Below are 57,671 nucleotides of genomic sequence, written 5' to 3'. Positions count from 1 at the left end.
CACGGGTGATGGTATTTGGAGGGCTGACGGCCGCCGCGGGCCTGTTTTTGGCCACGTTTGCGCCGAACTGGGAATTTGCGCTGGTGGGCTATGTGCTGCTGGGGGCCGGCTGTTCGAACATCGTGCCGGTGCTATTCACCGCGGTGGGCAAACAGACGGTCATGCCCGAAAGCGTCGCCATACCCGCCATTACCACCCTGGGTTACGCGGGAATTCTCGCGGGACCTGCGGTCATCGGCTTCATCGCCCATGCCAGCAGCTTGAGTTTTGCCTTTGGTTTGATGGCGGTGCTGCTGGTGGCGGTGGCCATTGGTGGCAAGGTGTTGAAGGTTTAACAAGCACCGCAATCAATTGTGGCGAGGGAGTTTACTCCCGCTGGACTGCGCAGCAGGCCCATTTTGTTGGGGCCGCTGCGCGACCCAGCGGGAGCAAGCTCCCTCGCCACAGGGTTGTTATCGCTCTTTCGATTGCGATTAAAACCCGACACTGGCCTGCACAAAGAACGTCCGCGGTGCCCCCACATACATCCCCGCATTGTTATCGCTGGAGCGAGTGAAGTACTGCTTGTCGAAGATGTTCTTCACCCCGGCACCGACTTTCAGGTTCGACAGCGTCGCACCAAAGTCATAACCGCCGCGCACGTTCCAGGTGACGTAGCCCGGAATGTCACCGTACTGACCGTCCGCCGTGCCTTCGGTGATGTAGTTGCCGCTGAAGCTGCCATCGGCATTCACCGCAGTGCCCGGTGAGCGCTGTTTGGATTGGGCGAAGGCATCGACGTTCCAGGTCCAGCGATCGACGTCATAGCGCAGGCCGGCGGTCGCCACCTGGCGCGAATAGAACGGCAAGTCACGGCCCTTGAAGCCCGGGATTTCCCCTTCGTACACGGCGCGGGTATAGGTGAATCCGGCGTTGGCGCTCAGGCCTTCGAGCCGGGGATCCAGGGCAACCATGTCGTAGTGCACCGAGGCCTCGAGACCCTGGTGGGTCGTCGCCCCCAGGTTGGTCCAGCCCGCGTCATTGCTGATGTACTGCAGTTCCTTATCGAAGTCGATGTAGAACAGCGTCACCTCACCGCCCCACACATCATCGTTGTAACGCGTGCCCACCTCGTAGGTCTTGGCCTTTTCCGGGTTCAGGCCGTTGGCCGTGTCGTCACCCGAGCCGCCCTGGCCGAGCTGGAAATATTGCAGGCTGCCAAACGAGGTTTCGTAGTTGGCGAACAGCTTCCAGGCGTCGGACAGGTGATACATCACGCTCAAGGCTGGCAGAGGCTCGTTGCTTTCGATGCTGCGATTCTTCTCGGTCACCGGCCTACCGGCGGTATCGAGCACCGGCCGATCATGCCAGTCAGTGCTGATGTGCTCGAAGCGAATGCCCGGCGTCACGGTCCAGTTGCCGACGTCGATCTTGTTATCGACGTACACGGAGTTGGCTTCAGTGCCCCCCGTACGGTCCTGATAGACGTGCCCGTCGGCACCCGGACGCACCACCGGCTCATTGCTGCCGTTAAGCCCCAGACGACTCGCCGTCTCGTGCATGCCTTCCTTCAGGTAGCGATAACCGACACTGACTTCCTGAGTGGTCGGGCCGACGTCAAACACGCGGGACACGCGCGGCTCGATGCCGAAGGTGTAGTACGTGCGCGGGAACGAGCCGAGGGTCTGCTGATCGCGAGCGGCAATGTTGCTGCCCCGGAAGCTGTCGGAGTAATAGGTCAGCACTTCGGCCTGGGTGCGGTCGTCGATCTGCCGGGCCCATTTGAACGAGACGTCCTTGCGGCGCCCGCTGAAGTTGTCGTTGTTGCGGTCGGACTGAAACGGATCGGCGTCGTACTGCGCCTGGGTCAGGCCACCGGGCATGTCGGCGCTGGCGTCGTAGTAGTGAAAGTTGAGGCTGAAATCATCGACATCGGTGGGCGCCCAATGGGTCTTGAGGATCACGTCGTCGATGTCGTTACCGTTGTTGCGCTCGCGGTACCCGTTGCCGTTGACGCCCGAATACAACAGGGCCACGCCGATGCCGTTGTCGGCCGTGCCGCCGACAAACGCCGTATCGATGTGCTTCCAGCCACCGTGCCGGGAGGTTTCCAGGGTGGTGCCGATTTCAGCGGAGGCTTTTTCCGGGATGGCGCGAGTCACGAAGTTGATCACGCCGCCCACGTTCTGCGGTCCATAACGCACGGAGCCCGCACCGCGCACCACATCGATGCTGTCGAGGTTTCCGGACGAAATAGGGGCCATGGACAGTTGCGGCTGACCGTAGGGCGCAAACGCGGCAGGCACGCCGTCGATCAGCACGGTGGAGCGAGGCGACAGCCGCGAGGTCAGGCCGCGCACGCCGACGTTCAGGGAAATATCGCTGCCGCCGTACCATTGGCGTCTTGCACTTGCACGCCCGGCACACGCTTCAACACGTCGCCGACGGTCATTGCGCCCTGCTCGACCATCGCTTCGCGGCGAATCACCGTCCGCGCACCCGGGTGGTTTTGCACCACGGCGGCATCGGCGTCACCGAGCCAGTCGCCGACCACCTTGATGTCGGTTACGCCCAGCTCCAGCGGTCCGTTGGCAGCGGAAGTCGGTGCCGGCGTCAGGGTCACCGAACCTTCATCGATCTGATACTCAAGGCCACTGCCCTGCAGCAACTGACGCAAGGCCTGCTCCGGCGAGAAGTTACCGTCCACGGCCGGCGCCTGTTTGCCGGCCACCAGTTCAGGACTGAAAAAAACCTGCAGCGACGTTTGCTGACCCAACTGACTCAAGGCCTGGCCCAAAGGCTGCGCCTGGATGTGAATAGCGTCGGCGGCGAATGCCTGGGGCAACGCCGAGCTGATGGCCAACGCGAGCGCAAGCCGCAGCCAGGAAGTTTTGTTGTTGTTAGCGATGGTTTTTTTCACGTCGAACGTTGTCCTGTGGATCGCAAGAGTGTGCGTTTGTTAATGCAAACCAGTTGCAGTTGGACAAGAAGACGAAGAACTCAAAAAAAACCTGAATCTATTTTGAAATTATTTCCTGACTGCCGTCATCGAGGGTGCGCACAGCCACCGGCAAAATGTTCGGCAAGGCTTTTAGCAAGGCGTCGGTGTTGTCGGATTTGAACACGCTGGTCAGGCGCAGATTGCCGACTTTTTCATTGCCGACCCTGAGAGGTTTCTCCCGGTAACGGGACACTTCGGCAGCGACTTCGCTCAGGCTCGCGTTGTTGAACACCAGCTTGCCGCTGCGCCAGGCAGTAAGCTCCGCGGGATTGACCGCATACGCCGCTGTGACAAAACCCTTGGCATCCACACGCGTCCCGGTCCCGGCAGTGAGGCTGACAAATTCGTTGTCGGCTGCATCCCGCCCCTGGACCTTGACCGTGCCCTGCTCTACCACGACCCGGGTTTCAGCAGGGTCACGACGCACATCGAAACGGGTTCCGGTGACGGTGATTTTTCCGCTTCCAGACGCCACGACAAAAGGTCGGCGGGTGTCGTGTTCAACACTGAACATCGCCTCGCCTTCGCTCAGTTCGATGTGACGAAGGTCCTGTTCATAACGCACCTGAACCCGGCTGCGGCTGTTCAAGTCGATTACCGAGCCATCGGGCAATGCCACCTGCCGACGCTCACCCAGCGCCGTGGAGAACTCGGCGGTGTAGGGGCCCGGGGATTTAAAACCACTGAACAAACCAAGCCCCAGCGCCACGGCCAACACACTGGCGGCCACGGCATAGCGCATCAAAGGACGACGCTTGCTGCGCGCTGGCGGGGCTTCGCACAACGCCTGCAAACGCGCCGCCGGCACCAGGTCAGCGGCAGACCACAATCCTTGAAGCACCTGAAACTCATCGCGATGCTGCGGATGTTCCCCTAGCCAGACTTCAAAACGCTGGCGCTCTTCCACGTCCACGACCGGTTCCTGCAAACGCACAAACCACCGCGCCGCCTCATCGCGAACCGCCGTTTGCCCGCACGCGCAATCACGAGTATCCATCATGGAAGTTCCTGTCGGCTTAGGGATTGAAATGCGATCTGCCTTATGTAGGAGCTGCCGCAGGCTGCGATCTTTTGACGTTGAGTTTTGAAAGCAAGATCAAAAGATCGCAGCCTGCGGCAGCTCCTACACAGAGCATTACGCATCATGATTGCAACCCGTCCAGCCGATCGCGCAGATGCCGCAGGGTGCGGATCATATACTTTTCCACCATGTTCTTGGACAGGCCCAGGCGTTCGGCGATTTCGGCCTGGGTCAGGCCCTCGATCTTCTGCCAGACGAACACCTTGCGGCAATTGACTGGCAGTTCGGCGAGCGCCCGCTCGATGGAGTCAGCCAACTGGATCGCCTGCATGAAATGCTCCGGGTCGCCGGACGACGACACACTGTGATCGATCGCCTCCGACTCCATGGCGCACCGCCGATCCTCACGCCGATATCCATCCACCGCGATGTTGCGCGCGGTCTGGTGCAAGTACGCCCGAGGCTGCTCCACCGCCGCCGAATCGGACTCAAGCACCCGCACAAAGGTGTCGTGGGCAAGGTCCTCGGCCTGCTGACGATTTCTCAGGCGACGGGTCCAGGTGCCAACCAACTCTTCGTAATGCTCGAAAAAGCCATGTTTGCGAGGCAGCTTGGGGGTCATTGCGGCGCGCTGTGGAGAGGGGTGCGAATAGTAATGCTTCCTATTAAGCCGAAGCAATGGATTCCAGACCGGCGCTACCGAGGGCACTTCAGCCGGACCAACATGTGAAAAGTTGATTTAGGCACGCAGCCAAAGGATTCTGGCAGGCATCCCAAACAAGCTCTGCACGGGCTGTAGCAAAGTGCACGTGTGCCTGTCACTTGGCTTGCCCATAGGAACCCCGCAAATGTTCACCACCGTCGCAGCACCCAACAGAAAACCGCGCACCCGGCTCGCGCTGGCCATTGCCTTGAGCCTGCTCGGCCTGCCCGGCTGGATCACTCAGGCCAATGCTCACAGCGGTCATGCCGAAATGGTGCCGCTGCAAGCAGGCCTTGAGGCATTCGGCGCGACGGTCAAATGGGACGATTACGCCAACCTGTTCGTGATCGCCAAGGACGGCGTCTACCTCAAGGTCAAGCCGGACAGCAAAGTGGCGATGCTCAACGGCAAGCGCATGGAATTGACCGTGCCGGTGGTATTCAAGGGCCAGACCGCCTACATGTCCAAGGACTTCATCAACCAGGTGTTCCAGTCCGGCCTGGACAAGACATTTGTGGTCGAGACCCGGCCTAACCCGCTCAACCCGTTAAGCGCCGACGAAATCAACCGTGCGGTGGACATCGTCAAACGCTCCGATCATTACAAAACCGGGTTTCGCTTCACCGAAGTGTCGATCCATGAGCCGCCCAAGGATCAGGTGTGGACGTTTGCCCTCACCGGCCAAACCGTCGCCCAGCCCCGTCAGGCCAACATCGTGGTGCTCGACGGCAAGCACGTGATCGAAGCGCTGATCGATCTCGACAGTCAGTCCATCCTGTCCTGGAAGCCGATCGAAGGCGCCCACGGCATGGTCTTGCTGGACGACTTCGGCACCGTGCAATCGGCCATAGAGGCCAGCCCGGAGTATGCCCAGGCGCTGGCCAAGCGCGGTATATCCGATGTGAAAAAGGTCGTGGCAACGCCCTTGACGGTCGGGTATTTCGACGGCAAGGACGGCTTGGCGCAGGACAAACGGTTGCTGAAAATCGTCAGCTACCTGAACACCGGTGATGGCAACTATTGGGCCCATCCGATCGAAGGGCTGGTGGCCATAGTCGACCTTGAACAGAAAAAACTGATCAAGATCGAAGACGGTGGCGTCATCCCTGTGCCGATGAAACCAACGCCTTACGACGGTCGCGGACGCAAGGGGGTTGCCGTCAAGCCGCTGGAAATCACCGAGCCGGAAGGCAAGAACTACACGATCACTGGCAACAGCATTCACTGGCAAAACTGGGACTTCCACGTTCGCCTCGATTCGCGGGTCGGCCCGATCCTGTCCACCGTGACCTATGACGACAAGGGCAGGAAACGCAAGGTCATGTACGAAGGTTCGCTGGGCGGCATGATCGTGCCCTATGGCGATCCCGACGGCGGCTGGTATTTCAAGGCTTACCTGGACTCAGGCGATTACGGCATGGGCACCCTGACCTCGCCTATCGCCCGGGGCAAGGACGCACCGGCAAACGCCGTGCTACTGGACGCTACCATCGCTGACTACACGGGCACGCCGACCGCGATTCCCCGCGCCATGGCGGTGTTCGAGCGCTACGCGGGCCCCGAGTACAAACACCAGGAAATGGGCCAGCCCAACCTCAGCACCGAACGGCGTGAACTGGTGGTGCGCTGGATCAGCACCGTCGGCAACTACGACTACATTTTCGATTGGGTTTTCCAGCAGAACGGCACCATCGGAATCGATGCCGGCGCCACCGGGATCGAAGCGGTCAAGGGCGTGAAATCCAGCACCATGCGCGACGCAACCGCCAAGGAAGACACGCGCTACGGCACCCTGCTTGACCACAACATTGTCGGCACCACCCACCAGCACATCTACAACTTCCGCCTCGACATGGACGTGGACGGCGAGAACAACTCGCTGGTGGAAGTGAACCCGGTGGTTGCCCCCAACGAACGCGGCGGACCGCGGACCAGTACGATGCAGACAGAACAACAGGTGGTCGGCACCGAACAGCAGGCGGCGCAGAAATTCGATCCCTCGACCGTTCGCCTGCTGACCAACTTCAGCAAGGAAAACAAGGTCGGCAATCCGGTGTCCTACCAGTTGATTCCTTATGCCGGTGGTACGCACCCGGTGGCCAAGGGCGCCAACTTCGGCAAGGACGAATGGCTCTATCACCGCTTGAGTTTCATGGACAAACAACTGTGGGTGACACGCTACAACCCGGATGAGAAATACCCGGAAGGCAAGTACCCGAACCGCTCGGACAAAGACTCCGGCCTCGGCCAGTTCACCGACGATAACCAGCCCATCGAAAACACCGATAACGTGGTGTGGCTGACCACCGGCACCACCCACATCGCCAGGGCGGAAGAGTGGCCGATCATGCCGACGGAATGGGTGCACGTCCTGCTCAAGCCGTGGAATTTCTTCGATGAAACGCCGACGCTGAACCTGAACGTCCCTCAATAATCAACGCAAATCCCTGTAGGAGTGAGCCTGCTCGCGATAGCGGAGTGTCAGTCACCAATGATGTTGACTGACACTCCGCTATCGCGAGCAGGCTCACTCCTACAGGGGACCGCGTTTCAGGCGTGCTTCTTGCGGTACTCGCCCGGTGAGATACCGAAGCGTGATTTGAAGGCGGTGGAGAAGTAGCTCGAATCCGAAAACCCCCACGAATACCCCAACACCGACAACTTCTGCTCGGTCCGCGCCTGCCGCAAAGACTCGGCACACAAATCCAGACGCCGGTTCTTGATGTAACGCGCGACCACCAGGCCCTTCTTGGCAAACATTCGATACAGCCCGCGCGTGGACATGCCGACTTCCCGCGCCAGCCACTCGGGGCAGAGCTCTTCCGAGCGGATGTGCTGATCGATAAAACTCAGGGTCCTGCGAAAGGTGCGCTCGTGCGCGTCGCTGCCGTCATCTGACTGACTGATCGCCGGGCGCAGCAGGCTGACAATGGCCTCCAGCGTCGCTTCACTTTCCTGGCGGCTCAGGCATTTTTGCCGCGTGGCGTCGAGTACCAAGCGCTGGGACAGCATGGCGATGGGCGATGTCGCCGCGATCCGGTGACCGCATCGCACCTGATTGAAACGCAGCGTCTGCTCCACCAGTTGCGAGGGCAGGATCAGCGACAACTGACGGGAGTTTTCACTGTAGGTGAAGTCGCTGGGGCGCGACGCGTCGATCAGGGTGATGTCACCCGCCGAAAGCAACACCTTGTTGTCGCCCTGAGCCATGCCCGCCGAGCCGTCGAGCTGGAACACCGCAAAGTATTTGCCACCCTCGCCCGCCGCGACCTCCAGCGGCGTGCGATACAGCCGCGCCTGGCAGGCGTCGACAAAACTGAGCTTCAACGCGCCGTCCTGATGTTCCAGGATCTGGCCGGCAAACGCCTCGCCCAGGGGTTGAGCATTAAAGGCGCCACAGATCTGGTTGATCTGATGAATCCACTGATCAAATCCATCACGGCGCTGTGCAATTGAAGAAATCATGTCGGGCCTCACGCAGGCTTGTTTTTATTATCTACGCCAATCCCCTGGTCCTCCCTGACCGCAATGCGCTCGGGTAAAAACGGACTATTTCAGCCCGCCAAACCGTCGGTAGAAACTTTCACCCACATCGGGCAACGGCCCGTCAGCGGTTTCCAGCGCACTGTTCAGCCACTCCTCGGCCTTGGCGTAAATCAATCGATAAATGTTGCGGCACAACTGGCGGGCAGCGCGTCCTTCCCAGTCGCCGGGCAGCAATTCGTCCGGCAGCTGAGGGTCGCGCAACAGCAATTTGCGGTACTCGTGAATAAGCAGGACCCGTGCCAGGAAACAGTCGGCCGGTTGCAGGTTCTCCTGCTCGCGAAGCGCTTGCCAGAGCGGTCGGAACAGCTGGATGAACTCGCTGTAATGGGTCGCCAGTTCCTCGATGTTCCAGCTCTCGCGCACCTGCAAACGCAAGGCTTTGGAGGCCAGCACATCCTGGGCGGTCGTTTCGAAAACGATGGTCTCTTCCTGCGCGCCGAGTTCAAGCAGCGTTGCATTGAGGTCGGCCCGGTCACTGCGCGGGCAGGCCAGTACCGCTGGCGAGATCGCACCAAAACCTTGCCACTCCAGTTCTTCGCGCACTTGTTTGCGCTTGTCCTGGGTCAGTTGCGTGAGCATCACCAGGCTCCACGAACCGTCCCAGGCGGGCACGGTGGAGCTGTAAACCCGCTTGAACGCCTTGTCGAAACGCCGGCGACCGGCGCCGGTGAGGCTGTAGTAGCTGCGACGTCCGACTTTCTCGGCGGTCAGCCAGCCTTCTTTGGTCAGACGGAAAATAGAGGTGCGGATCAGCCGCTCGTTGATACCGATCGGTTCGAGCAACTGGATCAGGCTACCCAGCCAGACGGTCCCGCCATGGGGCTCGATGGCATCTCCGTACAACGTGATGATCAAGGAACTGGCGCGAATGGGCGTCTGTTCCTGGAAGCGGGTAATCAGGTGGTTCAAAGGTGTCAGGGACGACATGGGCGTACCGAGCTGAAAAAAGAAAAGGAATATACCGAATGTCTACCGGTTAATCGCGGATCCCTGCAGGAGCTACCGTGGCGAGGGGATTTATCCCCGTTGGACTGCGCAGCGGTCCCATTTTTGGGGCTGCTCCGCAACCCAACGGGGATAAATCCCCTCGCCACAGTGATCACGAAAGGCCGCTACCCTTGGGCCGCAGGCCACTGTCGCTGATACGCGGTCGATCGGGCTCCGGCTCGGTCAAGGGTTCGCACACTTGCATCTGTTCAAGGCAACGCTGGGCCAGTTGCTGATACGCACGGGTACCGGCTTGTTTCCACGCCACTTCCTCATCGCTGAGACTGCGCTTGACGCTGGCCGGCGCGCCCATCACCAGTGATTGCTCCGGGCATTCGAACCCCGCTTTGACAAAGGCCGCCGCCGATACAAACGACCGCGCACCGATGAGCGCGTTATCCATCACCACCGCATTCATGCCCACCAGTGCATCCGCACCAATCCGGCAACCATGCAGCACGGCGCCGTGACCGATATGACCATTGCGCTCGACCACCGTGTCACTGTCCGGAAAACCGTGCATCACGCAAGTGTCCTGCAGGTTGGCGCCCTCTTCCAGCACGATCCGGCCAAAGTCGCCCCGAAGGCTGGCCAGCGGCCCGACGTAGCAATGCGCACCGATGATCACGTCGCCAATCAGAACGGCCGACGGATGAACGTAGGCCGTGGGGTCAACCACCGGAGTCAAACCATCAAGGCTGTAGCAGGTCATGGGATTTCCTAATAAGCGAAAGCGATGCCGAAGTTGATTCATTTTGTATCACATCGCTTTTGACATCACAAAGACAAAAAACCGTATCACTTAATGAGTCCGCAACAGCCGCGGCGTATTACAGAAGAAAAACAGGTCGTTACGTCAATAAAACAGGGGAAAAACCCGCAACAAGCTTCTAATCAAACATCCGTTTCAAAAACCTGAACACAACCAATAAGACACATTAATCAGTTTTTTCAGTTGCATTTACGTATCACGTTGTAGGTATACTCCGGCAAAACCGGCCTCGCGCCGATCCAATAATGAGCCGGCATCACCGCCGAGCGTGCACCGTGAGGGCATCTGCCATGCCTGTAACACTTGCTGTCGAGTTCATCGAGCCGGGCGTTCGCCTGATCACCCTGCAGCGTCCGCAAGCGCTGAACGCCCTGACCACCGAATTGCTCGGTGAGCTGGCCGGCGAACTGGATGCCGCCCAGGCCGACGCAAACACCCGCGTCGTGGTCCTGACCGGCAGCCGCAAAGCCTTCGCGGCCGGCGCCGACATCAAGGAAATGGCCGAACGCAATCTGGTCGGCATCCTCGACGACCCGCGCCAGGCTTCGTGGCAGACCATCACCCGCTTCAACAAACCCTTGATCGCCGCCGTCAACGGCTTCGCCCTGGGCGGCGGCTGCGAACTGGCGATGCACGCGGACATCATTGTTGCCGGGGAAGACGCCCGCTTCGGCCAGCCAGAAATCAATCTCGGGATCATGCCCGGCGCCGGTGGCACCCAACGCTTGCTGCGCGCGGTCGGCAAATCCATGGCGATGCAAATGGTCCTGACCGGCGAGGCGATCGACGCTCGCCAGGCCCAGCGCGCCGGCCTGGTGAGTGAAGTGACTCAACCGGAATTCACCGTCGAGCGCGCCCTGCAGATTGCCCGCAGCATTGCAGGCAAGGCTCCGCTGGCGGTGCGCCTGGCCAAGGAATCCTTGCTCAAGGCCATGGACACCGACCTGGCCAGCGGCCTGCGCTTCGAACGCCATGCGTTCACCGTGCTGGCCGGCACCCGCGACCGTGACGAAGGCATTCGGGCGTTCCAGGAAAAGCGCACGCCGACCTTCACCGGCGAATAACCCGCCGCCCCCTCACCACCTTAAAAAGCAGCGAACGACTTCTCAGAGAGCGCCATAACCATGAACTTCGAACACATCCTGTTTTCCATCGAGGCCGGTGTCGCCCTGCTCAGCCTCAATCGGCCGGACCAGCTCAACAGCTTCAACACGCAGATGCATGGCGAGGTCAAGGAAGCGCTGAAACAGGTGCGGCAGAACCCGGACGTGCGCGTACTGCTGCTCACCGGTGAAGGCCGCGGCTTCTGTGCCGGACAAGACCTCAGCGACCGAAACGTCGCGCCGGGCAGTGCCGTGCCGGATCTGGGTGAGTCCATCGAGAAGTTCTACAACCCGCTGATCCGCCAATTGCGCGACCTGCCACTGCCGGTCATCTGCGCGGTCAATGGCGTTGCCGCCGGTGCCGGCGCCAACATCCCGCTGGCGTGCGATCTGGTGTTGGCGGCGCGTTCGGCAAGCTTCATTCAAGCCTTCTGCAAGATCGGTCTGATTCCGGATTCCGGCGGCACCTGGACCTTGCCGCGCCTGGTCGGCATGGCCCGCGCCAAGGCCCTGGCCTTGCTGGGCAATCGCCTGAGCGCCGAACAGGCCGAGCAATGGGGGCTGATCTACCGCGTCGTTGATGACGCCGAACTGCGCGCCGAAGCCCTGACCCTCGCCCGCCATCTGGCCACGCAACCAACCTATGGCCTGGCACTGATCAAACGCAGCTTGAATGCGAGCCTGAGCAACACCTTCGACGAACAGCTCGAACTCGAAAAGGACCTGCAGCGCCTGGCCGGGCGCAGCGAGGACTACCGTGAAGGCGTCGGCGCTTTCATGGAAAAACGCAGCCCAAGTTTCAAGGGGCGCTGAGTCATGACGGCACTGAACACAAACGCACTTATTGCAGTGATCGGCGCCGGGGCCATGGGCGCCGGCATCGCCCAGGTCGCCGCACAGGCCGGCCATCCGGTGTTGCTGCTGGACAACCGTCCGGGCGCCGCCGCACAGGCCATCGAAGGCATCGACCGGCAGCTGGGCAAGCGCGTCGAAAAGGGCAAGCTTTCAAGCAACGCACGGACAGCAACCATCGCCCGCCTGCACGCCGTGGAAGCCATCGAAGCGCTGGCCGATTGCGAGTTGGTCATCGAAGCCATCGTCGAGAACCTTGAGGTCAAGCGCGCGCTCTTCCGCCAACTGGAAAGTGTCTGCGGCGAACGGTGCATCCTCGCCAGCAACACCTCGTCGCTGTCGATCACCAGCATCGCCGCGCAGCTGAATCATCCTCAACGCCTGCTCGGCCTGCACTTCTTCAATCCGGCACCGATCATGGCGTTGGTGGAAATCGTCTCGGGCCTGGCCAGCGATCCGGCGCTCGCCGAATGCCTGTACGACACCGCCAAAGCCTGGGGTAAAAAACCGGTGCACACCCGTTCGACGCCGGGCTTCATCGTCAACCGTGTCGCGCGCCCGTTCTACGCCGAAAGCTTGCGCCTGCTGCAGGAAGGCGCCGCCGACTGCCCGACGCTGGATGCGTTGATGCGCGATGCCGGTGGCTTTGCGATGGGCGCGTTCGAGCTGACCGATCTGATCGGCCATGACGTCAACTACGCCGTGACCTGTTCGGTGTTCGATGCCTACTACGGCGACACACGCTTCCTGCCTTCGTTGATCCAGAAAGAACTGGTCGAGGCTGGCCGCCTGGGGCGTAAAAGCGGTCAGGGGTTTTACAGCTATGCAGAAGGTGCTTCCCGCCCTCACCCGAGTGAAATCAACAGCAGTGCAGCCGTTGAAACCGCCATTGTGGAAGGTGATCTCGGCATCGCCAACACACTGATCCCGCGCTTGCGTGACCATGGCATCGGCGTTATCCAGCGCGACGGCCAAGGCCTGTTGCGGGTCGGCGACGCGGTGCTGGCCTTGAGTGACGGGCGCATGGCCTGCCAACGCGCTGCGGAAGACGGCTTGCGCAACCTGATCCTGCTTGATCTGGCGTCCGACTACGGTCAGGCCAAACGGATTGCCATCAGTTGCTCAGCCGATATCACCGACTCCGCGCTGGACCAGGGCATCGCCTTGCTGCAGTGCGCTGGATTCACCGTCAGCCGACTCAGCGACAGCCCGGCCCTGGCCGTGTTGCGCACGGTCGCGATGCTCACCAACGAAGCCGCCGACGCCGTGCTGCAAGGCGTGGCTTCGTCTGCCGACGTCGATCTGGCCATGCGCGCCGGGGTCAATTATCCCCAGGGCCCGCTGGCCTGGGCCGATGCCATCGGGCTTTCACACGTCCTGACCGTACTGGAAAACCTGCACGCCGGTTACGGCGAAGAACGCTATCGCCCGTCGCTGCTGCTGCGTCGCCGGGTCGCTGAAGGGAGAACGTTCCATGACTAACCACGAAGCCATGAACCTGGCCAGCCAGTGTGCCCAAACCATGCTCAAGCGCGACGCCGCCAGCCAGGCCATGGGCATGCGCCTGCTCTCCGCCGCGCCGGGTTGTGCCCGGGTCGGCATGAGCGTGCGCGCCGACATGATTCAAGGTCACGGCACCTGCCACGGCGGCTACCTGTTCGCCCTCGCCGACTCGGCATTCGCCTTCGCCTGCAACAGCTACAACGACGCCACGGTGGCCATCGGTTGCAGCATCGACTACATCGCCCCGGCACATCAGGGCGACACACTGACCGCCGATTGCATCGAGCAAAGCCGCTCCGGCCGCACCGGCAACTACGACGTACGCATAGAAAACCAACAGGGCCAGCTGATCGCGCTGTTCCATGGCAAATCCTACAAAGTGCGCGGGACAGTGCTCGCGCAGGAGACCCCGAATGAATGACGCCTTGATCATCGACGCGGTGCGGACCCCGATCGGCCGCTACGCCGGCGCCTTGAGCAGCGTGCGCGCCGACGACCTCGGCGCCGTGCCGCTGCGTGAACTGCTGCGCCGTCATCCGCAGGTCGACTGGAATGCAGTGGACGACGTGATCTACGGCTGCGCGAACCAGGCCGGCGAAGACAACCGCAACGTGGCGCGCATGTCGGCGCTGTTGGCCGGGTTGCCAGTCAGCGTGCCGGGCACCACCCTCAACCGTCTGTGCGGTTCCGGGCTGGACGCCATCGGCACCGCAGCCCGGGCGATTCGCTGTGGTGAAGCCGGGTTGATGCTGGTGGGTGGCGTCGAATCGATGTCCCGTGCACCGTTGGTGATGGGCAAAGCCGAGCAGGCATTTTCCCGCGACGCGCAGATGCACGACACCACCATCGGCTGGCGCTTCGTCAATCCGCTGATGAAAAAAACCTTCGGCATCGACTCCATGCCGGAGACCGCCGAGAACGTCGCCGAGCAGTTCAACATCTCCCGCGCAGACCAGGACGCCTTCGCGCTACGCAGCCAGCAACGGGCCGCCGCCGCGCAGGCCAGCGGGCGCCTGGCCAGGGAAATCGTCGCGGTAGAGATCCCGCAGCGTAAAGGTCCGGCCAAGGTCGTCGAGCATGACGAGCATCCCCGTGGCGACACCACCCTCGAGCAGCTGCAGAAACTCGGCACGCCGTTTCGCGAAGGCGGCAGCATCACCGCCGGCAACGCCTCCGGGGTCAACGACGGTGCCTGTGCCCTGTTGCTCGCCAGCCCGGAAATCGCCAAGCGTCATGGCCTCAAAGCCCGAGGTCGCGTGGTGGCCATGGCCACGGCGGGTGTCGAGCCGCGCATCATGGGCATCGGCCCGGTACCCGCGACGCGCAAGGTGCTGGAACTGGCCAACCTGAGCCTCGCCGACATGGACGTGATCGAACTCAACGAAGCCTTTGCCGCACAAGGTCTGGCGGTGCTGCGCGAACTCGGCCTGAGCGACACCGATTCACGGGTCAACCCCAACGGCGGCGCGATTGCCCTCGGCCATCCACTGGGCATGAGCGGTGCGCGGCTGGTGACGACCGCCCTGCACGAGCTGGAAGAACGTAACGGTCGCTATGCCTTGTGCACCATGTGCATCGGCGTCGGCCAGGGCATCGCGCTGATCATCGAGCGTTTGTCCGACTAAAGAACCGCGATTCCCGAGGAGCCGAGAGGTATCCTTGGGGCATGCACTCAAAGCCCTTCCGCGAAAGGGCTGAAACACAAAAACAATTCGAGTGAAATCATGAACATGCCAATTGCCAAAGCCGTGCTTGATCCAATGCTGGACCCGCTGGAGACCGCCAGCGTCGACGAACTGCGCCACCACCAGCTGGATCGCCTGCGCTGGAGCCTGAACCACGCCTACAACAATGTGCCGCTGTACCGTCAGCGTTTCGATGCCCTGGGCGTTCATCCCGACGACATCAAATCCCTGGAAGACCTGGCGAAGTTTCCGTTCACCACCAAGACCGACCTGCGCGATAACTACCCGTACGGCATGTTTGCAGTACCGATGCACGACGTCGTCCGCCTGCACGCATCGAGTGGCACCACCGGCAAACCGACGGTTGTGGGTTACACCCAGAACGACATCGATACCTGGGCCAACGTCGTCGCCCGCTCGATCCGCGCAGCCGGTGGCCGACGCGGCGACAAGGTGCATATTTCCTATGGCTATGGCCTGTTCACCGGCGGTCTGGGCGCCCACTACGGCGCCGAACGCCTGGGTTGCACGGTCATCCCGATGTCCGGCGGCCAGACCGAGAAACAGGTGCAACTGATCAAGGATTTCCAGCCGGACATCATCATGGTCACGCCGTCCTACATGCTCAACATCGCCGATGAAATCGAGCGCCAGGGCATCGACCCGCACAAACTGGCCCTGCGCCTCGGCATCTTCGGCGCCGAGCCCTGGACCGGCGAACTGCGCAGCGCCATCGAGAACCGTCTGGGCATCACTGCGCTGGACATCTACGGCCTGTCGGAAATCATGGGGCCGGGCGTCGCCATGGAATGCGCGGAAACCAAGGACGGGCCGACGATCTGGGAAGACCACTTCTACCCGGAAATCATCGATCCGATCACCGGTGAAGTGCTGCCTGACGGACAAATGGGCGAGCTGGTGTTCACCTCCCTCAGCAAAGAAGCCCTGCCGATGATCCGCTACCGCACCCGCGACCTCACGCGCCTGCTGCCGGGGACGGCACGACCGATGCGCCGAATCGACAAGATCACCGGGCGTAGCGATGACATGCTGATCATTCGCGGAGTTAACGTGTTTCCAACGCAGATCGAAGAACAGGTGCTGAAAATCAAACAGCTTTCAGAGTGTTATGAGATTCATCTGTATCGCAACGGCAACCTGGACAGCGTTGATGTGCATGTGGAGTTGAAGGCAGAGCACCAGCATTTGAGTGACGATCAGCAGAAGGCCGTCTGTGGCGAGCTGAGTCGGCATATCAAGACGTACATCGGGATCAGTTCGCGGATCGTCTTGCAGCCTCTGCATTCGATCAAGCGCTCCGAGGGCAAAGCGTGCCACGTGATGGACAAACGCCCTAAAGCATGACTGCTGCACCCTTTACGGCCCCGCTCTTGTGGGGCTTTTTTTTGCGGGCGCGGCGGCTATTGGCTCGGTCCTTTTAACGAATGATTTCCCTGTGGGAGCTGGCTTGCCAGCGATGGCGGCCTTAGAGCGGATAAGTATTTCCCTGATGAACCCGGATCAAACTGTGGGAGCTGGCCTGCCGGCGATGGCTACCTGATTGGCGGTGAGATTCTTGATGGTGTACATATCCATTTCTGCGGTCAGGGCCGCTATGGGTTTCGCTTTTACAGCGAGTCACTTTTGAAAAGCCGGAATGCCGGCCCAGTCAAAAGTAACCCAAACGCTCTTGCCCCACCACTTGGCACCTCGCCTGGGCTCGGTGTGCCCTCACTCCGGCATTGCTCCGCGGGTCGCCGCGATGGGCCATCCCTGGCCCAGCGCGGCTAAACCGGCATCCTTGCCGGTTTACCCGCTGCGCAATACCTGCGTTCGGCCAGCGTGGTTTAACGGGGCGCCTGAGATCAAAATCAAAAGCAAAGCGAGGCGGCCTGACAGCCGACCTGACGCTTGAAGCCTGCGCGTTTCCCTGTGGGAGCAGAGCTTGCTCGCGATGGACGTTAACGATGACGCAATGTCATTGGGAAAACGCCGCCATGTAGGAGCTGTCGAGTGAAACGAGGCTGCGATCTTTTGATCTTGCCTTTTAAAACCAGGATCAAAAGATCGCAGCCTCGTTTCACTCGACAGCTCCTACAGGGATAACGCTAAGCGGCGGAACGTCTAAACGTCAGGTCGGCTGTCAGGCCGCCTCGCTTTGTTTTTGATCTGCTTTTGATTTTGATCTTCTTGCCCCATGGGAAGGCCGAGCGCAGGTTCTGCGCAGTGGGCAACCCGGCATGGATGCCGGGTTAGCCGCGCACGGCCATGGATGGCCGATCGCGGCGGGCCCACGGAGCAGGACCGGAGTGAGGGTATGCCGAGCCCTGGCGAGGCACCGGACGAAAGGGGCAAGAGCGTTTGGTTACTTGGCGCTCTTCCAAGTGACTCGCCGTAAGGGCGAAACCAAAAGCCGCCTCGACCGCAAGAATGGATATGTACTCCAGCAAGAATCTCACCGCCGATCAGGCCGCCATCGCCGGCAAGCCAGCTCCCACAGTTTGATCCAGGTGCATCAGGGAAATACTCATCGGCTATGAGGCCGCCATCGCGAGCAGGCTCACTCCTACAGTTTGATCCGGGTGCATCAGGAAGATATCGATCGGCTGTGAGGCCGCCATCGCGAGCAAGCTCGGCTCCCACAGGTGAATGCGTGAGCTTCGAAAGTCAGGTCGGCTGTCAGGCCGCCTCGCTTTGTTTTTGATCTGCTTTTGATTTTGATCTTCTTGCCCCATGGGAAGGCCGAGCGCAGGTTCTGCGCAGTGGGCAACCCGGCATGGATGCCGGGTTAGCCGCGCACGGCCATGGATGGCCGATCGCGGCGGGCCCACGGAGCAGGACCGGAGCGAGGGTATGCCGAGCCCCGGCGAGGCACCGGACGAAAGGGGCAAGAGCCTTTGGTTACTTGGGGCTTTTCCAAGTGACTCGCTGTAAAAGCGAAACCAATAGCCGCCGTGACCGCAGGAATGGATATGTACTCCAGCAAGAATCTCACCGCCGATCAGGCCGCCATCGCGAGCAGGCTCACTCCTACAGTTTGATCCGGGGACATCTGGAAGAAACCTGTCGGCTATGAGGCCGCCATCGCGAGCAAGCTCGGCTCCCACAGGTGAACGCGTGCGCTTCGAAAGTCAGGTCGGCTGGCCTGCCGCCATCGCCGGCAGGCCAGCTCCCACCGTTTGATCCGGGTGCATCAGGGGAATACTCATCGTCTAGCAGGCCGTGATCGCGAGCTGTTTTTCTTCTACGAAAACAACCCAACCCAAGACCCTACATCCCAAAGCGATACAAAAAACAAACACGACACGTTATTTTCTGTTTGATATTAATTTCTGTATCGCTTATAAAGTTCTCCATGCCAACAAACAGATTCACGGCGGGAGACCCCCCATGTACGCACAGCTCGTAGAAACAGGCGTCAAGCGCATCAAGGACCTGTCGGAAATGTCCGAACAGGAACGTGCTTTCCAGGAAAAAATCGATTCAGAAATCAAGATCGAAGCTAAAAACTGGATGCCTGATGCCTATCGCCAGACCCTGATCCGGCAGATTTCCCAACACGCTCACTCCGAAATCGTCGGCATGCTGCCCGAAGGCAACTGGGTCACCCGTGCCCCTACGCTCAAACGCAAACTGCAGCTGATGGCCAAGATTCAGGACGAAGCCGGTCACGGCCTCTACCTCTACAGCGCCATGGAGACCCTCGGCGCTGACCGCGACGAAGAAATCGCCAAGCTGCACAGCGGCAAGGCCAAGTACTCCAGCATCTTCAATTACCCGACGCTGAACTGGGCCGACATGGGCGCCGTGGGCTGGTTGGTGGATGGCGCCGCGATCGTCAATCAGGTGGTGTTGCAACGCACGTCCTACGGCCCGTATTCCCGAGCCATGGTGCGCATCTGCAAGGAAGAAAGTTTCCACCAGCGCCAGGGCTACGAAATTCTCCTGACCATGATGCGTCACGGTAATCAGGCGCAAAAAGACATGGTCCAGGACGCGATCAACCGCCTGTGGTGGCCGTCGCTGATGATGTTCGGTCCAAGTGACGAGCACTCGCCCAACAGCGCCCAATCCATGGCCTGGAAAATCAAGCGCCAGAGCAACGACGAACTGCGCCAGCGCTTTATCGACCAGACCATCCCGCAGCTGGAACTGCTGGGCTGCACCTGCCCCGACCCGGACCTGAAGTGGAACGCCGAGCGCGGCCACTACGACTTCGGCGAGATCCAGTGGAGCGAGTTCTACGAAGTGCTCAAGGGCAACGGCCCGTGCAACCAGGAGCGCGTGTCCACCCGACGCAAAGCCATCGAAGACGGCGCCTGGGTTCGTGAAGCCGCGGTCGCCCACGCTCGCAAAAAACAAAACAAGAACGCCGCCTGATTCGGCCACCTGATCTGGAGACACCGTCATGTCCGAATGGACCCTTTTTGAAGTCTTCGTGCGCAGCAAGCACGGCCTCAACCACAAGCATGTCGGCAGCGTGCATGCCGCCGACACCACCATGGCCATCGAAAACGCGCGGGAGTTGTACACCCGTCGCAGCGAAGGCGTGAGCCTGTGGGTCGTGCCGTCGGCGCTTATTACCGCGTCCTCGCCGGATGAAAAAGACCCGCTGTTCGACCCGGCGGACGACAAGGTCTATCGCCACGCCAGCTTCTACGAGTTGCCGGCCGAAGTCGGGCACATGTGAGGTCGACCATGAATAACCAGACTGATCTGATCGAATACCTGCTGCGCCTCGGCGACAGCGCCCTGATCCAGGGCCAGCGCCTGTGCCAATGGTGCGGCAAGGCCCCGGCGCTGGAAGAGGAACTGGCGTTGATGAATGTCGGCCTCGACCTCGTCGGCCAGGCCCGCAACTGGCTGGAATACGCCGCCGAATTGCTGAACGACGGTCGCGATGCCGATCACTTGGCGTTCCGTCGAGACGAGCGCGCGTACCGCAACCTGTTGCTGGTGGAGCAACCCAACGGCGACTACGCCGTCACGATCCTCAAGCAATTCCTTTACGACGCATGGCACCTGCAAGTGCTCACCGGCCTTGCCCTGTCCAGCGACGAACGCATTGCCGGGATCGCCGCCAAAGCCGTGAAGGAAGTGACCTATCACTTGCGTCGCTCCGGTGAGTGGGTCGAGCGCCTGGGTGACGGCACCGAAGAGAGCCACGCGCGCATGCTCGCGGCCATCCCCGAGGTGTGGCGCTTCACGGTTGAGCTGACCAGCGCCGACGACAGCGAACACCGCCTGTGCGAAGCCGGCATCATCCCGGCCACCGCAGAAGTCGCCGCCGCCTGGCAAAAAACCGTCAGCGAAACCTTTGCCCGCGCCACCCTGCCCGTGCCCCCGGCGCCCAGCTATTTCTATCTGGATGCACGCAAGGGTCTGCACTCCGAACACCTCGGCATCCTGCTGGCCGAGATGCAGTTCCTGCCACGAGCGTACCCCGATGCAACCTGGTGAGCTGATCGCCAGCGACCAGGGCGCCCGGCCGGCTCAGCCGAGTGACCTGGCCGCTGCGTGGGCGACATTGGCCCAGGTCATGGACCCGGAAGTGCCGGTGGTCAGCGTGGTCGACCTGGGGATAGTCCGCGATCTCGACTGGCAGGACGGGCACTTGCACGTGGTGGTCACGCCGACCTACTCCGGTTGCCCCGCCACCGAAGTGATCGAAAGCGACATCCGCGACGCGCTGGAACTGGCCGGCTTCAAGGCGCCGCTGCTGGAGCGAAAATTGACGCCGGCGTGGACCACCGACTGGATCACCCAGAGCGGTCGTGAACGCCTGCGCGCCTACGGCATCGCGCCGCCCGAAGGCAGCACAAGCAAACGCAGCCTGCTCGGCGACAGCCCGGTGATCGCCTGCCCGCAATGCGGTAGCACGCACACCGAAGTGCTCAGTGAATTCGGTTCCACCGCGTGCAAGGCGCTGTACCGCTGCCGCGATTGCCTGGAACCGTTCGACTATTTCAAGTGCATCTGAGCGGCGATCGGCCGTCCCAGCTGGAGAACAATAATGAGTAAATTTCACAGTCTGACCATCAAGGACGTGCGCAACGAGACCCGTGACGCGGTGTCCATCGCCTTCGAGATTCCGCAGCACCTGCAGGACAGTTTTCATTTCACCCAGGGCCAGCACCTGGTGATGCGCACCCAGATGGATGGCGAAGAAGTACGCCGCTCCTACTCGATCTGCACGGGTGTCAATGACGGTGAACTGCGCATTGCCATCAAGCGTGTGGTCGGCGGGCGCTTCTCGGCATTTGCCAACGAACACCTCAAAGCCGGGCACTGCCTGGAAGTGATGCCACCGGCCGGACACTTCCACGTCGACCTCGACCCGACGCGCCATGGCAACTACCTGGCTGTCGCCGCCGGCAGTGGCATCACGCCGATTCTGTCGATCATCAAGACCACCCTGCAGACCGAACCGCACAGCCGAGTGACCTTGCTGTACGGCAACCGTTCCAGCTCCGGCGCCTTGTTTCGTGAACAGCTCGAAGACCTGAAAAACCGCTACCTGCAACGCTTGAACCTGATCTTCGTGTTCAGCCGCGAGCAGCAGGATGTCGACCTGTACAACGGCCGGATCAACGCCGAGAAATGCGAGCAACTGTTCTCCCGCTGGCTCGACGTCAAAGCCCTGGATGCCGCCTTTATTTGCGGTCCGCAGGAAATGACCGAGACCGTACGCGACAGCCTCAAAGCCAAGGGCATGGCGCCGGAGCGTATCCACTTCGAATTGTTCGCCGCCGCTGGCAGCCAGCAAAAACGCGAAGCCCGGGAGGCAGCGCATCAGGTGGACGCCGCAGTCAGCCAGATCACGGTGATCAGCGACGGTCGCGCCCTGGCTTTCGACCTCCCGCGCAACAGCCAAAGCATTCTCGATGCCGGCAACGCCCAAGGTGCCGAACTGCCCTACTCCTGCAAGGCCGGCGTGTGCTCGACCTGCAAGTGCAAGGTCATCGAAGGCGAGGTGGAAATGGACAGCAACCACGCCCTGGAAGACTACGAAGTAGCGGCCGGTTATGTCCTGTCGTGCCAGGCCTTTCCGATCAGCGACAAAGTGGTGCTGGATTTCGATCAGCTTTGATTCCGCAAGCGTTCGGAACCCTGTAGGAGTGAGCCTGCTCGCGATAGCGGTGGTTCAGCCACCCGCGATGTTGAAGGTGATGGCCTTATCGCGAGCAGGCTCGCTCCCACAATTTGTCATGTGATTAACCCCGATTTACTGCTTCACCCCACAACAAAAACAACAACAGAGAGCGCGCCATGACTCCACAAGACGTAGAACTCATTCGCCAGCATCCCGACTTCATCCAGCTGGTCCGACGAAAACAGAACCTGTATTGGTCGCTGTCGCTGATCATGCTGGTGATTTATTTCGGCTTTGTCCTGTTGGTGGCTTTCTCCCCCGCCACCCTCGGCCAATCCCTGAGCGGCGGGGTGACCACCGTCGGCATGCTGGTGGGCGTGGTCATCGTTCTGATGGCGTTCGCCCTGACCGGTTTCTACGTCTATCGCGCCAACAACGTCATCGACCCGCTCAACGAAAAACTCAAGCAGGAGTGCGCGCAATGAGCCGTCTTATGGCCTTGTTCCTGCTGCCATTGGCAGTGGTCACCGACCTGGCGGTTGCCGCTGACGGCGCGTCCCGCCCGTTGAACTGGAACGCCATCGGCATGTTCCTGGTGTTCGTGCTGTTCACCCTCGGCGTGACGCGCTGGGCAGCGTTGCGCACCCGTTCCGCCAGCGATTTCTACACCGCGGGCGGTGGCATGACCGGGTTCCAGAACGGATTGGCCATTGCCGGCGACATGATCTCGGCAGCGTCCTTCCTGGGCATTTCCGCCATGATGTTTCTCAACGGCTACGACGGTTTGCTCTACGCCCTCGGCGTATTGGCGGGCTGGCCGATCATTCTTTTCCTGATCGCCGAACGCCTGCGCAACCTTGGCAAATACACCTTCGCCGACGTGGTCTCCTATCGCCTGGAACAAACCCCGGTGCGCCTGACGTCAGCTTTCGGCACCCTCACCGTGGCCCTGATGTACCTGGTGGCGCAGATGGTCGGCGCCGGCAAGTTGATCGAACTGCTGTTCGGCATCGATTACCTCTACGCGGTCATGCTGGTCGGTGTATTGATGGTGTTCTACGTGACCTTCGGCGGCATGCTCGCCACCACCTGGGTACAGATCATCAAGGCCGTGATGCTGTTGTTCGGCACCACGTTCATGGCCTTCATGGTGCTCAAGCATTTCGGTTTCAGCACCGAGGCGATGTTCGCCAGCGCCACTGCCGTGCACGCCAAAGGCACCGCGATCATGGCGCCGGGCGGGTTGCTGTCGAACCCGATCGATGCGATCTCGCTGGGGTTGGGCATGATGTTCGGCACCGCCGGCCTGCCGCATATCCTGATGCGATTCTTTACCGTCAGCGACGCCAAGGAAGCGCGCAAAAGCGTGTTCTATGCCACCGGTTTCATCGGCTACTTCTACCTGCTGCTGATCATCGTCGGCTTCGGCGCGATCGTCATGGTCGGCACCGATCCGACGTTCCGTGATGCCAACGGCGCAATCATCGGCGGCGGCAACATGATCGCCGTGCACCTGGCGCAAGCCGTCGGCGGCAACCTGTTCCTGGGCTTCATTTCTGCGGTCGCGTTCGCCACCATTCTGGCGGTGGTTGCCGGGTTGGCCTTGTCCGGCGCGTCGGCGGTGTCCCACGACCTGTATGCCTGCGTGATCCGCAAGGGCCAGGCCACCGAGCAGCAGGAAATCCGCGTTTCGCGCATCGCCACCCTGTGCATCGGCGTTCTGGCAATCATCCTTGGCCTGCTGTTCGAGTCGCAAAACATCGCGTTCCTGTCCGGCCTGGTGCTGGCCATTGCCGCCTCGGTGAATTTCCCGGTGCTGTTCCTTTCGATGTACTGGAAAGGCCTGACCACTCGCGGCGCGGTGACCGGCAGCCTGGCAGGGCTGATCTCGGCCATTGTCCTGTTGGTGCTGAGCCCGGCGGTGTGGGTCAACGTCCTGCACTACGAAAAAGCCCTGTTCCCGTACTCCAACCCGGCGCTGTTCTCCATGAGCCTGGCCTTCCTGAGCGCCTGGCTGTTTTCCGTCACCGACACCTCACCCCGTGCAGCCCTTGAGCGCGGCCGTTACCTGGCGCAGTTCATTCGCTCCATGACCGGGATCGGTGCCTCCGGCGCCAGCAAGCACTAATAACGACGATTGACGGCAGGGAATAAAAACAATGAAGCCCGCACGTACTGCTCCTTATGAATCACTGTTTTCGTTAGCCGCTGCATTGAGTCTGCCCATGGTCGCACCGAGCGCCATGGCCGACTTCGTCAGCGACAGCAAGGCCCGTATCGAGATGCGCAACCACTACATCAACCGCGATTTCCGTCAGGAGAATGCGCCCCAATCCAAGGCTGAAGAATGGGCGCAGGGATTCACTGCGCGCATCGAGTCCGGGTTCACCGATGGGACCTTGGGGTTCGGTCTCGATGCGTTGGGGGAGTTGGGGCTGAAACTTGACTCCAGCCCGGATCGACGGGGCACCGGCCTGCTGCCATTTGGCCCGAACAGCCATGAACCTGCGGACGAGTTCAGCGAGCTGGGTTTGACCGGCAAAATGCGCGTATCCAAGAGCGTATTGAAGCTCGGCACCCTGCAACCCTTGCTGCCGGTGGCGACTTACAACGACACCCGCCTGTTGGGTTCGACCTTTGAAGGCGGCTTGCTGACCAGCCAGGAAATCAGTGGCCTGACGGTGAATGCCGGGCGCCTGACCAAGGCCAACCTGCGCGATTCCTCCAGCAACGATGACATCGGTTATGGCGCCGCCAGCAGCGATCACTTCGACTTCGCGGGCGGCACTTACGCCTTCAGCCCGCAACTGAATCTGAGTTACTACTACGGCAAGCTCGAACAGATCTATCGCCAGCAATTCGTCGGACTGGTGCACACCCAGCCGCTGGGCAACGGTTTCAATCTGCGCAGCGACGTGCGTTATTTCGACAGCCGCGGCGACGGTGCCGAGCGGGCCGGGCGCATCGATAACCGCAACTTCAACAGCATGTTCACCGTGTCCCACGGTGCCCACAAAGTCAGTGCGACCTACCAGCAGTTGTCCGGCGACAGTGCGTTCCCGTTCCTCAACGGCGGCGACCCGTACGTGGTCAACCTGGTGACCTACAACACCTACACCCGCGCCGACGAAGACTCCTGGCAGCTGCGTTACGACTATGACTTCGCCGCCCAGGGCATCCCCGGCCTGACCTTCATGACCCGCTACACCGATGGTCGCAACGTCAAGGCAGGCACCGTCGACAACGGCCGCGAATGGGAGCGCGACACCGACATCAGTTACGTCATCCAGAGCGGCATGTTCAAGGACGTCAGCCTGCGCTGGCGCAACGTGACCTTCCGTTCCGGCAATGGCTTGACCACCGCCCTCGATGAGAACCGGCTGATCGTCGGTTACACCGTGGCGCTCTGGTAATCCCTGAATGGCGCGGCTGCGGCTGCGCCAGACCTTTTAATCATCATCTGGAGCAATCGTGATGTCCTCTTCACCTACACCGCACGCCCCTACCCTGCAAAGTTTCATCGCCGGTCGCTGGATCGGCCAACACGGTGCCCAGGTGCTGCGCAGTGCCATCGATGGCCACGAAATCGCACGCACCCACGAAGAGCGTCCGGACTTCGCCGAAGCCATCGAGCACGGCCGTCGCCAGGGCGTCAGCGGTCTGATGGCGCTGGATTTCCAACAGCGGGCCCAGCGTCTCAAGGCACTGGCCTTGTACCTGAGCGAGCGCAAGGAACAGCTCTACGCGATCTCCCATCACAGCGGTGCTACCCGCGCTGACAGCTGGATCGATATCGAAGGCGGCAACAGCACGCTGTTCACCTACGCCAGCCTTGGCTCCCGGGAGTTGCCCTCGGGTAACATCGTCCACGAAGGCCCGGCGATGCAACTGAGCAAACTGGGCACCTTCGCCGGCACCCACATTCTGGTGCCCCGCGGCGGCCTGGCGGTGCACATCAATGCCTTCAACTTCCCGATCTGGGGCATGCTGGAAAAGTTCGCCCCGAGCTTCCTTGCCGGCATGCCGTGCATCGTCAAACCGGCCAGCGCCACCAGCTACCTGACCGAAGCCGTGGTACGCCTGATGGACGAATCCGGCCTGCTTCCGGCCGGCAGCCTGCAACTGATCATCGGCGGCACGGGTGACTTGCTCGATCGCCTGCAGGGCCAGGACGTGGTGACCTTCACCGGTTCCGCCGACACCGCCGCCAAGCTGCGGGTGAACCCGAACCTGATCCGCAACTCGGTACCGTTCAACGCCGAAGCCGACTCGCTGAACTGCGCGATCCTCGCCCCGGACGTGACCCCGGATGACGAAGAGTTCGAGCTGTTCATCAAGGAAGTCGCCCGGGAGATGACCACCAAGGCCGGGCAGAAATGCACCGCCATTCGCCGCGCCATCGTGCCGGCCAAACACATCGATGCGGTCGCGACCCGTTTGCGCGATCGCCTGAAGAAAGTCGTGGTCGGCGACCCGTCGGTGGAAGGCGTGCGCATGGGTGCACTGGCCTCCCACGATCAACAGAAAGACGTCGCTGAGCGTCTGGAAAGCCTGCTGCAAAGCAGCGACATGCTGTTCGGCGCCCGCGACGGATTTGAACCCCGGGGTGAGAACGTCAACCAAGGCGCATTCTTCGCCCCGACATTGCTGCAGGCCCGCGACCCGCACGCCGAAGGTGGCGCCCACGACATCGAAGCATTCGGCCCCGTCAGCACGCTGATGGCCTATGACGATCTGGATGAAGCGCTGGTGCTGGCGGCTCGCGGCAAAGGCAGCCTGGTGGCCAGCTTGATCACCAAGGACCCACAGATTGCTGCCAAAGCCATCCCCGTTGCCGCTGCCTGGCACGGTCGCTTGCTGGTGCTCGACCGCGAGTCCGCCGCCGAATCCACTGGGCACGGCTCGCCGCTGCCACAACTCAAGCATGGCGGTCCGGGTCGTGCCGGTGGCGGTGAAGAACTTGGCGGTCTGCGCGCGGTGAAGCACTACCTGCAACGTGCAGCCGTGCAAGGTTCGCCCACCATGCTGGCGGCTGTGACCGGTGAGTACGTGCGTGGCGCCAAGGTCATCGAAACCGAAGTGCATCCGTTCCGTCGGCACTTCCAGGACCTGCAGATTGGCGAGTCGCTGCTGACCCACCGTCGCACCGTGACCGAAGCCGATCTGGTGAACTTCGGCTGCCTGTCCGGTGATCACTTCTACATGCACTTCGACGATATCGCGGCGAAAGAATCGCAATTCGGCAAACGCATCGCCCACGGTTACTTCGTGCTGTCGGCGGCGGCAGGCCTGTTCGTATCCCCTGGTGTCGGCCCGGTGCTGGCCAACTACGGCCTGGACACGCTGCGCTTCATCAATCCGGTGGGGATCGGCGACACGATCCAGGCGCGCCTGACCTGCAAACGCAAGATCGACCAGGGCAAGAAGAGCCCGCAGGGTATCCCGCAAGGGGTGGTGGCCTGGGATGTCGAGGTGACCAATCAGTTGGGTGAGCTGGTGGCCAGTTATGACATTTTGACGTTGGTGGTTAAGCGCGAAGACTAAAGCATAGGATCAAAAGATCGCAGCCTGCGGCAGCTCCTACAGGGTGGAACGCATTTCCATGTAGGAGCTGCCGCAGGCTGCGATCTTTTGACTTTCAATGCTGGCGCAACCACTCGATAAACAACGCAAACAACTCCGACTGCGAACCCACCTCCAGCTTCAGGTACAGGTTCTTGCGGTGCATGCGTACGGTTTCTGGTGATATGCCCAGTTGGCTGGCGGTGGATTTCACCGAGTGCCCCCTGAGCACCATGTGCGCGACTTCCCGCTCGCGGTCGGTCAGCAAATCGCTGCCGAAATGCTCGAAAGCCCACTGCACCCGTTGCTTGAGATCATCCCCTTCACCCACCGCTTGAACGCACTGAATCTCGGCAATGCGCTGCATGCCGCGCTGGCTGAATGCGCCGATGAATTCGCTTACCAGGGGTTCGACGGCGCGCAGCAGGTTCAGTTGATCGACCCGCAGGCTTTCATTGCTGAAACCTTGAAACAGGCTCACCGAAATCTTCGTCTCGTTGCCCGTGTTGACGATGTAATAGCTGTCCTCCGAACACCCCGCCTTCAAGTAATAGGTGCGGTAATACTCACTGTCGAAGAAGTCATCCGGGGCGATTTCCTCCAGGTGGTAAAAGCCTTGGGCCAAATCCTGTTCCACCGCCAGGCAGAACGGATCAAGCAGATACCCCCCGGAAAAATAGCGCTCGATGATCGACACCTGATACTGCTCGGCAATGCCGCGTTGATACAGCAACTGGGGTGGGCGGTCCTTGTGTTCCAGGCTGATCATCACCGATTCGATGCCGACCAGGTGCTCGAACGCTGACGCCAGGTAGTGCAGCGCGTCGGGCTCATCGACACGGGCAAATGCCTCGCGCATTTGCCCGTGCCATTTATGCAGTGCCCCGAAGGGCAAGGCGATCAACGTATCGTCGTTTGGTTTGCTCATACCCCGCAGTCTAGCGGGTGAGCCGGCCCCCGGTAAAAGCCTGGCTGACGAAGTCATTGGCCCTGGTACTGGCCGCTTTCCTGAAGTTCGGCGGCCACTTCAAGAATACACACGCGCAGGGTCTCGACGATCTCATCGACCTGGGCGCACGTCAGGATCAGCGGCGGCGACATCACGTTGAGGTGCATGATCGGCCGCACCAGCAACCCTTTGGCCTGTGCCCGGGAGTGAATCCGCTCGCCGATGTTGATCTCGTCGGAAAACAACGCCTTGGTGCGTTTGTCGGCGACAAATTCCACGCAGGCCATGAATTTCTGGCAGCGTACATCGCCCACCAACGGCAAATCGCTGAGTGTCGCCAAGCGTTCTTCCAGATAAGCGCCGACGACATCGACGTGTTCCAGCAGCTGTTCGCGCTCGATGATTTCGATGTTTTTCAGCGCCGCCGTGCAGCACACCGGGTGCCCGCTGTAGGTGAAGCCGTGGCTGAAGCAGCGGCCCTTGCCCGGTTCGGCGATGACCTTCCAGATGCGATCGGAAAAGATGCAGGCGCCCAGCGGCAGATAGGCGGACGTCAGGCCTTTGGCCGTGGTGATGATGTCCGGCTGCACATCGAACAGGTCGTAGGACGCAAAGAATTTGCCCAGTCGCCCGAAGGAAGTGACCACCTCATCGGCGACGAACAGGATGTCGTAGCGCTGGCAGACTTCCCACATGCGTTTCAGGTAGCCCTTGGGCGGAATGATCACCCCGCCCGACCCCATGATCGGCTCGGCAAAAAAGCCCGCGACCTTGTCCGCGCCGATGGCCAGGATCTTGTCTTCGAACTCCTTGACCAGAAACTCCAGGAACTGCGCCTCGTCCATGCCGTCCGGTGCGCGGTATGGATTGGGGTTTGAGACATGGTGGATACGGTCGTGGGCGTAGTCGAATTCCGGGACACGGTCGGCGGCCTTGTTGCCGATCGACATCGTCAGCGTTGTCGAGCCGTGATAGGCGTTGTAACGGGCAATGATGTGCTTCTTTTCCGGCTTGCCGCGGCAGTTCTGATAGTACTGAATCAGCCGGTAGGCAGTGTCCACCGCCGTCGAGCCGCCGGTGGTCAGGAATACGTGATCGAGGTCACCGGGGGCCAGGCTGGCGAGTTTTTCGCAAAGTTGAATGGCCACGCTGTTGGACATGTCACAGAACGGATTCGAATAAGCGAGCTGGCGGACCTGATCGGCAATGGCCAGGGCCATTTCTTCACGCCCCAAACCGATATTGGTGCACCACATACCGCCTACGGCGTCGAGAAAACGATTGCCCTGGGTGTCGAAAATGTAGGCGCCGTCGCCGGAAACAATGTTCAGCGACCCCTGCTCGGCGTGCTCGTCAAACATGTGATAGCCGTGCATGTAATGAGCCTTGTCTGCCTTGACCAGGCGGGCCTCTTCGGCGGCGGACAAAATGTGCTGGGTTGGAGTGGCCATACGAAAACCTCAAGCTGAATAATTTAACGATCAGATCCCGCTTTTTACCGTGCTCCAGACCCGCGTCATGGCGCGCATGGCTTTGGCGTCCTGGGTCTTCTGTGGAAACAGGCGCTCACGGGTGGCGTCATCGGGATAAATCGCCAGGTTGTTGCGCACTTCGGCATTCACCAGGGGCGTGGCGGCCGCGTTGCTGTTGGCGTAATGGATGTAATCGGTGACGTCGGCGATCACTTGCGGCTGCATCAAGTAGTCGAGGAACTTGTGGGCGTTGGCGACATGCGGGGCATCCGCCGGGATGTACATGTTGTCGAACCAGATCAGCGAACCTTCCTTGGGAATGAAATAGGACAGCTTGATGTTGAGCTTGGCTTCTTCGGCGCGGGCCATGGCTGTGGCGTAGTCGCCGGACCAGGTCATGGCCATGCACACATCGCCATTGGGCAGGCTGGTCAGGTAATTCACCGAGTCGAACTTGCGGATGTAGGGGCGTACGGACAACAGCAGTTCCTGCGCGGCTTTCAGGTCTGCCGGCGCGGCGCTTCGCGGGTCTCGCCCCAGGTACTTCAGGGCCAACGGAATGACCTCGGTGGGCGCATCGACCAGGGTCACGCCGCAATCGGCGAAACGCGAGACGATCTTCGGATCGAAGATCATCGCCAGCGAACCGATCGGCGCATCCGGCATGCGTTCTTTGATCTTGTCGACGTTATAAGTGATGCCGTTACTGCCCCAGGTATAAGGCGCGGAGTACTGCGTGCCGGCATCGAAACCCTGCAAGTCCTGCAAGACTTTCGGATCAAGATTGGCCCAACTTGGCAGCAGGTTTTTATCCAGCGGCTGGAAGACCTTGGCCGTGATCAAGGGGGGTGCGAGGGACGCATTCAGCACCACCAGGTCATACCCGGAATGACCGGTGAGCAACTTTGCCTGGACCGTTTCGTAGGCATCGAAGGTGTCGTAGATCACTCGGATGCCGGTGGCTTTTTCGAAATTCGAAATGGTTTTCTCGCCAATGTAATCCGCCCAGTTGTACAGCCGCAGGGTATTGGCTTCATTGACGTCGGCGCCGTGGACGCTGAGTGACAAAGGAACGAGGAACACACTGAAAATCAACTTGAATGCCTTACGCATAGCAAATTCACCTTACCAGGCAGGTTCCGTTCTGAATGACCGGATGAGTTCACTATCGAGCGATTCAGCGCACCGCACCATACCCCGAATGGGTGTGTGAACCGGATCGTGGCGATGCAACATGGCAAAAAGAAGCAGATTCGTTGAACGGTTTTGTCATAGATCCGGCACAGCCCCACGCTTAGAGTGACCGATGCACCGATCAACCAGAGCCGCTCATGAACGATCTGATCAAACAGGAACACAGTGCCGGCGTACTGACGCTCACTTTTGACCGCCTCGACAAGCTGAACGCGCTGAACAATGCGATGTACACGCAACTGGCCGACCGCTTGTTGGCCGCGGATGAAGACGAGAGTGTCGGCGCCATCATTCTTACCGGTGGTGCGACGTGTTTTACCGCCGGGAATGACCTGGCGGACTTCCTGCAGCATCCCCCGACTCATCTCGACAGCCCGGCTTTCCGCCTGATGAAAGTTGTCACGCACCTGCAAACGCCATTGATCGCGGCGGTGTGTGGGGCGGCCATCGGTATCGGCACCACCCTGCTGCTGCATTGCGATCAGGTGCTGGTCAGCCGCAATGCCCGGCTGCGTGTGCCGTTCGTCAACCTGGGCCTGTGCCCTGAGTTCGGTGCGAGCCTGCTGCTGCCACGTCAACTCGGCCATGCCCGCGCTGCGCGCTTGCTCCTGCTGGGAGAAACCCTCGACGGTGCCAGTGCCGTCGCGTGGGGCCTGGCCAACGAACTGTTCGACGATGGCCCGCAGTGCCTCGCTGCCGCACAGCAAATGGCCCAGCGTCTGCTCGCCTTGCCACAAGGTGCCTTGCGCCAGACCCGGCAATTGCTCAAGCAAGCGTCGATGGCCGAATTGCAAGCCACGATTCGCCAGGAAAACCTGATGTTCATCGAGCGCCTGAACACTCAGGAAGCGCAAACGGCGCTGAACGCCCTCCTCAATCGCAGTACCGAAAAGAACCCGCCTAAAGGAACACCGTCATGAACACCCCAGAAGTTTTTGTAGTCAGCGCCGCTCGTACCGCCATCGGCACCTTTGGTGGTGCCCTCAAGGACGTCCCGCCGGCCGATCTGGCAACCACCGCGGTCAAGGCGGCGCTGGAACGCTCTGGCGTGGACCCGGCGCAAGTCGGCCACCTGGTGATGGGCAGCGTGATCCCCACCGAGACCCGTGACGCCTACATTTCCCGGGTTGCCGCGATGAACGCCGGCATCCCGAAAGAGACACCGGCCTACAACATCAACCGCCTGTGCGGTTCCGGCCTGCAAGCCATCATCAGTGCGGCCCAGACCCTGTTGCTCGGCGACGCCGACATCGCCATTGGCGCCGGCGCCGAGTCCATGAGCCGCGGACCGTACCTGCTGCCATCCGCCCGCTGGGGCTCGCGCATGGGCAACGTCCAGGCAATCGACTACATGCTGGGCATCCTGCATGACCCGTTCCACGGCATTCACATGGGCATCACCGCCGAGAACGTGGCCGCACGCAACGGCATCACCCGCGAAATGCAGGACGCCCTCGCCTTTGAAGATCAGAAGCGCGCGGCGTTTGCCATCGCCAACGGGTACTTCAGTGAGCAAATCGCCGCCGTGGAAATCCAGACGCGCAAGGAAACGACGTTGTTCAACGTCGATGAACACCCTCGCGTCACTTCCATGGAACAGCTGGCGCAAATGAAACCGGCGTTCAAGAAGGACGGTTCGGTGACGGCGGGTAATGCTTCCGGTCTGAACGACGGTGCCGCCGCACTGGTCATGGCCACGGGCGATGCGGTCAAGCGCGGCAATTTGCGCCCCCTGGCCCGACTGGTCAGCTATGCCCACGCCGGTGTAGAGCCAGAACTGATGGGCCTGGGCCCCATCCCCGCCACACGCCTGGCCCTCAAACGCGCCGGACTGACCGTGCAGGATATGGATGTCGTTGAAGCCAACATCGCCTTTGCGGCCCAAGCGTGCGCAGTGAGCCAGGAGCTGGACCTGGACCCGGCCAAGGTCAACCCGAACGGCTCGGGCATTGCCCTGGGTCACCCGGTGGGCGCGACCGGCGCGATCATTGCAACCAAGGCGATTCATGAACTGCACCGTACCAACGGGCGGTATGCGTTGGTGACGATGTGCATTGGTGGCGGTCAGGGGATTGCGGCGATTTTTGAGCGGGTTTGATGGTTGGCCGGGCACGGGATCAAGGTAACCACTCGATTGATTCCGTGCCTGGCACCGTTATATGTGCCGCCGATTACCTGTCACAGCTGGCGGAACTTGTGGTGAGGGGATTTATCCCCGCTGGGTTGCGCAGCGACCCCAAAATCTTTACGACTGCTACGCAGCCGAACGGGGATAAATCCCCTCACCACAAGTTTCGTCAGCTGCTACAGATTGTTTGATGGCCTGACTGCCTCAAATTTCCCTGAAAGCCACTTTTCTTTCCAAGATCAAACCCGCCCCTGCAATCGTCGCCCGACGACATCCAGCAAATCACAACCATCGCGAAGCGAAGTCACTAACACCCGCGCCAGCTCACTGTGAACACCCTCGCCGAAGGCAAAACTCTCAAGAAGCTGCGTGGCCGTACGAATGCGATAAGCCGCCGTTTCGTGCAACACCTCAAGTGGTGCCTCAGTGTCGATCAGCAAAGATGGAACGCTGCAGTCAATGCCGGTGACGGGCATGTATCGATCCATGACGTAGAACCTCCATTGGTTAAAAGAGCACACCGCTTTTAGCGTTGACGATTGGACGACGCGTCTGCCGAATCCCGGGGTAGTTCCAGGTTGTCCAGCGCACGATTGACCAGCAGTTCGCTCAGCGCAGCCAGTTGTTGGATGGCCAGAATCACCTGACGGCGCGGGCCTTCCAGTTCACGGGCCAGGTCGGCGGACATCACGCTGAGAGAGGACAAGGTTTCAGAGGCGTGACACAGCATGGCTTCGATGTCGACATCGGGCACCACCGCGAAGAAACAGTTGGAGGTTTCGGGAGTGACTTGATGGCGTAGGGGAATGCTGATGCGACGTTCTGAGGGTTTGGGGCGGGTGGGTGAAACGGGGGCGGATTGAATGTCTGACGCTGGGGTTGTGGTGGGGGTGGTTTTTTTCATTCCGGAGCTCCTTGCAATACTGAGAGACGCCAGTTTGTTGCCATCAACCAAAATGAGTTGATGTGCGCATATGGCGGACCGGTAGATTTATTACCAGAAAATTCGTTTTTATTAATCAATTAAATGAACATCTGTGTAATTAAATGATTCTCGCCTAAGCAATCATTAGACCATTCGTTCCTTACTACGAAAAGATCTCCTCCGGTAAATTCTCACGCACTTCCAATTTACTGTAAGACGTTTCCTTAAACAAAGTAGGCAGCGTCTTACACTCGCATGCGGCACTCATTCGAGACATACAAGACCATTCCATGGTCATACGACCTCTTAAGAAAATTATCTTTTTCGTTCAGGTACCAAGTGTGTAGGATGCCGCAACCAAAGAGAACCACCCACGCACGTGTGGTTTGTTGCAACAACAAGACCGTGGTAAATACCGAATGCACAAGAAAGATAAAACAGAAAAACTCAAAAGCAATATCAAGTACCTGATAAAGAGTCGCGGAGAGACTCGATTGTCCTTGTGCAATGCCAGTGGACTGACCAGAACAACCATCTACAACATTTTGGAAGGACGGGTCGTCAATGTACAACAATCGACCATTCGAAAAATATCCGATTTTTTTGGTGTTTCTTATAAAGAGATAGAAACGGTTGATTTTGAAGAAAAAGAAATAATAGAAAGTAGCGCCACACCTGACGGCAACATGAATCCGGCAGCAGTGCCCATCATTCGAGAAAGCTTTCTGATTCAGAGTCTTGACATAAGGATTGGTGAGTTGGCGATTATTCACCCATTGACGTATTACTTCGGCACTGCTTGTAATTTGATAGGCGTACTACTGGAGAACGATATTTGTGGAGTGAATGAGGCTGGTGATCTTTTGATAGTGAAGAAAGGACTATCGAATGGCGACGGAGACAAACTGGTGTACGACACAATTACGAAAAAACTGGCCATCACCACCAACGATGCTGACAAGGACAGCATCACTACTATCGGAGTTGTAATTGAGGAAAGATTCTATGGAAAACAATAATAAATCTGAGAACAGCAAATATAAATTACTAGGATTTGAGAAAAAAAATAATCTGGTTGTGATTATGGTTATCTCTACTGGGAAAATAGTAAAAATAAAGACTGCTGAGGTTTTGAAAAGCGAAATTTTTGACAATTTAAATAAGGCGGAAATTAAGGAGATATACCGAAAATACTATTCAGGGGGTACTGCCTCTACCACCACCTACGAAATGAATGATCGTCATGAAAGATCGTGGATGATTTATGTCGCATTGAACGTGCTCCTGCTTTCACTATACATCTTCACCAATATCGCAGCGACTAAACTTGTTTATCTGAAATGGTTTGACCTGGTTATTCCTCCCGCCGTATTTCTATACCCACTAACATTCTTAGTCGTTGACCTGCTAAACGAAACCTATGGGCTGAGGTTAGCGAGAAAAGCCCTGCTCTTTGCATTTTCGAGTAACGCTCTAATCGTTTTACTCTTGAACGGAGTGGTATACCTCCCTGGGCTACCCGGATGGAAACTTGATTTGCCATATACTGAAGTCGTTACACACGTATCATCAGTGCTAATAGCATCATCAATATCATTTCTTTTTTCAGAATATATAAATTCATATCTACTTTGCAAAATAAAAGAGCTAACAAACTCTAGATTTTTATTTTTACGTGTATTTTTTAGCACGTTTTTCGCAGTAATAGTAGACAGTATCCTTTTTTGTTATATTGCCTTTTACGGATCAATGCAGAATAGTGACATTCTAAATATGGTATACGCTCAAATAGCTATCAAGATGTGCTTCGCTGTGATTAACGTTTTTCCAGCATATGGAGCAAGATCGTTATTTAAACGATACATTGCCGGAGGCAAAACCGCATAAAAAATGGGGAGTTATCTGGCATTACTTAACTCCCCATTAGTCACTTCCTCTATAGCCCTAATTTTAACTTAAGGCTGCTCTCAACGCCGACCCGATCCTTCAAAAACTCACTCAACCCTTTCGCACGCAGCGCACAGGCATCACAATCGGCACACCCACTTCCTTTTATGCCGTTATAGCAAGTCAATGTGTGATAACGAATCAAATCCATCTGACCGTGATAATCGGCCAAAGCCCATGTCTCTGCTTTATTCAACCGCATAAGCGGCGTTTCAATTCGTAGCTTATAATCCATCCCCAAGTGCAGGGCGCTGTTCAATACTTTGACAAACTCATCACCACAATCCGGATAGCCGGAGCTTTCAGCTTCACTGATCCCTGTGATGACAGTTTCAGCCCCCATTTGATAGGCATAAATAGAAGCCAAGGTTAAAAACAGAATATTCCGCCCTGGTACAAACGTGTCAGGCACGCCGTTATCCGTACTTCTGACAATGGGAATGTTGTTACTCGTCAAACTGCTGATGGCCAGTTCGTTTAGGAAGGTTGTGTCCAACACCTTGTGCACCTTCACGCCCAACTGTTTTGACAACTGTTGCGCCACTTCGATTTCCGCACGGTGGCGCTGGCCATAATCAAACGTAATGCAGTGAATTTCATCGTACTGCGGCAATGCATGGATCAAGCAGGTGGTCGAATCTTGCCCACCGCTGAAAACAATAACGGCCTTTCTGGTCATGGTTCCTTCTTCCTTGGGGTGTCCCGGCAGGCTGCTGGGGGCCGTTGACCCTACCGGGAAGCTCACATTGTGGCTGTGGGAAGTTTCCTAAATGACTGTCGCCTATTTCCGGTTGTAAGCCTGAACCAACAGAAGTTTTGACCGCATGAATGGATATGTACACCAGCAAGACACTCCCCGCCGATAAGGCTTGCTTCCAGTGCTTGATCAGGGTGCATCAGGAAGATGTCGGTCGGCTGTCAGGCCGCCTCGCTTTGCTTCTGATCTGCTTTTGATTTTGATCTTCTTGCCTCTTGGGAAGGCCGAACGCAGGTGCTGCGCAGTGGGCAACCCGGCATGGATGCCGGGTTAGCCGCGCACGGCCATGGATGGCCGATCGCGGCGGGCCCACGGAGCAGGACCGGAGCGAGGGTATGCCGAGCCCAGGCGAGGCACCGGACGAAAGGGGCAAGAGCGTTTGGTTACTTGGCGCTCTTCCAAGTGACTCGCCGTAAGGGCGAAACCAATAGAAGCCGTAACCGCAGGAATGGATATGTACACCAGCAAAAAATCCGTCGCCGATCAGACCGCCATCGCGAGCAGGCTCACTCCCACAGTTTGAACCGGGTGCATCAGGGAAATACTCATAGGCTGTCAGACCGCCATCGCCGGCAGGCCAGCTCCCACAGTTTGATCCGGGGGCAACAGGGAAAGATGCGTCGGCTGTCACGCCGCCATCGCGAGCAGGCTCACTCCTACAGTTTGATCCGGGTACATCAGGGAATACTTATTTGGCTGTCAGGGCGACATCGCTGGCAAGCCAGCTCCCACAATTTGATCCTGGTAATTCCGAGCAATTCATCGGTTATGAGACCGCCATCGCGAACACGCTTCGCTCTTCACTTCCAGCGCAATGCACGCCTCCCAACCCCACCTGACGATCGGCATCAAAAACCAATTGCCACAAAATATTACATACGTCATATTACATCCGTAATAAATACCGCCCTCCACAGGTGAACCCACCATGACCAGCATGCCCAGCCTTGAACCCGAGCTCGCCGTTCCGGTGAAATCCAGGCCTCCCCTGCTCAAACGCCTGCTCCTGCTGATCGCCCTCATCGCCGCGCTGATATTCGCCGGCCTCTATGCAACCCACTGGTGGACTGCCGGCCGCTTTATCGAAACCACCGACGACGCCTACATCGGCGGTGACGTAACGGTGATCGGGCCGAAAGTCGCGGGCTATATCAACGACGTGCTGGTCACCGACAACCAGAAGGTCAAGGCCGGTGACGTGCTGATCCGCCTCGACTCCCGCGATTACCGCGCCAACCTGGCCAAAGCCGAAGGCGCGGTCGCCGCCGAAGAAGCGCTGCTCGCCAACCTCGACGCCACCGAACAACTGCAACACGCGGTTATCGGCCAGGCCCGCGCCGGTATCGACGCCACCAACGCCGAAGCCTCCCGTTCAAGGGATGACAATGTGCGCTACAAACGGCTGGTCGGCAGCAACGCGGTCTCGGTAGAAAGCGCCCAACGCGTGGACGCCACGTTCAAAACCGCGCAAGCCCTCAGTGCCCGGGCTCAGGCGGAATTGTTGGCCGCACAACGTCAGTTAAACGTGATCGAAACCCAGAAACAGCAAGCCCGTGCTGCCTTGATGCAGGCCCGTGCCGAGCGTGATCTCGCGCAATTGAACGTGGGCTACACCGAGTTGAAAGCGCCGGTGGACGGCGTCGTCGGCAATCGTCGGGCGCGGGTTGGCGCTTACGCTCAGGCCGGTTCGCAACTGTTGTCGGTGGTGCCGTCGAGCGGGCTGTGGGTAGATGCCAATTTCAAAGAAGACCAGCTCGCGCACATGACGTCGGGTCAGCGCGTGATCATCCATGCGGACGTGCTCTCGGGGCGCGAATTCCATGGGCATCTGGACAGCCTGGCACCGGCCAGTGGTTCGCAGTTCAGCGTGCTGCCACCAGAAAACGCCACCGGTAACTTCACCAAGATCGTGCAACGGGTGCCTGTGCGCATCCTGCTGGATCCCGCGGATGGCGTACTGGGTCACCTGCGTCCCGGCCTGTCGGTCACGGCAGAAGTGGACACTCGCGAGGAGACCAAAACCCCAGCCGTGGCCAGCGCACCATGAGCCGCGCCCTCGCCGCCCCGGCGCAGCCGTTCAATGCCGCCGACATGGCCACGGGGACCAAGGTCTTCGCCTTCGCCAGCATGTGCATCGGCATGTTCATTGCGCTGCTGGATATCCAGATCGTCTCCGCTTCGTTGCGTGACATTGGCGGCGGGCTCTCGGCCGGCACTGACGAAACGGCCTGGGTGCAGACCAGCTACCTGATTGCCGAGATCATTGTGATACCGCTGTCCGGCTGGCTATCCCGAGTGTTCTCGACCCGCTGGTTGTTCTGCGCATCGGCGGTGGGTTTTACCCTGGCCAGTCTGCTGTGCGGCGCCGCGTGGAATATCCAGAGCATGATCGCGTTCCGTGCCCTGCAAGGGTTTCTCGGTGGCTCGATGATCCCTTTGGTGTTCACCACCGCGTTCTTTTTCTTCACCGGTAAACAACGGGTGATCGCGGCGGCGACGATCGGTGCGGTGGCGTCCCTGGCGCCGACTTTGGGGCCGGTGATCGGTGGATTTATCACTGACATTTCATCCTGGCACTGGCTGTTCTATATCAACCTGGTGCCGGGCATTTTCGTCGCCGTGGCCGTGCCGATGCTGGTGAAGATCGACCAGCCGGAACTGTCACTGCTCAAGGGCGCCGACTACCTGAGCATGGTGTTCCTGGCGCTGTTTCTCGGCTGCCTGGAATACACCCTCGAAGAAGGCCCGCGCTGGAACTGGTTCAGCGACAGCACCATCCTCACCACGGCCTGGATCAGCGGCCTGGCCGGCCTGGCGTTCATCGGCCGCACCTTGCACGTGGCCAATCCTATCGTCGATCTGCGCGCCCTCAAGGACCGTAACTTTGCCCTCGGTTGCTTCTTTTCGTTCGTTACCGGCATCGGCCTGTTCGCCACCATCTACCTGACACCGCTGTTCCTCGGCCGAGTGCGTGGTTACGGTGCGCTGGACATTGGTCTGGCGGTTTTCTCCACCGGGGTGTTCCAGATCATGGCGATTCCGCTGTACGCCTTTCTGGCCAACCGCGTCGACTTGCGCTGGATCATGATGACCGGCCTTGGGCTGTTCGCGTTGTCGATGTGGGATTTCAGCCCGATCACCCATGACTGGGGAGGCAAGGAATTGATGCTGCCGCAAGCTCTGCGCGGGATCGCCCAGCAACTGGCCGTACCGCCCGCCGTCACGCTGACCCTCGGTGGACTGGCACCGGCGCGGCTCAAACATGCATCCGGCTTGTTCAATCTGATGCGAAACCTGGGCGGCGCCATTGGTATTGCCGCCTGCGCGACCATCCTCAACGATCGCACCAACCTGCACTTCACCCGGTTGGCGGAAAATCTCAACAGCACCAACGAAGCGCTAAATCAGTGGCTGTCCCAGGTCGGCAACAACTTCGCCACCCTGGGCCAGAGCGGCGACACCCGTGTGACGGCCAGCCTGCACCAGCTGTGGCTGCTGACCTATCGCGAAGCGCAGACGCAAACCTATGGCGATGCGTTTCTGATGATCATGGTCTGCTTCATCATTGCCACGGCGATGGTGCCCTTGATGCGCAAGGTGCAACCACCGGCCGCGCCGTCAGCGGATGCTCACTGATCAGTCTTGAGGCATTTTGCGGAAGCCGACCGCCAGGCGATTCCAGCTGTTGATGGTGGTGATCGCCACGGTCAGGTCGACCATTTCCTTGGGGCTGAATTCGGCCGCCAGTTGTTCATAGTCTTCGTCCGGTGCGTGGGTCTGGCTCAGCAGGGTCAGGGACTCGGTCCAGGCCAGGGCCGCGCGTTCACGGGAGGTAAAGAACGGCGTTTCGCGCCAGGCCGACAAGGTGTACAGACGACGCTCGGCCTCACCGCCCTTGCGGGCATCGGCGCTGTGCATATCGAGGCAGAAGGCGCAGCCGTTGATTTGCGAGGTGCGCAGCTTGACCAGTTCGATCAGGTTTTTTTCCAGCGGCAGTTTGGAGACGGCGGTTTCCAGCGCGATCATGGCTTTGAGCGCGTCAGGGGAAGCGGTGTAGAAGTCGATGCGAGGTTTCATGTCAGGCTCCGGGTACAAGTGGGTGTGGCGCTAAAATAATCCCGTCGGTGGCGCTGACAAATAGCCAATATTTCAGAAGTTGGGTAGGCCACTGGGTGGGGGATAGCCACTCAGCATTCTCAATCCAAGGGCTGAGGTGACTTTGCTGGCCTCATCGCGAGCAGGCTCACGCCTACAGTTGACCGAGTACTCTTATGGGAATGCGGTTAGAAAGGTAGGAGTGAGCCTGTTCCGGGCGGCGTTCCGACGATGGGGCCGGCAAAGCCAACGCAATCTCCCTACCCCTGGCCACGCCCCCGCAACCATTGCAAAAACCCTTTCTTTGGCACCACCTTCGGCGCTTCCTGGGTCAGGGTTTGTGCTTTGTTCAAACGGAAATCCAGCAATGTCTTCATCGCTTCGCCGATGTCATGCCGTGCGTCCAGGCAAGGTTTCAGGTAGTCCTTTTCGATCCGGTACAAACTGCAGGAAGTCTTGGCGCTGAAGTCCGCCGGCAACGCCGTATCCGACAGGATCCCGCCCTCGCCGATCACCTCGCCCGGCCCCATGCGCCCGGACTCGAACTTGACCCCGCCGCGACTCAATTCCACCGACACCACACCGGACTCAATGATGAACAAATGATCGCTGACCTCCCCCGCCGGCAGAATCATTTCGCCGGCGCGGAAGCTTTGCAGGGTCATGTGCTGGCTGAACGTCTCTTTCTCTTCCTGGCGCAGGGTGGAGAAGATGGTCGAGCTGTCCAGCAGCGCCAGTGGCCGTGACAGGCCGGCGGGCGCATTGGATTCGACGTTCGACAACAGACTCACACCGCACGCCTGCAAGTGCCGGTACGCCAGGTCAAACAACTGATTGCGCACCATGCGTTTCTGATCCATCGACGCTACGAACCCGCTGATTTCGTACTCCACACCGGTGGCGCTGGAGCCTTTCAAGGCCACACAGGGCGCCGGTTTGATCAACAGATAGCGGCAACCCTGCATCGCCCTCTCCAGTGCATCGATCACTGTTTGCGGCCGCGCGTGGGGGCTCAGTTGCAGGCTGATGGAGACGCCGAAAATGTCGCTCGGTCGGCTGAAGTTGATGATCTTGGCTTTAGCCGCCAGCGAGTTGGGAATCACCGCCATGCTGCCCTGGGCCGTTTGCAGGCGCGTGGCGCGCCAGTCGATGTCGGTGACCCGACCTTCGGTGCCGTCGATGGAGATCCAGTCATCCAGTTGATAGGGTTTGGTCGTATTCAGGACGATCCCGGAGAACACATCGCTCAAGGTGCTTTGCAGCGCCAGGCCGACGATGATCGCCAGCGCGCCGGAGGTCGCCAGCACGCCCTTGACCGGCAGGTCGAGCACGTAAGCCAGGGCGGCAATAATGGCGATGAGGAAGATGACAGCGCCCAACAGGTCTTGCAGCAACCGTCCGGTATGCCCGACCCGCTGCATCATCACCGCGCCAATCAGCACCGTCAGGGTCCGCGCGCCGAACAGCCACCAGCCGATTTGCAAACCGGTCGCGGCCAGGTGCAGCGGCACATCGTCGGCCCACGGCGCCGGTTCCAGCGGGTTCAATCCCTCGTTGAACAGCAGAAAGCTGAACAGCGAAAAAATCACCAGTCGCACCACCAGCTTCCAGTTACTGCCGTTGGCACTGATCAAGCGCCAAAGCCCCAGATCGATGAGGATCAGGACCAGCGCGCAGAGCAACGGATGATCGGCGAGCAATGACGGCATCTAGCGGCTCCAGCAATGTACGGATGGGCACAGTGTAGGAGCAATTGGGAATGTCAGAACAACACAAAACCCTGTGGGAGCCTGCTCGCGATAGCGGTGTAACAGTCAACATAGCCGTTGAGTGTTATCCAGCCATCGCGAGCAGGCTCCCACAGGGTCACTGCATCAGCCTGAATTACTTGCCTTCAGTCAGCGCGTTGTAGCTGGTGAACAGGTTGCGGTAGTCCGGGATGTGGTTGGAGAACAGAGTACCCAGGCCTTCCACATCGTTGCGCCAGTCGCGATGCAGTTCACAAGCCAGGCCGAACCAGGTCATCAACTGTGCGCCAGAAGAGGACATGCGGTCCCAGGCGGATTGACGGGTCAATTCGTTGAACGTGCCGGAGGCATCGGTCACCACGAACACATCGAAACCTTCAGCCAGGGCCGACAGTGCCGGGAAAGCCACGCAGACTTCTGTCACGACGCCCGCGATGATCAGCTGTTTCTTGCCGGTGGCCTTGATGGCCTTGACGAAATCTTCGTTGTCCCAGGCGTTGATCTGGCCAGGACGGGCAATGTACGGCGCATCGGGAAACAGGGCCTTGAGCTCAGGCACCAGCGGGCCGTTCGGGCCGGTTTCGAAGCTGGTGGTCAGGATGGTCGGCAGCTTGAAGTACTTGGCCAGGTCGGCCAACGCCAGCACGTTGTTCTTGAAACGATCCGGTTCGATGTCGCGCACCAGCGACAGCAGGCCCGCCTGGTGATCTACCAACAGAACGGCGGCGTTATCCTTGTCGAGACGTTTGTAAGAAGTAGTCATGGGGTAATCCTCGCTATTTTATCGATGCCGACCAGGCCGGCGGTAAGGTTTTCGTTTTGTCGTTTAATCGGGGCCTGACAAGCGTAGTTATCCAGGCCCGGTACACCACTGCGTTACTGCAATCCATTCAACCGCTCATCCGGCCAAAACGACCCGACTGGAAGTCGGTGAACGCCTGCTGGATCTCTTGCTCGCTGTTCATCACGAACGGGCCGTGGCCGACGATCGGTTCGTCGATCGGCTCGCCGCTGAGCAGCAACACCACGGCGTCGTTGTTGGCTTCCAGGGTGAGCTGATGGCCATTACGTTCGAACAACGCCAGTTGCCCTTCGCGGACCAGTTCCAGCCCGTTGACCTGCACCGTGCCACGCAAGACTACGAGCGCAGTGTTACGGCCTTCGTGCAGATCCAGCGTCAACAGCTTGCCGCCGTTGAGTCGCAGGTCCCAGACGTCAATCGGGGTGAACGTACGCGAAGGACCGGTGTGACCGTCGAATTCGCCGGCGATCAAGCGCAGGCTGCCGGCGTTGTCCTTGAGCGGGATGCTCGGGATGTCGCTGTCGAGAATCGTCTGGTAACCGGCGTCGGCCATTTTGTCCTTGGCCGGGAGGTTGACCCACAGCTGCACCATTTCCAGGGTGCCGCCGCTTTTGGCGAAGGCTTCAGAGTGAAACTCTTCGTGCAGGATTCCCGAGGCGGCGGTCATCCATTGCACGTCACCCGGACCAATCTTGCCGCCGCTGCCGGTGGAGTCGCGGTGCTCCACTTCGCCCTTGTAAACGATAGTCACTGTTTCGAACCCGCGGTGCGGATGCTCACCAACGCCGCGACGTGCCGTGGTCGGAGTGAATTCAGCAGGACCGGCGTGATCGAGCAGCAGAAACGGGCTGATGTGTTTGCCCAGGTTGTCGTAGGAAAACAGCGTCCGAACCGGAAAGCCGTCGCCAACCCAGTGGCTGCGTGGACTGGTGTAGATACCAATGATGTTTTTCATGGTGCCTCCGAAAATGGGGTTTGAAGCGATGGACAAAGCTTAAAACTGAACCCTTTGATGCGCTAGACTGCAAAAATCACTCATAGCGTTCTATTTGGAGAACGATGGTGGGAGACCTCAACACCCTCTATTACTTCACCCAGGTGGTCGAACACGGTGGTTTCGCCGCGGCCGGACGCGCGCTGGACATGCCCAAATCCAAGCTCAGCCGACGCATTGCCGAGCCGGAGGAACGCCTGGGCGTACGCCTGCTCCATCGCACCAGCCGCCAGTGTTCGCTGACCGAGATCGGCCAGGCCTATTACCAGCGTTGCCTGGCCATGCGGGTCGAAGCGGAAAGCGCCGCGGAACTGATCGAACGCAATCGTTCCGAACCTCAGGGGCTGGTGCGCATCAGTTGCCCGACTGCGCTGCTCAATTCCTGGGTCGGACCGATGCTGAGCCGGTACATGCTCAAGTACCCGCTGGTGGAGTTGTTCATCGAGAGCACCAACCGCCGGGTCGACCTGATTCATGAAGGGTTCGACATCGCCCTGCGTGTGCGTTTTCCGCCGCTGGAAAACACCGACATGGTCATGAAGGTGCTGGCCAACAGCACCCAATGCCTGGTGGGTAGCCCGGCGTTTGTCGAACACCTGTCGACGCCGGCCTCCCCGGCCGACCTCAGCGGTCTGCCCAGCCTGCATTGGGGCGCGGCGCAACGGGAATATCAGTGGGAGCTTTTGGGTGCAGACGGCGCCAGCGCGGTGATCCGCCACTCGCCGCGCATGGTGACCGATGATCTGTTAGCCCTGCGCCACGCGGTGCTTGAGGGGATCGGCATCGCGCATCTGCCAACCGTGGTGGTGCGTGAGGACATCGCCGCCGGCCGATTGGTGGAGTTGGTGCCGGGATGGGCGCCGAAATGCGGGATCGTCCATGCGATCTTCCCCTCACGTCGCGGACTGTTGCCCTCGGTGCGGGCGTTGATCGATTTTTTGGGCGAGGAATTCAGTCACGCCGACATTGCGTAGATGTTGTTTCGGACTGGGTGGGTAGTTGTTGAAGATCAAAAGATCGCAGCCTCGTTTCACTCGACAGCTCCTACACCGTACCTACGCTGCTCTTTTCACAGCTTGTTTTGGGATTCATGACTTGCAGTCAACACTGCTTTGTCCCACCAGCGGTTTTTCCCAGGGATGCACACGCGGATACTGATGCCCATACCCACTGCAACCCTGGAGTCATTTGATGTCTATTCCCGCATTCGGTCTTGGTACGTTTCGCCTGCAAGGTCAGGTGGTCATCAACTCTGTGAGCACTGGTCTGGAACTGGGTTATCGGGCAATCGATACTGCGCAAATCTACGAAAATGAAGCCGAAGTCGGCGAGGCCATCGCGGCCAGCGGCATTGCCCGTGAAGAGCTGTTCATTACCAGCAAGATCTGGGTCGCAAACTTTGCCAAAGACCGTCTGATCGACAGCCTCAAAGAGAGCCTGAGCAAACTGCAGACCGACTATCTGGACCTGACTCTGATCCATTGGCCCTCGCCTGAAGATCAGGTGCCTGTGGAAGAATTCATGAGCGCTTTGCTGGAAGCCAAACACCTTGGCCTCACCCGACAGATCGGTGTTTCCAACTTCACCGTCGACCTGATGAAACAGGCCATTGCCGCAATCGGTGCCGAACACATCGCCACCAACCAGATCGAACTCCACCCATACCTGCAAAACCGCGTCGTTGCCGGGTTCGCGAAAAGTCAGGGGATCGGGATTACTTCGTACATGACCCTGGCCTACGGGGAAGTGCTCAAGGACCCGGTGATCCAGCAGATCGCCGAACGCCTGCAGGCCACGCCGGCACAAGTCACCCTGGCCTGGGCGATGCAGCTGGGTTACGCGGTCATTCCCTCGTCGACCCAGCGCGCCAACCTGGAAAGCAACCTGAAGGCCTGCAACCTGACCCTGAGCGACGCCGACATGGCCTCGATTGCCGGTCTGGATCGTGGTCACCGGCTGACCAGTCCCAAGGGCATTGCGCCGCAGTGGGACTAAGCGTCAATCCTGCTCAAGGCTAAGCTCCAGTCGCGCCATGGCCTGTTGCAACTGATCGACGGATGCGTCGATCAGTGCCTTGTCGCCCTCGCCGCAGGCTCGTTCAAGACGTTCGCAACACTCCACCAGACTGCCCGCCCGGACCATCAACGCCCCGCCCTTGATCCGGTGCGACAGCACTTTCAAGGCGTGATGATCGCCACGGGCATGGGCCTGGAGCAGTTCTGCCCGATCGCTGCGATTGGTCACGGCCACATCGCGCAGCAACTGATCAATCAACTCGCGGTCCGCCCCCACAAACTGCTCCAGTCCACTCAAGTCGATTTCGGTATTGGCGGGCGCGTCGCTGTCGGCAACCGCTGCACTGAACTTCAATGCCAGCCATTGGTTCAAGTCTGCCAACCGAATGGGCTTGAACAGGCAGTCATCCATACCGGCTTCCAGACAACGCGCCTTCTCCTCAGGCTGCGCATTGGCGGTAAACCCCAGGATCAGGGTGGGCTGCAAACCATTGGCACGCTCTTCGTCGCGTATCGCCCCTGCCAGTTCGTAGCCACTGAGCACCGGCATGTTGCAGTCGGTAATCAGCACATCGAATTCGTGTTCACGCCATTGCAGTATTCCTTGTGCGCCATCCTCGGCCACCCGCACGTGATGCCCCAGAAAGCTTAATTGCCGCGAAAGCAGCAAGCGATTGGCCGGGTAATCGTCGACCACCAGAATCGTCAGCGAGCGCACGTTTAACGGGGCAACGTCAGCCACGTCGACCTCACTTGACGACAACGGTGGCAATACCATCAGATCAAGCTGAACGTCGATCTTCGTGCCCTGCCCCAGGGCGCTGTCGAGCTGCAATCGCCCGCCCATCATCTCGCACAAGGTACGGCTGATCACCAGCCCCAACCCGGAACCCTGACGCCCCGACTGCGGGTTATTGCCGGCCTGTACGAACGGACTGAACAGACGCTTCTGATCGAACTCGCTGATGCCAATACCGTTGTCGTTTATCAGCACACTCACCGCCAGATGACTGGCCCGTTTCGGCTCAACCCGCAACGTCAGGCTGACTTCCCCGACCTCGGTGAACTTCACGGCGTTGCTCAGCAGATTGGACAGCACCTGCTTGAACCGCGTGGGATCGATCATCACATCGCAATCGCTTTGTGCATCCAGGTCCACACGCCAATAGAGATTTTTCTGGCGTGCCAACCCTTCGAAAATCCGGCAGACCGACTCCACCAACTTGCGCAGATTCGCCCGCTCGGGTGCCAGCGACAGATGCCCGGACTCGATGCGCGCGATGTCCAGGATGTCGCCGATCAGCGCCAGAAGTTGCTGTGCCGAACTGGAAGCCACCTCGATCGCCGAGTGGTCTGGAATGCCCTGCTCAGCCTGCTTGAGCGCCAGTTCGAGCATGCCGATCATGGCGTTCATCGGCGTGCGGATTTCATGGCTCATGGTCGCCAGAAAGGTTGTTTTCGCGCGATTGGCATCGTCGGCGGCGTCCTTGGCTTCCTGCAATTGCTGCAGCAGCACCTGGCGCTGACGAATCTGGCGACGCTGCCAGACGATCCACGCCAGGGCAAGCAACAACAGCGCCCCGGCGGCGGCAAAGGCCCGGAGAATGTCTTGTCGATGCCGCAGCCAATAGCTGGGTTCGACCATCAGGTCGTTGCGCCAATATTGGGTCATTTCATCGATTTCTTCGGGTGAAATACTCAGCAGTGCCTTGTCGAGTATCGAATGCAGCTCCGGTGAACCCAGACCTGTCGCCAGGGTGCTACGGGCCGGGTCTGTGCCCACGGTGCTGGTGACTTTCAGACGTCCCTGGAACTGGCGGGGAATCATGTAGCGAGCGCCGATCAACGAATTGATGGCTCCCTGCGCCTCGCCCCGGTCGACCATTTCCATGGCCTGTGCCGTCAACGGCGCGGCGATCAGATTGATCTGCGGGTGATGCTGGCGAAGGTATTGCGCCGTACTGTTGCCTTGGGTCACGGCCAGGGTTTTTCCAGCCATTTCGTCCAGGGTCGAGGGGCTCTGAGGGGCTGCTCGAACGACCAGCACGTTGGGGCTGGTCAGGAAAGGCCGGGTGAACAGCAGATCGGCTTCGCGCTCAGTGCTGGGGCTCATGCCCGCAATCAGGTCGACCTGGCCGGACTTGATCTGGTCGATCATTTCGACCACCGACTTCAAGGGCTTGACGTCGAACTTGAGCCCGGTGCGCACACTGATTTTTGCGAGTACATCCGCACTGATACCCCGGAACGTTCCTTCGCCGTCGATGAAGGAAATCGGCATGATGTTTTCGTTGATCGCTACGTTCAAGCGCGGATGTTCATCGAGCCAGCGCTGTTCCGCCACGCTGAAATTGAGCGGTAGATTTCCCGCAATGCTCGGTCCGCCAGCGCCCCATCGACGCAGGATATTCAAGCGCTCATCAATCGGAATCACCGCCAGCGCCCGATTGACGATGCGCTGTAATTGCCCGTTATCGCTGCTCATCGCAAACGCAAAACGACCGGACTCCATCCGCGAAAAATCCGCCAGTTGTACATTGTTGATGTAGTTTTTGCTGATCAGATAATGGGTACTGATGGCATCGCCCAGATACACATCTGCCTGACGAAACGCCACGGCCCCCACGCCTCCCAACGTCGAAGGGAATAACTCGACCCGCGCTTGTGGATAGAAAGCCTCTACCTCCTGCCGTGGCAAATAGTGATAGAGCATCGCCAGCCGTTTGCCGGCCAGCTCAGGGTCCAGCGGCTGCGACGAACCGGCCTGCGTCACCAGTACCGGTTGATCGACGGCATAGGCACTGGACATCAGTAACTGCGGGTCCTGGGCTTCAAAACGATTGGCTGTTCCCAGCAAGTCCGCCGTGCCTTGCTTGATGGCGGCCAGCGCTTCTTCGCGGGAAGGGTAACGCTGAACCTCGATCTCCACGTTCAACAGTTGCTTGAGCAACCCGGCATAGTCTGCCGTCAGGCCCTCGAATGCCGTACCGGTGGTGGTGATATCGAAAGGCGGGTAATCCGGCGCCGAAACGGCGAGCACCAGACGGCCTTTTTTTCCCAGCCATTGAGCATCTCTTGCCAACAGCATCGCACTATAGCCAGCGACGCTTGATCGGCACAGCAAGGTCAGTGCTTGTGGCTGCGCCTGGGCGACCGTGATCCAGAGGCACTGGCCCAGCAGCAGTAACGCGGTCAGGCAGCGGCTCGGGAAGGTCTTCATTCAGATCAGATGATTGCGCTGGGCGAAATCCCTCAGGTGGACCAGCGAATCCACATTGAGTTTTTCAATCAAACGCGTTTTGTAGGTGCTGACGGTCTTGTGGCTCAGGTGCATTGCCTCGGCAATCGCCTTGTTGGTGGTCCCTTGGGCCAGGTGCAGGAAAATCGTCATCTCGCGATCCGAGAGCTGATCGATGCGCTCCTTTTCACTGCGTTGCAACGCGCTCAACGCCACCGTATTGGACGGCAACTGGGCGAAATAGCTGTAGCCGGCCATCACCGCGTGCACGGCTTTGTGCAAATGCTGCAAGTCGTTTGACTTGGCAACATACGCCGAAGCACCGGCGCGAATGCAGCGGTCCTGAAAAAACGTCGGTTCCTGGGACGTAAAGACCAGCACCCGGCATCGCTCCGCACCGTCATGGATGCGCCGCAGTACTTCCAGACCATCGAGCGAAGGCATTGAAAGATCTAGCACCACCAGCTCCGGTTGGTGTTCACGGATCATCGGCATGACTTCGTTACCGCTGCTTGCCTCGTGGATGCTTTGAAAGCCCTCCTGGCGAAGCACAAGTTTGACTGCGGCGCGAACCACCGGATGATCGTCCACAATCAGCACTGACTTCATGGCGTCTCCCTGTAATAAATGACGATATGCAATGAATGTCCACGAAGCAGGTCCCGGATCAACGCAACAGCTGCGCGAAAATTCTGGCATGTGCAAGGCAACGAAACTACCTGACAGAAATGACAGTTCCGACGGACGGTAAGCGTGGATCTACGAGTGCCATGCATCGCTGGATCGACGAAAGATCAGGCAATACCGCCAGGCTGACCTGGATTTTTTGTTGATCGCGCGCCGGGATCGGCGGCAACGCCGCATGCTGGCCGTCATAGATGAAGGCGTGACGAACCTGAGGGTTGTCGCGGAAGAAATCGAGCAGATTCAGCGCGCCATTGGCCAGTGAGGCATTGATCACGACCAGATCGAAAGGCTCGCAGCCGTATTCGATCAGCGTCAGCAATTCCTCGAGGTCATGCACCGGCGCGATGCAGTAGTAATTGAGTTGATTTAACAGTCGCTCGATTCTCATCCGCTGAAAATGCTGCGCGTCGGCAATCAGGATACGTAAGGCTTTGTTGGACAACGTGGGCCCCCAGCAGGGTGTCAGATTCGAGATGGCGCAAGGCTACGCATGAGCGCAAGTCCTTGATGTAGGATTTTTCCTAAATGGCCCCTCCATTTATCCGGCCATAGGTAGGAGATCAACGACGCATCGGTGATTCGCCGTGCAACTGCAGCCATCCAAGCAACGCTTCGCCACTCATCGGCTTTGCGTACCAGTAGCCTTGTCCTTGGGTGCATCCCAACGACATCAATTGCAGGCGTTGCGCGTCGGTCTCGATGCCCTCGATCACCACCGACATGCCCAGGTTTTCCCCCAGGGCCAGGGTGCTGCTGATGACCGCCCGGCATCGGGGTTCCAGGTCCAGCGTGCGGACGAACTCGGCATCGAGCTTGATCTCGCTGAAGGGCAGCTGACACAGCCGTTGCAACGAGGAAAACCCGGCGCCGAAGTCGTCAATGGACAAACGGCAGCCCATCATGCGCAGCCGTACCAGATTTTCCATGCTGATAGCGGGCGCCGCCAGCAGACCGCTCTCGGTCAGTTCGAAGGTCAGTCCGGAGCCAAACGCCGAATGCCTGGCCAGAATCTCGCGAATGCTGGCGGTCAGCTCGCTGCGGGCCAGTTGTGCGGCCTGAAGATTGAAGGCCATGTTCAAACAGAAGCCCCGACTTGCCGCTTCTTTCTGAAGGCTCAGCGCCTGGTCCAGTTGGGTAAACAGCAGCGAATCCATCAGCCCCTGCCCCTCCAGAATCGGCAAAAACACTGCCGGTGACAGCACACCGCGAACCGGATGCAACCATCGACTGAGCACCTCAACCCCACACACCTGCCCCGTGTGCAGATTAAATTTTGGCTGGTACCAGGACTGAATCTGACCCTCCGCAAGCGCGGCGCACACCTCCTCTTCGCTGGCCGATTGCACAAGACTTACCGGGACTGGCTCGACCATCGGGCTCCCCAGGTGCTTGTTCAGCAACTGCTCCAACAAGTGCGGATGCAGGGGTTTGCCAACGTCCCCGAGCAGTTTCAAACCCAGGAGGGAAACGATCTGGTGCACGGCACGGCGCAAGTCTGCCGACAGCGAACTGCTGATGATGATCGACTTGACCTGTCCCGACGCCCCCAGCCGCCGAAAGAACTCCAAACCGTCCATGCCCTCCAACTGCAGATCGCACAGGGCAATGTCCACTGGGCCGACGTCCTTTAAAACAGCCAGCGCCTGGGCTCCATCGCTGGCCTCGAAGACCTCGCGACAGCCAGCTTGCTTGAGCATGTTCACCGCCACGGAGCGCTGAAAGCTATGGTCTTCGAGTACCAGAACACGGAGGGGCAGGCGGGTCATGACATCTCGGCTCGTCTTGGGAGGGAGCGACGATTATCCGGAAATGAACGAAGGCGTTATTTAGGAAATATCCCAAATCGTGTAGGAAATTTCCTAAATTACAGGAGTGAACATTCTTCAGATGCCTTGCGATCACGCCAGGCGCTGGGCCAATCGGTCCATCGCCTGATGCAACGCGTCAACCGCTTCAGTCAATTGCCCGGGGTTCACCCCTTCGCAAGCGGCCTCCAGGGATTCGCAGGCGTCAATCAAGGCATGAGCCTTGATGATCCGCGCCCCGCCTTTGACCCGATGGGCCAGATTCGCCAGACCCGGCACATCGTGCTGGGTGAACAGTCGCATCAACCGCGCCATGTCCTCGTCGTTGCTGGCAGACAAGTCATCCAGCAGGCGCTTGATCGACGCATCGTCACCCCGGGTCAGCTGATGAAGACCACTCAGGTCAATTTCATCCGACAGCTCGCAGGACGCGGTCCCGATGGACGCACCGGTATTGATCGGGATCAGGCTGGCCAGCCGATCCCTGAGGTCTTCCAGACTGATTGGCTTGAACAGGCAGTCATCCATTCCCGCCAACTGGCAGCGCTGCTTTTCCTCGGGTTGCGCATTGGCGGTAAAGCCGAGAATCAAACCCGGCGCCAGGCCGCGTGCAACTTCTTCGGCACGGATTGTCCGGGTCAGCTCATACCCGCTCATGATCGGCATGTTGCAATCGGTGATGACCACGTCGAAGGATTCACTGCGCCAGGCGCGCAATCCCTGGACACCGTCTTCGGCGTCCCTGACCCGATGGCCGAGGTAACTCAATTGCTGGGACAGCACCAACCGATTGGCCGGGTAATCGTCGACCACCAGGATGTGCAGCGCACGGCTGGACGTTGCGGGCTCGACCGGCGCCGCCGCGGGCTCATTCGAGGGCATCAGCATCGGTACGTCGAGCACAATGTCGACCTGCGTCCCCTGCCCCACCACGCTCGACAGGGTCAATTGGCCACCCATCATCTCGCACAGCGTGCGACTGATGACCAGTCCCAGTCCGGAGCCGCTGCGGGCCGATTGAGGATTGTTGCTGGCCTGGGTGAACGGGCTGAACAAGCGTTGCTGATCGTCGTCGGAAATGCCGATGCCGGTGTCGGCGACTTGCAGGCACACGGTCAGGCGCTGCGCGTCCGCCCCGGTTTGAACCTTGACCCGCAGCCGGACCTCGCCTCGCTCGGTAAACTTGATGGCGTTGCTTAACAGGTTGGAGACAATCTGCTTGAACCGCAGCGGATCGATCAGCACATCGCGATGGGCCCCGAGGTCCAGTTCAAGTATCAGACGCAACTGTTTTTGCCGCGCCAGTCCTTCGAAAATACGCGCCACCGAAGTCACCAGCTCACCCAGGTTGGCGCGCTCGGGTGTCAGGGACAGATGGCCGGACTCGATGCGCGACACGTCAAGAATATCGCCAATCAGATCGAGCAAACTCCGCGCCGCGCCAGACGCGACTTCAATTGCAAAGCGGTCCGTCACACCTTCGTCAGCCTTTTTCATCGCCAGCTCAAGCATGCCGATCACTGCATTCATCGGCGTGCGGATTTCATGGCTCATGGTCGCCAGGAACGTGGTCTTCGCGCGATTGGCATCATCGGCCTCATCCTTGGCTTCATGCAGCGCCTGCACCAGGCGCTGACGTTCACTGATGTCAATCCAGCCGCCGATCAACCCGCTCACTTCGCCATTGCTGGCGCGATACGGCAGCATCCAGTGGTAGATGGTCAGCACGTTTGCGCCCAAGGTCAGCTGGCGGTCCTGTACCCGAGGCAGGCCGTCCTTCATGACCTGCAGATAGTCCTCGTGATAAACCGCAGCCTCTTGCACGCTTTTGAACATGCCCTCGATAACGGTCTTGCCAACGACGACATCCCGCTCGATCCCGAACACCTCCAGATAGCCCGTATTGCAGATCAACAACCGACCTTCACGATCCCGCACATAAATCGGATGGGGCGTACCGTCGATCAGGACGCGCATGAATTCCAGCTGATCGCTGAGTGCGACTTCTGCCTGTCGACGCTTGGCGATCAGCTGTCGCAGGTAAGCAATCCAGCCCAGCGCCAACAACAGCAACACGGCCGCCAACGCAAAGCCCTGAATGATTGCTGCGCGGTGACGCAGCCAATAACTGTCATCAACCACCACCTCGCTGCGCCAGCGATTGGACAGCTCGTCCAGCTCCTCCGGGGGAATGCTCAGCAGCGTCTTGTCGAGAATCGAGTACAGCTCAGGGGCATTGCGGGCCATGGCGAAACCGATGCGGGCCGAACCGGTGCCGACCGTGCTGGTGACGTGCAGCCGATCGCGAAACTGCCGGGAAATCATGTAGCGCGCGGTGATCAGCGCATTGACCGCGCCATCCGCCTTATCGTTGGCGACCATGGTCATGGCCTGCTCGGCGTTGTCGGCATCGATCAACCGGATCGCCGGATACTGCTCCATCAACAGGCTTCGTACCGGTGTGCCGCGAATCACCGCCAGGCGTTTGCCGTTCATCTCGTCGAGCGTCGCGGGACTGCCAGTGCCCATGCGGGTGACCAGCACATGGGGCGTGCTGAGGTAGGGGCGAGTAAACCGCAGCGACTTCTCGCGCTCGGCACTGGGGGTCAGGCTGATCAACAGGTCGGCCTGACCGGTCTCGACCTGCTTGATCAGCTCAGGGACCGTCTGCAGCCGCTGGATATCGAATTTCAGCCCGGTGCGCAGCGACACCTTCGCCAGGACATCGGCGCCGAGACCGCGAAACTTGCCATCCTGGCCGTAGAACGACAGGGGCAGGAAACTTTCATCGATGGCCACTCTGATGCGCGGATGCTGGTCCATCCAACGCTGTTCGGCGGTACTGAATTTCAACGCATGGAGGCCAGTCATGTCCGCACCGCCAGCGCTCCAGCGACGCAGGATGGTCAAGTGTTCACTGGCCGGAATAACCGCCAGGGCGGCATTGACGATCCGCAGCAGACGCTGGTTGTCCCGGTGCATGGAGAAAGCGAAATCGTGCACCTGCGTATCGAGAAAGCCCGCCAGTTGGACGTTGTTCAGGTAGTTTTTGTTGATCAGGTAGTTGGCACTGATGGAGTCGCCCAGATAGACATCGGCCGTGCCGAAGGCCATGGCGCCAATCGCGCTCAAGGTCGAGGGGTACAGTTGCAAACGGGCATGGGGAAAGTGCGCCTTGACGGCTTCCGGCGGCAGGTAGTGATACAGCATCGCCACCTGCTTGCCAGCCAGGTCAGGTGTCAGCGTCTGGTTGTCCTCTGTCCGGGTCACCAGCGTCGGCTGGTCGTCGGCGTAGGCGCTGGACATCATCAGCTCAGGGTCGGCCGCCTCGAAATCGTTGGACGTGCCGAGCAAGTCCACTTCACCGAGCTTGGTTGCACGAACCACATCAGCGCGCGAATCGTAGCGACGGACCTCGACGCGTACCTGCAGTAACCCGGCCAGCAACGCGGCGTAATCGGCGGTCAGGCCTTCATAGTCCCGCCCGGTGCCCGTGATGCCAAACGGCGGGTAATCCGGCGCCGACGCGCCCAACAGCAACGTGCCCTTGGCGCGCAACCACTCCCTGTCGCCCTCGTCGAGCACCACGCTGTAACCATCGACCTGCGACCGCCCCAGTACCTGCAACGTTTGCGCTGGCATGGTCGCGTTCGCCACCGCATTCAACGCGCCAGACAGCAGAAGCACGACCAGCCATTTTCCAAAGGTCATGTGCATTCAGATCAACTGGTTGCGTTTGGCAAAATCGGCGAGGTAGACCACGGACTTCACGTTCAGTTTTTCGATCAGGCGCGTCTTGTAGGTGCTGATGGTTTTAGTACTCAGGAACATGGCCTCGCTGATTTCCTTGTTACTCATGCCGTTGGACAGTTGCTGCAAGATCATCAGCTCCCGGTCGGACAGGCTCTGAATCAGTTCCACGTCAGTGGCCCGGGTATCAATGCTGCGCACGGAACTGGCTGGCAGGTAGGGAAAAAAGGTATAGCCGGTCATCACGGCCTTGATCGCCTTGACCAGTTCGTTGAGGTCATCGGTTTTGGAGACATAGCCGGCGGCTCCGGCTTTCATGCAGCGCATGGCGTAGAAAATCGCCGGCTGCGAGGTGAGTACGATGATCCTGGTGTGCTTTTTCAGTGTCATGATCCGGCTGATGACTTCGAGCCCGTCAAGCCTGGGCATGGCGATGTCCAGCATGATCAAGTCCGGTGTGTGTTCGCGCGCCATTTGCACAGCATCAGCACCGTTGTCCGCCTCGGCGACAACCTCGATGTTTTCCTGTTGCAGGAGCATCTTGACCGATGCCCGAATGAACGGGTGATCGTCTACCACCATCGCTTTGACCATAGGAACCTCTGCAAGACATGGCGGGCATTGTAGCAAGGGCGACTTCCTGCCGGCGCGTGGCGTTCTTGGGCTGTGACGCGATGATTGGTGGGGAGGCCTCAGATCAATTGCAGGAGCAACGCTTGCTCGCGATGGCGCCCTGACAGCCGATAAGTATTTCCCTGATGCAACCGGATCAAACTGTGGGAGCTGGCTTGCCGGCGATGGCGCCCTGACAGCCGACGAGTATTTCCCTGATGCCCCCAGAGCAAACTGTAGGAGTGAGCCTGCTCGCGATGACGCCCTGACAGCCGATGAGTATTTCCCTGATCTACTCGGATCAAACTGTGGGAGCGGGCTTGTTCGCGATGGCTGCTTCATTGGCGGTGAGACTGTTGCTGGTGTACATATCCATTCCTGCGGTCACGGCGGCTATTGGTTTCGCTTTTACAGCGAGTCACTTGGAAGAGCGCCAAGTAACCAAACGCTCTTGCCCCTTTCGTCCGGTGCCTCGCCTGGGCTCGGCATACCCTCGCTCCGGTCCTGCTCCGTGGGCCCGCCGCCATCGGCCATCCATGGCCGGGGGCGGCTAACCCGGCATCCATGCCGGGTTGCCCACTGCGCAGAACCTGCGCTCGGCCTACCCATGGGGCAAGAAGATCAAGATCAAAATCAAAAGCCACAGCCACAGCCACAGCGAGGCGGCCTGACACTTAAGGCCTGCGCATGTCCCTGTGGGAGATTCTATGTTGCCCAGCAACTCTAAATTCTTAGGCTGACAGGTA

The 57,671-nt window shown here is 59.5% G+C and carries 46 protein-coding genes and 1 pseudogene (1 of these 47 running past the window's edge); 25 read left to right on the top strand and 22 right to left on the bottom strand.

What is annotated here, in order from left to right; translation table 11 throughout:
• Positions 1–335: the 3' portion of an MFS transporter gene (locus tag AC3ZVB_RS24545; RefSeq protein WP_490147949.1), read on the top strand. 817 nt of this gene lie to the left of the window's left edge; only the last 335 of its 1,152 coding nucleotides appear in the window; the start codon falls outside the window, past its left edge; it ends in the stop codon at positions 333–335.
• 138 nt (positions 336–473) lie between these two features.
• Here the strand turns inward: AC3ZVB_RS24545 and AC3ZVB_RS24540 are convergent.
• The 3 genes and pseudogenes from AC3ZVB_RS24540 to AC3ZVB_RS24530 all read right to left on the bottom strand — a co-directional run bounded on the left by AC3ZVB_RS24540 (position 474) and on the right by AC3ZVB_RS24530 (position 4,623).
• Positions 474–2,899, bottom strand: a pseudogene (locus AC3ZVB_RS24540) (TonB-dependent siderophore receptor).
• Positions 2,900–2,996: 97 nt separating this feature from the next.
• Positions 2,997–3,980, bottom strand: coding sequence for a FecR family protein (locus AC3ZVB_RS24535; protein WP_490147948.1), 984 nt, complete (start codon positions 3,978–3,980; stop codon positions 2,997–2,999).
• A 142-nt stretch (positions 3,981–4,122) separates the two neighbouring features.
• Positions 4,123–4,623, bottom strand: a complete 501-nt coding sequence (locus tag AC3ZVB_RS24530; protein WP_162440929.1) for a sigma-70 family RNA polymerase sigma factor — start codon at positions 4,621–4,623, stop codon at positions 4,123–4,125.
• A 226-nt stretch (positions 4,624–4,849) separates the two neighbouring features.
• Here AC3ZVB_RS24530 and tynA point away from each other — a divergent pair, with 226 nt between their 5' ends.
• Entirely contained in the window at positions 4,850–7,138 is a 2,289-nt protein-coding gene (tynA, locus tag AC3ZVB_RS24525) for a primary-amine oxidase (RefSeq protein ID WP_490147947.1), read from the top strand.
• Between the two features lie 116 nt (positions 7,139–7,254).
• On the opposite strand, the gene feaR is transcribed toward tynA, so the two are convergent.
• From feaR to paaY, 3 genes are all read right to left on the bottom strand, one after another.
• Positions 7,255–8,169: a transcriptional regulator FeaR gene (gene feaR, locus AC3ZVB_RS24520; RefSeq protein WP_162440931.1), complete on the bottom strand. Its 915-nt coding sequence runs from the start codon at positions 8,167–8,169 to the stop codon at positions 7,255–7,257.
• An 84-nt stretch (positions 8,170–8,253) separates the two neighbouring features.
• Positions 8,254–9,177, bottom strand: coding sequence for a phenylacetic acid degradation operon negative regulatory protein PaaX (gene paaX, locus AC3ZVB_RS24515; RefSeq protein WP_162440932.1), 924 nt, complete (start codon positions 9,175–9,177; stop codon positions 8,254–8,256).
• A gap of 172 nt (positions 9,178–9,349) precedes the next feature.
• Complete coding sequence (gene paaY / locus AC3ZVB_RS24510; RefSeq protein WP_162440933.1) at positions 9,350–9,949, bottom strand: phenylacetic acid degradation protein PaaY; 600 nt, start codon at positions 9,947–9,949, stop codon at positions 9,350–9,352.
• A gap of 350 nt (positions 9,950–10,299) precedes the next feature.
• On the opposite strand from paaY, the gene paaF reads away from it, so the two are divergent.
• The 15 genes from paaF to paaZ all read left to right on the top strand — a co-directional run bounded on the left by paaF (position 10,300) and on the right by paaZ (position 27,789).
• Positions 10,300–11,073, top strand: a complete 774-nt coding sequence (gene paaF, locus AC3ZVB_RS24505; RefSeq protein ID WP_490147946.1) for a 2,3-dehydroadipyl-CoA hydratase PaaF — start codon at positions 10,300–10,302, stop codon at positions 11,071–11,073.
• Between the two features lie 60 nt (positions 11,074–11,133).
• On the top strand, positions 11,134–11,925 hold the full coding sequence (paaG, locus tag AC3ZVB_RS24500) for a 2-(1,2-epoxy-1,2-dihydrophenyl)acetyl-CoA isomerase PaaG (protein WP_194692560.1): 792 nt from the start codon (positions 11,134–11,136) through the stop codon (positions 11,923–11,925).
• A gap of 3 nt (positions 11,926–11,928) precedes the next feature.
• A complete protein-coding gene (paaH, locus tag AC3ZVB_RS24495) occupies positions 11,929–13,446 on the top strand; it encodes a 3-hydroxyacyl-CoA dehydrogenase PaaH (RefSeq protein WP_490147945.1) in 1,518 nt (505 codons plus the stop codon).
• Entirely contained in the window at positions 13,439–13,888 is a 450-nt protein-coding gene (paaI, locus tag AC3ZVB_RS24490) for a hydroxyphenylacetyl-CoA thioesterase PaaI (RefSeq protein ID WP_162441232.1), read from the top strand. The genes paaH and paaI overlap by 8 nt, the downstream gene beginning before the upstream one ends.
• A complete protein-coding gene (pcaF, locus tag AC3ZVB_RS24485; RefSeq protein WP_490147944.1) occupies positions 13,881–15,092 on the top strand; it encodes a 3-oxoadipyl-CoA thiolase in 1,212 nt (403 codons plus the stop codon). The genes paaI and pcaF overlap by 8 nt, the downstream gene beginning before the upstream one ends.
• 99 nt (positions 15,093–15,191) lie before the next feature.
• Positions 15,192–16,517 carry a phenylacetate--CoA ligase PaaK gene (gene paaK / locus AC3ZVB_RS24480; RefSeq protein WP_162440993.1) on the top strand — a complete coding sequence of 442 codons (1,326 nt, stop codon included), beginning with the start codon at positions 15,192–15,194 and terminating at the stop codon, positions 16,515–16,517.
• Positions 16,518–18,542: 2,025 nt separating this feature from the next.
• Positions 18,543–19,532, top strand: coding sequence for a 1,2-phenylacetyl-CoA epoxidase subunit PaaA (gene paaA, locus AC3ZVB_RS24475; protein WP_162440992.1), 990 nt, complete (start codon positions 18,543–18,545; stop codon positions 19,530–19,532).
• 28 nt (positions 19,533–19,560) lie between these two features.
• Positions 19,561–19,842 carry a 1,2-phenylacetyl-CoA epoxidase subunit PaaB gene (paaB, locus tag AC3ZVB_RS24470; RefSeq protein ID WP_003208899.1) on the top strand — a complete coding sequence of 94 codons (282 nt, stop codon included), beginning with the start codon at positions 19,561–19,563 and terminating at the stop codon, positions 19,840–19,842.
• Between the two features lie 8 nt (positions 19,843–19,850).
• The gene (paaC, locus tag AC3ZVB_RS24465; RefSeq protein WP_162440991.1) at positions 19,851–20,612 is read left to right on the top strand and encodes a 1,2-phenylacetyl-CoA epoxidase subunit PaaC; all 762 of its coding nucleotides are present in this window, start codon (positions 19,851–19,853) and stop codon (positions 20,610–20,612) included.
• Complete coding sequence (paaD, locus tag AC3ZVB_RS24460; RefSeq protein WP_490147943.1) at positions 20,599–21,132, top strand: 1,2-phenylacetyl-CoA epoxidase subunit PaaD; 534 nt, start codon at positions 20,599–20,601, stop codon at positions 21,130–21,132. The genes paaC and paaD overlap by 14 nt, the downstream gene beginning before the upstream one ends.
• Positions 21,133–21,165: 33 nt before the next feature.
• On the top strand, positions 21,166–22,242 hold the full coding sequence (gene paaE, locus AC3ZVB_RS24455) for a 1,2-phenylacetyl-CoA epoxidase subunit PaaE (protein ID WP_490147942.1): 1,077 nt from the start codon (positions 21,166–21,168) through the stop codon (positions 22,240–22,242).
• 179 nt (positions 22,243–22,421) lie between these two features.
• On the top strand, positions 22,422–22,730 hold the full coding sequence (locus AC3ZVB_RS24450; protein ID WP_162440988.1) for a DUF485 domain-containing protein: 309 nt from the start codon (positions 22,422–22,424) through the stop codon (positions 22,728–22,730).
• Positions 22,727–24,373, top strand: a complete 1,647-nt coding sequence (locus tag AC3ZVB_RS24445; RefSeq protein ID WP_162440987.1) for a cation acetate symporter — start codon at positions 22,727–22,729, stop codon at positions 24,371–24,373. The genes AC3ZVB_RS24450 and AC3ZVB_RS24445 overlap by 4 nt, the downstream gene beginning before the upstream one ends.
• A gap of 31 nt (positions 24,374–24,404) precedes the next feature.
• Positions 24,405–25,658 (top strand): OprD family porin, encoded by a 1,254-nt coding sequence (locus AC3ZVB_RS24440; RefSeq protein WP_490147941.1) that lies wholly within the window; start codon positions 24,405–24,407, stop codon positions 25,656–25,658.
• A gap of 61 nt (positions 25,659–25,719) precedes the next feature.
• Complete coding sequence (gene paaZ, locus AC3ZVB_RS24435) at positions 25,720–27,789, top strand: phenylacetic acid degradation bifunctional protein PaaZ (protein WP_490147940.1); 2,070 nt, start codon at positions 25,720–25,722, stop codon at positions 27,787–27,789.
• Between the two features lie 94 nt (positions 27,790–27,883).
• Here the strand turns inward: paaZ and AC3ZVB_RS24430 are convergent, their stop codons facing one another.
• The 3 genes from AC3ZVB_RS24430 to AC3ZVB_RS24420 are packed head-to-tail and all read right to left on the bottom strand — an operon-like array spanning position 27,884 to position 31,341.
• Positions 27,884–28,792 carry a helix-turn-helix transcriptional regulator gene (locus AC3ZVB_RS24430; protein WP_490147939.1) on the bottom strand — a complete coding sequence of 303 codons (909 nt, stop codon included), beginning with the start codon at positions 28,790–28,792 and terminating at the stop codon, positions 27,884–27,886.
• Complete coding sequence (locus tag AC3ZVB_RS24425; protein WP_490147938.1) at positions 28,789–30,207, bottom strand: aminotransferase; 1,419 nt, start codon at positions 30,205–30,207, stop codon at positions 28,789–28,791. Before AC3ZVB_RS24425 ends, AC3ZVB_RS24430 begins: the two co-directional genes overlap by 4 nt.
• A 30-nt stretch (positions 30,208–30,237) precedes the next feature.
• On the bottom strand, positions 30,238–31,341 hold the full coding sequence (locus tag AC3ZVB_RS24420; protein ID WP_162440392.1) for a polyamine ABC transporter substrate-binding protein: 1,104 nt from the start codon (positions 31,339–31,341) through the stop codon (positions 30,238–30,240).
• Between the two features lie 218 nt (positions 31,342–31,559).
• On the opposite strand from AC3ZVB_RS24420, the gene AC3ZVB_RS24415 reads away from it, so the two are divergent.
• Both AC3ZVB_RS24415 and AC3ZVB_RS24410 read left to right on the top strand, forming a co-directional pair.
• Complete coding sequence (locus AC3ZVB_RS24415; protein WP_490147937.1) at positions 31,560–32,342, top strand: enoyl-CoA hydratase; 783 nt, start codon at positions 31,560–31,562, stop codon at positions 32,340–32,342.
• Positions 32,339–33,520 (top strand): acetyl-CoA C-acyltransferase family protein, encoded by a 1,182-nt coding sequence (locus AC3ZVB_RS24410; RefSeq protein WP_490147936.1) that lies wholly within the window; start codon positions 32,339–32,341, stop codon positions 33,518–33,520. The genes AC3ZVB_RS24415 and AC3ZVB_RS24410 overlap by 4 nt, the downstream gene beginning before the upstream one ends.
• A 269-nt stretch (positions 33,521–33,789) precedes the next feature.
• Here the strand turns inward: AC3ZVB_RS24410 and AC3ZVB_RS24405 are convergent, their stop codons facing one another.
• Both AC3ZVB_RS24405 and AC3ZVB_RS24400 read right to left on the bottom strand, forming a co-directional pair.
• The gene (locus AC3ZVB_RS24405; protein WP_490147935.1) at positions 33,790–34,038 is read right to left on the bottom strand and encodes a hypothetical protein; all 249 of its coding nucleotides are present in this window, start codon (positions 34,036–34,038) and stop codon (positions 33,790–33,792) included.
• 38 nt (positions 34,039–34,076) lie between these two features.
• Positions 34,077–34,454, bottom strand: coding sequence for a DUF6124 family protein (locus AC3ZVB_RS24400; RefSeq protein ID WP_194692491.1), 378 nt, complete (start codon positions 34,452–34,454; stop codon positions 34,077–34,079).
• A gap of 440 nt (positions 34,455–34,894) precedes the next feature.
• Here AC3ZVB_RS24400 and AC3ZVB_RS24395 point away from each other — a divergent pair, with 440 nt between their 5' ends.
• Both AC3ZVB_RS24395 and AC3ZVB_RS24390 read left to right on the top strand, forming a co-directional pair.
• On the top strand, positions 34,895–35,494 hold the full coding sequence (locus AC3ZVB_RS24395; protein WP_490147934.1) for a helix-turn-helix transcriptional regulator: 600 nt from the start codon (positions 34,895–34,897) through the stop codon (positions 35,492–35,494).
• Entirely contained in the window at positions 35,481–36,362 is an 882-nt protein-coding gene (locus AC3ZVB_RS24390; protein WP_162440397.1) for a queuosine precursor transporter, read from the top strand. The genes AC3ZVB_RS24395 and AC3ZVB_RS24390 overlap by 14 nt, the downstream gene beginning before the upstream one ends.
• A gap of 49 nt (positions 36,363–36,411) precedes the next feature.
• Here the strand turns inward: AC3ZVB_RS24390 and queC are convergent, their stop codons facing one another.
• Entirely contained in the window at positions 36,412–37,101 is a 690-nt protein-coding gene (gene queC, locus AC3ZVB_RS24385) for a 7-cyano-7-deazaguanine synthase QueC (RefSeq protein WP_490147933.1), read from the bottom strand.
• A 1,006-nt stretch (positions 37,102–38,107) separates the two neighbouring features.
• On the opposite strand from queC, the gene AC3ZVB_RS24380 reads away from it, so the two are divergent.
• Together AC3ZVB_RS24380 and AC3ZVB_RS24375 are read left to right on the top strand one after the other, a co-directional pair.
• Positions 38,108–39,226 carry an HlyD family secretion protein gene (locus tag AC3ZVB_RS24380; protein ID WP_490147932.1) on the top strand — a complete coding sequence of 373 codons (1,119 nt, stop codon included), beginning with the start codon at positions 38,108–38,110 and terminating at the stop codon, positions 39,224–39,226.
• Complete coding sequence (locus AC3ZVB_RS24375; RefSeq protein ID WP_490147931.1) at positions 39,223–40,815, top strand: DHA2 family efflux MFS transporter permease subunit; 1,593 nt, start codon at positions 39,223–39,225, stop codon at positions 40,813–40,815. Before AC3ZVB_RS24380 ends, AC3ZVB_RS24375 begins: the two co-directional genes overlap by 4 nt.
• On the opposite strand, the gene AC3ZVB_RS24370 is transcribed toward AC3ZVB_RS24375, so the two are convergent.
• The 4 genes from AC3ZVB_RS24370 to AC3ZVB_RS24355 all read right to left on the bottom strand — a co-directional run bounded on the left by AC3ZVB_RS24370 (position 40,816) and on the right by AC3ZVB_RS24355 (position 44,779).
• The gene (locus AC3ZVB_RS24370) at positions 40,816–41,256 is read right to left on the bottom strand and encodes a carboxymuconolactone decarboxylase family protein (protein ID WP_194692496.1); all 441 of its coding nucleotides are present in this window, start codon (positions 41,254–41,256) and stop codon (positions 40,816–40,818) included.
• A 278-nt stretch (positions 41,257–41,534) separates the two neighbouring features.
• The gene (locus tag AC3ZVB_RS24365; RefSeq protein ID WP_162440402.1) at positions 41,535–42,983 is read right to left on the bottom strand and encodes a mechanosensitive ion channel domain-containing protein; all 1,449 of its coding nucleotides are present in this window, start codon (positions 42,981–42,983) and stop codon (positions 41,535–41,537) included.
• Between the two features lie 175 nt (positions 42,984–43,158).
• The gene (gene ycaC / locus AC3ZVB_RS24360; protein ID WP_162440403.1) at positions 43,159–43,785 is read right to left on the bottom strand and encodes an isochorismate family cysteine hydrolase YcaC; all 627 of its coding nucleotides are present in this window, start codon (positions 43,783–43,785) and stop codon (positions 43,159–43,161) included.
• A 127-nt stretch (positions 43,786–43,912) separates the two neighbouring features.
• Positions 43,913–44,779: a pirin family protein gene (locus tag AC3ZVB_RS24355; protein WP_162440404.1), complete on the bottom strand. Its 867-nt coding sequence runs from the start codon at positions 44,777–44,779 to the stop codon at positions 43,913–43,915.
• 104 nt (positions 44,780–44,883) lie between these two features.
• Here AC3ZVB_RS24355 and AC3ZVB_RS24350 point away from each other — a divergent pair, with 104 nt between their 5' ends.
• Both AC3ZVB_RS24350 and dkgB read left to right on the top strand, forming a co-directional pair.
• Complete coding sequence (locus AC3ZVB_RS24350) at positions 44,884–45,792, top strand: LysR substrate-binding domain-containing protein (RefSeq protein WP_490147930.1); 909 nt, start codon at positions 44,884–44,886, stop codon at positions 45,790–45,792.
• A gap of 217 nt (positions 45,793–46,009) precedes the next feature.
• Positions 46,010–46,813 (top strand): 2,5-didehydrogluconate reductase DkgB, encoded by an 804-nt coding sequence (gene dkgB / locus AC3ZVB_RS24345; RefSeq protein WP_490147929.1) that lies wholly within the window; start codon positions 46,010–46,012, stop codon positions 46,811–46,813.
• A 3-nt stretch (positions 46,814–46,816) separates the two neighbouring features.
• Here dkgB and AC3ZVB_RS24340 read toward each other — a convergent pair whose 3' ends face one another.
• From AC3ZVB_RS24340 to AC3ZVB_RS24315, 6 genes are all read right to left on the bottom strand, one after another.
• A complete protein-coding gene (locus AC3ZVB_RS24340) occupies positions 46,817–50,053 on the bottom strand; it encodes a transporter substrate-binding domain-containing protein (RefSeq protein ID WP_490147928.1) in 3,237 nt (1,078 codons plus the stop codon).
• On the bottom strand, positions 50,054–50,680 hold the full coding sequence (locus AC3ZVB_RS24335) for a response regulator (RefSeq protein ID WP_490147927.1): 627 nt from the start codon (positions 50,678–50,680) through the stop codon (positions 50,054–50,056). It lies immediately after the preceding gene.
• A 106-nt stretch (positions 50,681–50,786) separates the two neighbouring features.
• The gene (locus tag AC3ZVB_RS24330; RefSeq protein WP_194692503.1) at positions 50,787–51,200 is read right to left on the bottom strand and encodes an ANTAR domain-containing protein; all 414 of its coding nucleotides are present in this window, start codon (positions 51,198–51,200) and stop codon (positions 50,787–50,789) included.
• A gap of 118 nt (positions 51,201–51,318) precedes the next feature.
• Positions 51,319–52,524 carry an EAL domain-containing response regulator gene (locus tag AC3ZVB_RS24325; RefSeq protein ID WP_490147926.1) on the bottom strand — a complete coding sequence of 402 codons (1,206 nt, stop codon included), beginning with the start codon at positions 52,522–52,524 and terminating at the stop codon, positions 51,319–51,321.
• Positions 52,525–52,656: 132 nt separating this feature from the next.
• Positions 52,657–56,274 (bottom strand): transporter substrate-binding domain-containing protein, encoded by a 3,618-nt coding sequence (locus AC3ZVB_RS24320; RefSeq protein ID WP_490147925.1) that lies wholly within the window; start codon positions 56,272–56,274, stop codon positions 52,657–52,659.
• Between the two features lie 6 nt (positions 56,275–56,280).
• Positions 56,281–56,907 (bottom strand): response regulator, encoded by a 627-nt coding sequence (locus AC3ZVB_RS24315; RefSeq protein WP_490147924.1) that lies wholly within the window; start codon positions 56,905–56,907, stop codon positions 56,281–56,283.
• Positions 56,908–57,671: the final 764 nt, after the last annotated feature.

The sequence above is a fragment of the Pseudomonas sp. MDV22-iso1 genome, from assembly GCF_058145095.1.
The sequence above is the reverse complement of the archived record's forward strand: the minus strand, read 5'-3'. Positions and strand labels throughout refer to the sequence as shown.

What these genes read in the sequence shown, in the direction of transcription:
- ycaC (WP_162440403.1), bottom strand. Translation starts at nt 43,785, where the DNA reads ATGACTACTTCTTACAAACGTCTCGACAAGGATAACGCCGCCGTTCTG.
- AC3ZVB_RS24380 (WP_490147932.1), top strand. Translation starts at nt 38,108, where the DNA reads ATGACCAGCATGCCCAGCCTTGAACCCGAGCTCGCCGTTCCGGTGAAA.
- paaI (WP_162441232.1), top strand. Translation starts at nt 13,439, where the DNA reads ATGACTAACCACGAAGCCATGAACCTGGCCAGCCAGTGTGCCCAAACC.
- paaE (WP_490147942.1), top strand. Translation starts at nt 21,166, where the DNA reads ATGAGTAAATTTCACAGTCTGACCATCAAGGACGTGCGCAACGAGACC.
- paaC (WP_162440991.1), top strand. Translation starts at nt 19,851, where the DNA reads ATGAATAACCAGACTGATCTGATCGAATACCTGCTGCGCCTCGGCGAC.
- AC3ZVB_RS24445 (WP_162440987.1), top strand. Translation starts at nt 22,727, where the DNA reads ATGAGCCGTCTTATGGCCTTGTTCCTGCTGCCATTGGCAGTGGTCACC.
- queC (WP_490147933.1), bottom strand. Translation starts at nt 37,101, where the DNA reads ATGACCAGAAAGGCCGTTATTGTTTTCAGCGGTGGGCAAGATTCGACC.
- paaF (WP_490147946.1), top strand. Translation starts at nt 10,300, where the DNA reads ATGCCTGTAACACTTGCTGTCGAGTTCATCGAGCCGGGCGTTCGCCTG.
- AC3ZVB_RS24450 (WP_162440988.1), top strand. Translation starts at nt 22,422, where the DNA reads ATGACTCCACAAGACGTAGAACTCATTCGCCAGCATCCCGACTTCATC.
- AC3ZVB_RS24370 (WP_194692496.1), bottom strand. Translation starts at nt 41,256, where the DNA reads ATGAAACCTCGCATCGACTTCTACACCGCTTCCCCTGACGCGCTCAAA.
- tynA (WP_490147947.1), top strand. Translation starts at nt 4,850, where the DNA reads ATGTTCACCACCGTCGCAGCACCCAACAGAAAACCGCGCACCCGGCTC.
- paaA (WP_162440992.1), top strand. Translation starts at nt 18,543, where the DNA reads ATGTACGCACAGCTCGTAGAAACAGGCGTCAAGCGCATCAAGGACCTG.
- paaK (WP_162440993.1), top strand. Translation starts at nt 15,192, where the DNA reads ATGAACATGCCAATTGCCAAAGCCGTGCTTGATCCAATGCTGGACCCG.
- AC3ZVB_RS24535 (WP_490147948.1), bottom strand. Translation starts at nt 3,980, where the DNA reads ATGATGGATACTCGTGATTGCGCGTGCGGGCAAACGGCGGTTCGCGAT.
- AC3ZVB_RS24350 (WP_490147930.1), top strand. Translation starts at nt 44,884, where the DNA reads ATGGTGGGAGACCTCAACACCCTCTATTACTTCACCCAGGTGGTCGAA.
- AC3ZVB_RS24320 (WP_490147925.1), bottom strand. Translation starts at nt 56,274, where the DNA reads ATGACCTTTGGAAAATGGCTGGTCGTGCTTCTGCTGTCTGGCGCGTTG.
- AC3ZVB_RS24400 (WP_194692491.1), bottom strand. Translation starts at nt 34,454, where the DNA reads ATGAAAAAAACCACCCCCACCACAACCCCAGCGTCAGACATTCAATCC.
- AC3ZVB_RS24415 (WP_490147937.1), top strand. Translation starts at nt 31,560, where the DNA reads ATGAACGATCTGATCAAACAGGAACACAGTGCCGGCGTACTGACGCTC.
- paaB (WP_003208899.1), top strand. Translation starts at nt 19,561, where the DNA reads ATGTCCGAATGGACCCTTTTTGAAGTCTTCGTGCGCAGCAAGCACGGC.
- AC3ZVB_RS24325 (WP_490147926.1), bottom strand. Translation starts at nt 52,524, where the DNA reads ATGACCCGCCTGCCCCTCCGTGTTCTGGTACTCGAAGACCATAGCTTT.
- AC3ZVB_RS24410 (WP_490147936.1), top strand. Translation starts at nt 32,339, where the DNA reads ATGAACACCCCAGAAGTTTTTGTAGTCAGCGCCGCTCGTACCGCCATC.
- AC3ZVB_RS24425 (WP_490147938.1), bottom strand. Translation starts at nt 30,207, where the DNA reads ATGGCCACTCCAACCCAGCACATTTTGTCCGCCGCCGAAGAGGCCCGC.
- AC3ZVB_RS24335 (WP_490147927.1), bottom strand. Translation starts at nt 50,680, where the DNA reads ATGAAGTCAGTGCTGATTGTGGACGATCATCCGGTGGTTCGCGCCGCA.
- AC3ZVB_RS24420 (WP_162440392.1), bottom strand. Translation starts at nt 31,341, where the DNA reads ATGCGTAAGGCATTCAAGTTGATTTTCAGTGTGTTCCTCGTTCCTTTG.
- AC3ZVB_RS24530 (WP_162440929.1), bottom strand. Translation starts at nt 4,623, where the DNA reads ATGACCCCCAAGCTGCCTCGCAAACATGGCTTTTTCGAGCATTACGAA.
- AC3ZVB_RS24440 (WP_490147941.1), top strand. Translation starts at nt 24,405, where the DNA reads ATGAAGCCCGCACGTACTGCTCCTTATGAATCACTGTTTTCGTTAGCC.
- paaZ (WP_490147940.1), top strand. Translation starts at nt 25,720, where the DNA reads ATGTCCTCTTCACCTACACCGCACGCCCCTACCCTGCAAAGTTTCATC.
- AC3ZVB_RS24405 (WP_490147935.1), bottom strand. Translation starts at nt 34,038, where the DNA reads ATGGATCGATACATGCCCGTCACCGGCATTGACTGCAGCGTTCCATCT.
- AC3ZVB_RS24365 (WP_162440402.1), bottom strand. Translation starts at nt 42,983, where the DNA reads ATGCCGTCATTGCTCGCCGATCATCCGTTGCTCTGCGCGCTGGTCCTG.
- AC3ZVB_RS24375 (WP_490147931.1), top strand. Translation starts at nt 39,223, where the DNA reads ATGAGCCGCGCCCTCGCCGCCCCGGCGCAGCCGTTCAATGCCGCCGAC.
- AC3ZVB_RS24430 (WP_490147939.1), bottom strand. Translation starts at nt 28,792, where the DNA reads ATGACTTCGTCAGCCAGGCTTTTACCGGGGGCCGGCTCACCCGCTAGA.
- feaR (WP_162440931.1), bottom strand. Translation starts at nt 8,169, where the DNA reads ATGATTTCTTCAATTGCACAGCGCCGTGATGGATTTGATCAGTGGATT.
- paaX (WP_162440932.1), bottom strand. Translation starts at nt 9,177, where the DNA reads ATGTCGTCCCTGACACCTTTGAACCACCTGATTACCCGCTTCCAGGAA.
- AC3ZVB_RS24390 (WP_162440397.1), top strand. Translation starts at nt 35,481, where the DNA reads ATGGAAAACAATAATAAATCTGAGAACAGCAAATATAAATTACTAGGA.
- AC3ZVB_RS24355 (WP_162440404.1), bottom strand. Translation starts at nt 44,779, where the DNA reads ATGAAAAACATCATTGGTATCTACACCAGTCCACGCAGCCACTGGGTT.
- paaG (WP_194692560.1), top strand. Translation starts at nt 11,134, where the DNA reads ATGAACTTCGAACACATCCTGTTTTCCATCGAGGCCGGTGTCGCCCTG.
- AC3ZVB_RS24315 (WP_490147924.1), bottom strand. Translation starts at nt 56,907, where the DNA reads ATGGTCAAAGCGATGGTGGTAGACGATCACCCGTTCATTCGGGCATCG.
- AC3ZVB_RS24395 (WP_490147934.1), top strand. Translation starts at nt 34,895, where the DNA reads ATGCACAAGAAAGATAAAACAGAAAAACTCAAAAGCAATATCAAGTAC.
- paaD (WP_490147943.1), top strand. Translation starts at nt 20,599, where the DNA reads ATGCAACCTGGTGAGCTGATCGCCAGCGACCAGGGCGCCCGGCCGGCT.
- paaY (WP_162440933.1), bottom strand. Translation starts at nt 9,949, where the DNA reads ATGACCTGCTACAGCCTTGATGGTTTGACTCCGGTGGTTGACCCCACG.
- AC3ZVB_RS24340 (WP_490147928.1), bottom strand. Translation starts at nt 50,053, where the DNA reads ATGAAGACCTTCCCGAGCCGCTGCCTGACCGCGTTACTGCTGCTGGGC.
- dkgB (WP_490147929.1), top strand. Translation starts at nt 46,010, where the DNA reads ATGTCTATTCCCGCATTCGGTCTTGGTACGTTTCGCCTGCAAGGTCAG.
- paaH (WP_490147945.1), top strand. Translation starts at nt 11,929, where the DNA reads ATGACGGCACTGAACACAAACGCACTTATTGCAGTGATCGGCGCCGGG.
- pcaF (WP_490147944.1), top strand. Translation starts at nt 13,881, where the DNA reads ATGAATGACGCCTTGATCATCGACGCGGTGCGGACCCCGATCGGCCGC.